Source organism: Streptomyces sp. Ru72, from assembly GCF_002920635.1.
Taxonomy (GTDB): Bacteria; Actinomycetota; Actinomycetes; order Streptomycetales; family Streptomycetaceae; genus Streptomyces.
The window spans coordinates 1-57,671 of the sequence record NZ_PQSR01000010.1; the positions used below are offsets into that span (position 1 = coordinate 1).

Sequence of the window (57,671 nt, forward strand, 5' to 3'; positions counted from 1 at the left end):
GACAAGGCCGATGTGGAGGACCTCGACTTCTTCGCCTTCCCGGAGATCAACTCCGCGTACGGCCAGGACACCGTCGAGGCGCCGACCGACGGGTTCATGCTCAGCAAGAGCCCCAAGAACCACGCCGGTGCCGTGAAGCTCCTGGAGTTCCTGGGCACCCCGGAGGCCGAGTCCTTCTATCTCGCGTCCGACCCGAGCGTCGTCGCCGCCTCCAGCAACGCCCCGACCTCCTCGTACACGGCCCTGCAGAAGAAGGCGTACGACATGATCAGCGGCGCCAAGAACCTGACGCAGTTCATGGACCGCGACAGCCGGCCGGACTTCACCTCCACGGTGATGCAGCCCTCGCTGCAGAACTTCGTCCGTAACCCCAAGGGCGTGGACAGCCTCCTGTCGTCCATCGAGCGCCAGAAGAAGACGATCTTCGCGTCCTCATGAGCATCGACACCGGTATCCAGAACCCGGAGGCGGCCGAGGTGCCGCCTCCGGGCGGCGCGCCCCGACGCGCGGGGTCGGTCAGCCCCTGGTGGTGATGTCGGCCCAGTGGATCGCGTGCCCGGCCTCCAGGCGGTCGCCGTGCGCCTCGGCGAGCAGTTCGATGATCATGAGTCCGCGGCCGTGCTCGTCGTCGGTGCGCTCGGTTGCCTGGCCGCCGTGCGGGACGGTGGGGCCTCCGTCGGACACCTCGATGTGCACCTGCCCGGCCGTGGGGTCGCAGCACAGTCCGAGGGTCAGGGGCGGCTGGGCGTGCCGTACAGCGTTGGTGACCAGTTCGGAGACGGCCAGCAGCACCGAGTCCGCCACCTCCTCGGTGACCTCCCACTGGGTGAGCAGGTGACGGGAGATCCTGCGGGCTTCCCGCGCGGCCTCTGGGCGGTGCGCCAGGGCCCAGGTGCGGCCGGGCGTCGACGTGTGCCGGGTTCCCGCCTGCTGGGGCAGGAGATCTGGAGGACAGACGTACATCGCGGCCATCACCTTCTTCGAGCACGTGGTGCCGTCGGTCTCGTGGCGCTGGTTGGGCTGGACGTGACCACCTTCCCGTGTATCCGTGAGGTGTGTCGTCGTGGCCAGCGCCCAACCTCTTTACCGGCCAGCGGGAATACACGGAACGCAGTCGGCACCGAACGGACAGTCGCCGCTCTATGGGTCTTCGCCGTGCGAGAGTAGGGACTTCGCCGTGCGAGAGTGCGGACGGGCCGGGTGCAGCGACAGAGACCGGGCCGGCCGGAAGGCGGTCGCCGGGGTACGCAGGATCGCACCCCGCCGCTCGCTCGGCACGTCGTGGTTGAAGGCATCGATGGTGGCCACGGTGCTCGCCGTGGGGTGCCCACCGGCTGAGGCTCACCGACAATGGAGGCATGACGGGAAGGGACCCGGACCCGCAGAGCTGGGTCCGGGCGCTGTGCTGACGGATCGGCCATGAGGGATCTACGGGTGGTCCTCGCCGACGATGACGTGCTGCTGCGCGAAGGGCTGGCCAGCCTGCTGCAGCGCTCGGGCCTGGCCGTGGTGGGGCAGGCCGGTGACGCTGTGCAGCTCCTTGACGTCGTCCGGCGGGAAGAGCCGGAGCTGGTGGTGGTGGACATCCGGATGCCGCCGGATCAGGCCACCGAAGGGCTCGAGGCGGCACGCACCATCCGCCGGGACTTCCCCGACACGGGCATTCTCGTACTGTCGGCGCATGTCGAGGTGGAGCACGCGATGGAGCTGCTCGCCGACGGCCGCAGGATCGGTTACCTGCTCAAGAGCCGGGTCGGCGATGTACAGGAGTTCCTCGAGGCGCTGGAACGGATCGCCAAGGGCGGCTCGGTGGTGGACCCCGCGCTGGTCCAGGAGCTGGTGTCCGCCCGCCGCCGGGAGGACCCGCTGGCGGTGCTCAGTGAGCGTGAGCGCGAGGTTCTGGCCCTGATGGCCGAGGGCCGGTCCAACGCCGGCATCGCGCGCCGTCTGTGGGTCACCGAAGGCACGGTGGAAAAGCACGTGCGCAGCATCCTGTCGAAGCTGGGCCTGCCGGAAACCGACGACGACCATCGCCGCGTCCGCGCCGTGATCACCTTTCTGGAGGCTCGGTGACCGGGGCGTCACGGTGACCGTCATCCCTCCGGGCGAGCAGGTCGTGGATGGCACCGCTGGACAGCGCGGTCTTCGCGAGGAATCCGAGCGCGGGACTCGCCACGATGAGGTCGGCGTACTCGTCCTCGGCATGACTGGAGATCAAGATCACCGGAGGCGGCGAGGGGCCTGCCTCATGGCGCAGCCGCTCGGCCAGTTCCAGGCCGCTCTCGCTGCCGAGGTCGATGTCCACCAGTGCGATGTCCGGCCTGAGCTGCGTTGCCTGCTGCAGCGCCTGTGCGCTGTCCGATGCCACGCTCACGACCATGATGCCCTCGCCCTCCAGCAAGCAGCGAGCAGCGTTGAGGAAGTAGGAGCTGTCATCAACGATCATGCAGCGCAACATGTGTCCAGGATCGCAGCGCGGACACCCGGCCGGCATTCCTGCTACCTGTATTCATGACCGGTTGCCCACCGCCTGTCATGCATGGTGGCCTCGTGGATCACCGCGCTGCAGCTCGGCGCACGGCGCGTCTCGGAAGTTCAGTCCCCGGCTCTGGCCGGCTTCATGGAATCGCGGGCGGCCTCGGTGAGCGGGAGTTCTGCACGCAGGGTGGTTCCCGCTCCGTGCGGACTCTCGACAGAGATCCTGCCGCCGAGCGCCGCCACGCGGTCCTTGAGGCCGACGAGACCGGTGCCGCGGACGAAGTCGGCACCGCCGACGCCGTCGTCGTGGACGCACAGGCCCAACACCCCGTCGCCGGCCTCGACCGTGACTCTGACGGCCGAGGCCTGCGCGTGCTTGACGGCATTGGTCAGTGCTTCGCAGACGACGTAGTACGCGCTGACCTGGATCGGCATGGGAATCCCGGTCTCGGTGTGCACCACGAGATCGACCGGCAGGGGGGAACGCCGAGCGAGCGCCTTGAGCGCGGGAGCGAGACCTCCTCTGGTGAGGACCGAGGGGTGGATGCCGCGCGCCATCTCGCGCAGCTCGTCCAGCGCATCCGTCAGCTCGGTGGTGACGTGGTGCAGTCGTGCTCGGAGTTCCTCCGACTCGGGCGGCACTTTCGTCTGCGCGGCGCCCAGGAGCAGCACGAGCGAGACCAGCCTCTGCTGGACGCCGTCGTGGAGATCGCGCTCGATGCGCCGACGGGTCTCGTCGGCCGCGTTGACGATGCGGGCGCGTGAGGCGGTCAGCTCGGCACGGGCTTCGGCGTTCTCGACGGCGGTGGCGACGAGCTCGGTGAACCCGGTGATCTGCGCCTCCGTGCTCGCCGGGAAGGGCTCCTCGTTCTTCCTCGACGCGGCGATGACGCCCCACAGTCGCCCGGCAACCGTGATCGGACAGCCGACCGACGAGTGGATACCCAGCGCACGCGCCTCCTGCGCGATCGCTCCTGTGGCGTCCGCGAAATTCTCGATCCGGGCCGCACCACCGTTGTGCCGGACCTCGCGGGCGATGCTCAGCCCGTTCAGGCTGAAGCGCTTGCCGACGGTCAGCGGGTCCGGTACCCCGCTCCGGCTCCAGACGGCGACGCCGGTGACGGTGCCGTCCGCCTCGTAGCGCTCCATACGGGCGAGATCGGCACCGCAGAGCAGGCCGACCTCGCGGGTGACGGCCTCGAAGACCGCCGAAGCCGGAGCCGACCGGGCGACCAGTGTCGCGACGCGGCGCAACGCGGACTGCTCCTCCGTCAGGCGTGCCGACGCCAGTGCCGCCCGCCGTAGGCGGGCCGCCAGCTCTCCCACCACCGCGGCCGTGAGGAGGAAGACACCCAGCGCGATTCCGCTTTCGGAATCCGCGAGTTCGAACGAGTGGACCGGAGGGACGAACAGATATACGTAGGCCAGCACGCTCAGCACCGAGGTGACCAGCGCCAGCCTCGTACCCCATATGACGGCGACAGGGAGGACTGCGAGCAGGTAGAGCACCAGGAGGTGCAGCGGCGAGATGTGTCGCCCGAGGATTGCGATGACGCCGGTTGTCGCAGCCACCAGCGCGACGCTGGCGAGCAGACCGTTCAACCAACGCCGAGTCGGCAAACGCACCCGGCGCCGAGCCATCGCGTCGCTTCCTTGGTCGAACCTGACAGACACCGTTAGCCAAAGTGTGACATATCGCCCCGGCGGGCGTAGGCGCCGCTCGTGTGGGGCGGGCCTGTCCCGCGCACTGCCCGCCCGCTCCGACCGGCCGTGTCCGGCCGTGGAGCTGGGCGGTGCGGGTCAGCGCAGGACGAGCAGGACGGCCAGCGCGACGAGGAGCGAGTCGATTCGGTCCAGCAGACCTCCGGAGCCGGGTAGCCAACGGCCGGCGTCCTTTGCCTGTGCCCCCCTTTTGATCATGGATTCGAGAAGGTCGCCCACCGGGCCGCCGACCGTCACAGCCACTGCCATCGGCCAGCTCAGCGCGGACAGCGCGGCGAGCACGCCGAGCCCGGCCGCGGACCCGGTCAGAGTCCCGCTCCACCTCTTGGCCGGCGACAGTGGGGACAGCCGCGGTCCGCCCAGCCCTCGACCGGCGAAGTACGCCGCGATGTCGGCGACCGAGACCGCGACGAACAACGCGAGCGCGCTCGCCCCGAGCGGTACCAGCGCGGCCAGCACACTCAGCCAGGCCAGCCCGAGCAGGCCGGCGCAGAGCCGTCGCAGGCCGTGGTCGGCGTCGCCGGCCAGGAGCGGCACTGCGGCCACCGTGAGGGCCCCGATCGCGACCACCCGGAGCACCTGCCCGGGCGCCAGCCAGGCGGCCGTCACCACACCTGTGACCGCCGCGGCCAGTACCACCCGGTCTGCCCGGCCCAGCCGCATCAGCCCGCCGAATTCCGTCACCGCAATCACCCCGACCGTGACGGCGATGGCTGCGGCGCCCGGGCGGCCCAGCCAGAACGCGCCGGTGACCAGGGGCACCCCGGCCGCCCAAGCGCACCACCGGACCATCAGCTCGCGCCGCCGGGACACGGCCACCGCGATGCCGCCCAGCGCCAGCGCGCCACCGAGGTACGGCGCCAGGGACGCCACGGTGATCACCGAGCGGATCCGGTGCCGGGAGCGCCCGGAGACAGCGCGCCGAGCGGGGCCGGACCCGGCCGCAGAACCTGCAGGGCGGCCTCGCACGCGGCCACGATGCGCGCGTTCTCGGCGGTGTCCTTGACCGCGATGCGCACGGTGCGCCCCTGGTACTCCGGCGACAGCGGTGACAGGTCGCGCAGGTACACGTCGTGGCGGCGGCACGCGTCGACGAGTCGAGCGGCGCTCGGCCCGCCGGGCGGCAGAGTCACGGTGAGGAAGTTCGCCACGGCCTCCTCGACCACCAGGGTCTCGTCGAGCCCCGCCAGGGCTGCGGCCAGTTGCCGGCGCAGCGCGTGGGTGCGGAGCCAGCAGTCGCTGTAGTACGCCGGGTCGCGCAAGGCTGCCACCGCGGCCAACTGCGCCGGGAGGCTGACCGGCCAGGGTGGCGTCCATCGGCGTAGCTGCGCCGCGGTGATCGGCTCGGCAACCAGATACGCGGCCCGCATACCGGATAGTGCGTACATCTTGGACAACGAGCTGCAGACCACCACCCGCGGGTCCGTCGCGGCCAAGCCGGCGAGCGACTCCGTCAGGCCGGCATAGCCCAGGTACGCCTCGTCGATCCACCAGCGCGTTCGGCCCGGTGCGGCGGCGATCAGCGAGCGCAGCTCGGCGGCCGGCGCGTGGCGTCCGGTCGGGTTGTTCGGGTTGACCACCACCACGAGGTCGTATCGGCCGTCTTCGACGGCAGCGGACAACCGGGCCGGATCGATCCGCCAGCCGTCTTCGCGACGCAACCGGAACCGGTCCACCCTGCATCCGATCACCCTCTCCGTGACATGGGCGTACTCGCCGTAGCTCGGGTCCGTGAGAAGCACCCTGCTTCCCGGGGTCAGCCACTGACCGAACGCCCTGTAGATCAAGTCGGACGAACCGGCGCCGACCGCGAGCGTCCCAGCCGGCAGCGCCCGGGCCGTGGCGATTTCCGCCAGCAGGCCCTCGGCGCCGGTCGGCGGCGAGGTCCGGGCGGCCCAGGCCGGATCCTCCGCGAGCACCGCTCGCACCCCGGGTGCCGGAGGGAACCAGGCGTCCAGTACGTCGGCCGCGACCACCTGGTGGCGCCGGCGCAGCGTGCGGAAGTCCGTGCCGATGGCGGTGAACGAGGCGCCGCCGTGTTCGCAGCCGTCCGGCCGAGGTGCGAACGGCATGTCCAGCTGCCAGTCCACTGTGGACCGCAGACGCTCCAGCAGGGTGCGGTAACGGCCCGCCGTGACCTTCGTCAGCTCGGTCACGTGGCCGGTCAGCACCTCGAACGTCAAGGCACCGCTGTGCACGGTACGGCCGACCGGGCTCAGGCCGGCGGCCAGGTACATGGTGAGCAGTTCGGTGCGCCCCATCGCCACCACCCGACGACCGCCGCGGGCGGCGATCCAGCGCAGCGCCGCGTACATCAGCAGCGGTGCCGCCGCGGTGGCCCGCCAGCGCCGCTCAACGGTGAGGATGCGAACCTCGAACAGATCGCTCTCGGTCAGCAGCGGGAGCTCGTCGCGGGTCAGGTACTTGTCCAGCGCGTAACGCCCCAACCAGGGCGGAGTCAGGCTGACAAAGCCGATACGGGCCGCCCCTCGCGCCGCGACCAGGTAGACGTTGTCGCCGTCCAGCCCGTCGCGAAGCCGCCCGGCCGGATCCGGCTCATGCTGGCCCAACTCCTGTGCATACACGCGGTGACGCAGTTCGTGGATCCACTCGAGATCCTCCGGAGTAGCAACTCGCAGCTGTAGGTCACGGCCCATAAGCACCTCTCTCGTGGGGGCACTTCATCGTGGGCGACACGGACCGGCCGGGTCAGAGGCAAGTGACGCAATCAGCTGAGTACGCGTACTCAGGCGCAGCCGCGCCCCTGCTGCTTGTGCGCGGGGGACCATTCGGACGTCTGGTGGTGGCGCCGCACTCCGCCGGTCCGCACGCTGGACGTGGACGCGCCGCCGTGCACAGCGTGGCGGCAGGACTTCGGGAGGACCTGTGACCGTTTCTTCGCCCGCCACCGACAGACGGCCCGCTCGCTACGACGACCTGCGGGCCCTGGTGGTCAACTGCACCCTCAAGCGGTCGCCGGAACCCAGCAACACCCAGGGACTCATCGACCGCAGCACCGCCATCCTGGACGCACAGGGAGTGCGGACCGATGTGGTACGGGCCATCGATCACGACATCGCCACCGGCGTGTGGCCCGACATGACCGAGCACGGCTGGGAGAGCGACGCCTGGCCCGACCTTTATCAGCAGGTCCTCGCAGCCGACATCCTCATCCTGGCAGGTCCCATCTGGCTGGGTGACAACAGCTCCGTGATGAAGCAGGTGATCGAACGCCTATACGCATGCTCCAGCTTGCTCAACGAAGCCGGCCAGTACGCCTACTACGGGCGAGTCGGTGGCTGCTTGATCACCGGAAATGAGGACGGCGTCAAGCACTGTGCCATGAACGTCCTCTACAGCCTGCAGCACCTGGGCTACACCATCCCTCCCCAGGCCGACGCGGGCTGGATCGGCGAGGCGGGCCCCGGTCCCTCCTACCTCGATCCCGGCTCGGGCGGACCGGAGAACGACTTCACCAACCGCAACACGACCTTCATGACCTGGAACCTGCTGCACCTGGCACGGGCGCTGAAGGACCTTGGCGGCATTCCCGCCTACGGCAACCAGCGCACCGCCTGGGACGCGGGCTGCCGCCGCGACTACGAAAACCCCGAACACCGGTAGGACGCTCCCGAACGGCCCGGCGGCCCTTGCCATCCAGCCACTCGCCCGCATACCGTCCGCCGAGGCACGCCGCTTTCGCGATCGTGGCACGGACCCCCACTCGTGGAACGGGAAGGAGTACGGACGGTGAGTGATCCCGTCGGCGGCCCGCCGGGCGGCAGGGTTCCGGCCGGGCCTTTGCTGCGGACGATGGTCCGGCGGGACCCGACGGAAGCGCACCGCGTCGCGACACCGCTGGAGCTCTTGTTCGATCTCTGTTTCGTGGTGGCCGTCGCGCAGGCCGGTGGCAAGCTGGTGCACGCCGTGGCGGCGGGGCATGCCGGACAGGGTGTGGGCGGCTACGCCATGATCTTCTTTGCCGTCTGGTGGGCCTGGATGAACTTCACCTGGTTCGCCTCGGCGTACGACACGGACGACGTTCCTTACCGGCTCACCACATTGGTGCAGATCGCGGGCGTCCTCATCCTGGCTGCCGGGGTTCCGCGCGCCTTCGACCGCACGGACTACTCCACCGTCGTGATCGGCTACGTGGTGATGCGGCTGGCCTTGACGACTCAGTGGATGAGAGCGGCCCGCAGTGAGCGGGGCGACGCCCGAGTCACCGCTCTGCGGTACGCCGCCGGCGTCGTCCTCGTGCAGATCGGCTGGGTGGCGTTCGGGTTCCTGCCGCACACGGACGTGAAGGTGTGGGTGTTCGTCGGCCTCGCGGCCGCAGAACTCGCCGTGCCCGTGCTGGCCGAGCGCCAAAGGCCCACTCCCTGGCACCCCCACCACATCGCCGAGCGCTACGGACTGTTCACCCTGATCGTCCTCGGCGAGACGGTCGCCGCCGCGACGGTGGCCGTACAGGGGGCTCTGGACAGGGGCAGTACGACGCAGCTGCTTCCGATCGCCGCGGGGGGCCTGCTGATCGTCTTCGCCGCCTACTGGATCTACTTCGTCGTGCCCATCCACGAGCACCTGTCGACGAGCAGACGTCCTTTCCTGTGGGGATACGGGCACTATCTGGTCTTCTCCACGGCCGCCGGCATCGGCGCCGGACTCGAAGTGGCGATCGAGCAGGTGGTCGGCCAGGCCCACGTCGGCGACACCGGCGCCGCCGCCTCGGTCACCGTCCCGACGGCCGGGTTCGTGTTCTTCACCTGGCTCCTGCACGCGCGCCACCACAAGCCGTCACTGCGGCAGCAGCTGGTCCTGCCGCTGACCGCGGTCGCGATCCTGGCCTGCACGTTCGCAGGCTCGTGGGCGGTGCTGCTGGCCGGATTCGTCGCGGCACTCAGCGTGGCCGTCTCCTTGATCCAGCACCACCGCATCACCCGGTCGTCAGACGCGGCAGCCATTCCCTGAGCTTGTTCGATGTGGCCCGGGAGAGATCCGTCAGGTCCCCCGCCGCTGTCGCACAGCGCTCGAGCGGGCCGCTCGCCGGTGCCGGAGCAAACGTCACGCGTCGAACCCCCGTAGGGCACGCGGTGAGGCTCCGAGCTCGCGTCGGCACGCCTTGTTGAACGCCTGGAGGTCGGGGATGCCGACGGAGGCGGCGACCGCGGAGATGGAGAGAGTCGAGGCGCGCAGCAGGTGCTGGGCGCGGTCGAGTCTCCGGCTGCGGATGTAGCCGACGACCGTGTCGCCGATCGCGGCGCGGAACAGCCTTGTCAGGTGGTTGTGCGAGACCCCCGCGGCCCGTGCGACATCCGGCACGGTGAGCGGTGTGGCCAGGTGCGACTCGATGTAGGCGATGGCCGTGCTGACCGCCGGGTGTGGACGGGGCCGCTCGGCGGTCGGAGTCAGGTGGGCGATGCGCCACAGCGCGGTCCAGATCTCGGCTCTGGTGCGCTGCGGATCGCGGGGCAGGGCGGTGACCGCCTGCCGCAACAGGGAGTCGAGGGCCGGGAGTTCCGGGCCGGCGTCCTGGACGACGGGCAGCGTCCGGGAAGGTCCGACGGCCACGATGCGCAGGTGTGCGTAAAGATGCTCGGAGCGCCCCTGGTAGCGGTAGCGGACCGTGACCCCGGGTGGTACGAGACTCACCTGGCCGGGTCGGATGGCATGCGGAGTGCCGTCGACGTCGAGTTCGGCCTCGTACTGGTACAGGTGCAGCTGCCACAGCTCGGGGAGCCGGAAGACGTCGGTTCGGCTCACGACTCCGTGGACGCTGACGCCGGCGTTCGCCACGACGGGCGGTTCACCGAGCTGGAGCTCCGTTTCGAGCATGGTGAAAAGCTACCAGTAGTGGTGAACCACGCCCACGCGCCGAGCGCTCCTCGATCCCTACGGTGGCCGCATGGCAGACATCCCATTGCTGAGCTCGGTCGAGATGGCCCGCTTCGTCGCACACGGCTCGTTGCGCTTCGATGCCGTCGTCCCCGCGGACATGAACGAGGAGGGGATCGAGGTCCTGCGCAACGGCATCCCCGGTGTGCCCTACGGCAGCAGCGTTCAGGACGCCTATTCGGACGGATCGTTCGTCCGGCGGCTGATCGAGCTTCCCGTCGTTGCAGGCGCTTTGCACTCACTCGTCGGCCCCGGGCCGAGCGTCGACCACCACGCCGTGCACGTGCGCGAGCCCAACGAGGGGCGGGCCCAGCCGCTCCACGGAGACGCGATCATCGATGTGCGCACGGACGCCTTCGACGTCCAGTTGATGTACTACCCGCAGGACGTGACGCCCGACATGGGCGGCACCCTCAGCGTGCCCGGCAGCCATCTGCGGCGGACCAACGAGTCGGACACCGGCCGCTACCAGAACCTGCGCGGTCAGTCCAGGCTCGTCTGTCCAGCCGGCACTGTGGTGTTTTTGCACCACGGAATCTGGCACGGGGGGCGGCGCAACGACAGTGACGTGAAGCGCTACATGTTCAAGATCCGTTTCAATCCGACGGTACGGCAGCGGCGCCTGTGGGACACCTCCGACCTCGACGACCCACGTGTCGCCGAGAACCTCGCCGCCCACTTCCCCTGGTACGAGCACGCCACCTCACGCCTGGAGCTCTACAACCGCGTCCTGCTGTGGCGCGCACTCACCGGAGACGACTCTTTCGACTTGGACCACTGGGTGACCCGGGTCTCCAACCGCCCTCAGGAGGAAATCGCATGAGCTACCGTCAGCAGGTTCTGGTGCTCTACCTGGCCACCTCCGCGCTGGATTCCGAGACCGTGGGCTGGTCGCGGTACGACGGCACGGGAGGCACCTCGCCCACGACCGGCGACGGCGACGAACCGCCGTACAAGTCGGGCGTGCATGCCCTGGAGGACGGCTGGCGGCTGTTCCAGGCCGCCCAGTTGATCCCGCCTTATCCGGGACACGAGTACGACGTGTCGTTCCTCAAGCACGAGTTCTTCTTCGAGAAGCTCGTGGAAGCGGACGCGGAAGACGGGACGGCGCGGGCGGAGTCCTCCCGGTAGTAGCTGATGAGACGCGCGCCCGCATGGCCGCCCGAGGGTGACGTCGACCAGGGCGCCGTGCGGGTGCGGGCGGCGAGGAGCGCGTCGTTCGGGCGGCGAGGAGTGCGTCCGTGGTGCGCCGCAGACAGCACCGCTCGACGCCGGGTGCCGCTTCCGAACTCGCCGTGCCGGATGTCGCCCCGGACATTGCGGCCTTCCGCGTCGAGGAAATCGCGGCCGAGTTTGACGGTGGAGCGGTCCGCGGCCGTCACAGCACCGCCACCGGGGCGACGGGTGAGCCGGTGCCGCCGGGGATGTTCAGGGGAGCCACGACAAGGAGGAACTCGTAGCGACCGGCCTGCGCACAGGCAGCGGAGAGCGCTTCCAGATCGAGGTTGTCCAGCAGGGGGACGCCCATGGCGGTGATGGCCAGGGCGTGCACGGGGGAGTGCAGCCCCTCGACGGGCGAGGGCCGCACGTCGCTGTCGCCGTCGCCGCCGAGCAGGGCGATCCCCCGCCGGGCCAGCAGGGGCATCGCGTCCACGTGGAGTCCGGCGCTGGCGGCATCGGGGTTCCAGGCGCCGAGTTCGGCGCGGCGGCGGAAGTGTCCGGAGCGCAGCAGGACCGCGTCCCCGTCGTCGACGGTCACCCCGAGGGCCTTCTCGGCGGCGCGTACGTCCGCGGCGTGCACGGCTGTGCCCGGCTCCAGCCAGTCGACGCCGAGTACGGCGGGCAGGTCCAGCAGGACTCCCTTGGTGACCAGGGGGCCGAGGGCCGAGACCGACCCGAAGCGGGCGCCGGCCGCGTCGACGACTTCCCGGGCGGTGCGCCCGTCGTAGAGCTGTCCGCGGTAGGCGATGTGGGAGAGGGCGTCGAGGTGGCTGACGCCCTTGCCGTGGTAGTCGGTGGCGATGAAGTCCTTGTGGCAGGACGGCTCGGGGGCCTCGACGTCCCCCAGGTCGGACATGTAGTGTAGGGCCGGCTTGCCGTTGTCCGGGCCCGGCACCGTGTTCCAGGGCAGCGCCATGGGGACTGTGGTGCCGGTGCGGACGAGGCCCGTGGCCCGCCGGGAGTGCTCCGGGGTGACCCGGTTCCAGGCGCCGCGGTCGGCGTCCTCGGGGGACCAACGGCCCCAGGCGCGTACGGTGTCGAAGAGGGCGTCGAACTCCTCCCGGGTGAGGGCAGGGCCGTTGTCCGGAGCGGATCTCCGGTGGGCGTCCGGGACGCGATCGGATGCGGAGGGGGAATAGTACGGACTGCTGGTCATCGCTCGGCGCTCCAAGGCTCGGAGGGTGTCGCTGATCAGGGCGAGGGGAGATCACCGGCCTTCTCGCGGTGGTGGCGATGCCTGGCCGCCTTGGTGCTGTTACCGCAGCGCTGCATCGAGCACCATTTCCGGGGCCTTCCCTGCGCGGAGTCGAGATAGATCATCCGGCAGATCTGGGAGTCGCACTCGCGCAGCCTCTGCCGTAGCACCGGATCCGAGAGCAGTGTTATCAGGTCTCGCGCGATCAGCGAGAGCAGTTCGGGAGCCGACAGCCCGGGGCTGCTTGCTGCGGCGGGAAGGCCATCGGCGTCCGCCTCGAGCCGGGGGGCCGGCGGGTGCACCCGGGCCAGTTGGTTCAGGAGCCGCAGCGACTCCTCCCGGGGGGCGTGGCGGTGAAGGTGTCCGACCGTGACGTCGTACGCGCAGGCCCGCAGTTCGTGCAGGGCTTCGAGTAGCCCGGGCAGGTCCTCGTCCGGGTGAACGGCGAGCCGTACCCCCTCGCACCAGGCCCTGAGCCGGTCAATGTCGCCCATCCGTTCGATCGGCGTGATCGGGCGGCGCCCGACCGTGGCGATGAGATTCAACGACAGGGATCCGGCGTCGAAGCGGAGTTCGCGGAGTTGTGCCGTGACCCGGGTGCGTCGGCCGTCCTGTGCTTCTTCGACCATGTGGCTATAGTAACCCCGTAAAAGGTTACTAAGGGGGGTAGAGCCCGTGGATGTGCGCCGCCCCGCTCCCGGCTTCTCCGGTCCACCGCGCAGCGCGCCCGCGCCGGCCGGCGAGCAGCGAGCAGTCCTGCCGGGAGGGGAGACCCGGCACGATGTACGTCATCTCCCGTAGGGGAAAGGAACACGTCATGCGCATAGCCGTCGTGGGGGCAGGCGGTGTCGGGGGCTACTTCGGCGCCCGGCTCGCCGCAGCGGGCCACGAGGTCACCTTCGTCGCCCGGGGCCGTCATCTGGAGGCCATACGGGAACGCGGACTGCTGGTGCGCAGCCCGCTCGGCGACCTGAAGGTCCCGGCGACGTCGGTGGTGGCCTCCATCGCGGAACTGGAACCCGCCGATGTGGTGCTCGTCGCCGTGAAACTGTGGGACACCGAGGACGTCGCGGCCCAGTTGGCCGATGTCGTGGACGACGGGACCCGCGTCATCTCCCTGCAGAACGGGGTCCGCAAGGACGCAGTCCTGCGCCGGCACCTGCCGACGCAGGCGGTGTGGGGCGGCGTCTGCTACATCTCCGCCGTGATCGAGGAGCCGGGCGTCGTCTCCCACCGCGGCGTGATGCAGAAGGTGGTGTTCGGCCCCTACGACGGCGCGGACACCCCTCGCGCCGGCGACTTCCTCGACGCGTGCGTCTCCTCCGGCATCGAGGCAGAGCTCAGCTCGGACATCGAACGGGTCATCTGGGAGAAGTTCGTCTTCCTGGTGGGGCTCTCGGCGACGACCACCGCCGTACGTCAGCCCATTGGGGTGATCCGCTCCGACGTTCACTGCCGGGAGCTGCTGCGCGATGTGATGACGGAGGCCGTGCAGGTCGGCCGTGCCGCCGGGGTGAGTCTGGATCCGCGGTTCGCCGACGAGAGGCTGGCGTTCTGTGACACCCTGCCGGCCGCGATGACGTCCTCGATGCACAACGACCTGACGCAGGGGAACCGCCTGGAACTGCCCTGGCTGAGTGGCAGCGTCGTCACGCTCGGCCGCGAGCTCGGTATCGCCACACCGCGCAACCAGACGATCGCCGACCTCCTGGCCCCCTACGAGCTGGGACGACCCGATCCGGAGCGCTGACCGCACGGCGTCAGCAGGCTCCCGTCGGCCAGGACAGGCGGACCGTCCGGGACTCGCCGGGCAGCAGCCACAGGTGGTTGTCGCTGTACAGCGTCGGCAGCACGCGGCGGCCGTGCGGGTCCTCCAGCAGCGAGATCCGGACCATGGCGGCCACCACCGGGCCCTGGTTGCGGATCACCGCCGTCAGCTCGGCACCCCGACGTCTCCTTCGCGGAGTGGTGAGCCGGTGCCGACGGAGATCGTCACCGACCTGAGCCACCACGGGGTCGTGGACACCGCCCGCCGCTGCGTCCATGACGGCCCCGGCCGGCCGGCCCTGGCCCTGGAGGCGGAGGGAAAACCGGCGTCGATCGCCCTGTGGAGCAACCTCGGTGGCTTCCCCCTCCCGGCTCCCTACCGCAGCACAGGTCTCGGAGCCATGCTCGGCCGTCTTCGACCTCGCCGACGCGGATCATGGCGACGCCGCATGCGTCCCGGCCACCGGCGAGGTCCGCCGGCGGCTCACTCTCACCGTCGACTGCCATTGCCCCCGAGCCCCGCTGGGAGGAACTGTGCGGTGCTGGTGTCGTGGTCCTCTCGGTCGGCGTGGGGCTGGCAGGTGGAGCAGAGTTCGTGGCGGCCCCAGTGGGTGATCACACTGCCCCAGCCGTTGCAGACTTCGCAGCCGTGGGCGGAAGCGGCGTCGGCGCGGGGGTTGGGGTCGGGAGCGGCGTTCGCTCCGTGGGTCATGCGGTTTCTCCTGGCATCGAGGCTGTCGGCTGGTGCGTGCCTTCGCTACGCAGTGCCCACTTTATACCGTTTATCGCCCGATTGTGTCCGTTTTCGCATTTTTTATGACCGACTGCGTTGCGGCGAGGAGGGAAGCGTCATTACGTGATCCTGGTGGCACGCTCTGCGACCGGCGCATTCCGCGAAGCCGTTCGATACCGCCCTCGTCGAAACGGCTGCGGCCTGCGCGGACGGCTCCCACCGGCTCGCTGGAAGACGAGGAGGAGCCGTCGGCTGCTACGTGGCGGCGGGGCGGATGAGGTCGACGGTTCACCGGCGCGGACGGTATGCGTGCCGCTGCCGGAGCCGATCGTCCGGCAGAGCACGGGCAGGGCACGTGAAGCCTGAACCGGCCGTACCGCTCAGGTTCCCGGCGGCGCGGGCGGCGCTCCGTCCTTGTCCCACGGTGGAGATGAACGGGCTCAGCGGCAGACGAGCAACCCCGCAGCGTGCTTCGCGGCGAGGATCCGATGCACGCTATCGTCCACCTTGGCCCGGAAGGAGGCGTCCTGCTGCATCCGGGTCCGGATCGCCTGCGCCATCGCCGGTACCGTGCTCGGCCGCACGGTCAGGATCATGTCTCCGCCTGCCGAGAGGAAGTTCAGCGCCCGCTGCGCCGGGGTGAAGGACCGTACCGCGACAGCGTTCCCGAGGTCGTCCGAGATCACCACGCCTTTGAAGCCCATCTCACGGCGCAGGAGTTGACCGATGACAGTGGGCGAGAAGGCCGCCAGGTGCTTCGAGTCGATCTTGGTGTAGGTGGCCGACGAGACCATGACGAACGGCGAACCGGCACGGATCCCCGCCCGGAAGGGCAGCAGATCGGGGCTGCCGGCGGTCGTCACCGAGTCCACGACGTTCGCGCTGACGTCGGTGTTGCCGATCACCTGGCCGAGTCCCGGAAAGTGCTTGAGTGTCGTCATCACGCCCGACTGCGCGAAGCCGGCGGCGAAGGCGTTGCTGTGGGAGGCCACGGTGTCGGCGGTGTGGCCGTACTCACGGGCGTACTGGCCGATGGGGCCGTTGCGGGTGCCCAGGCCTGCCGGGACCACGTCGGCGACCGGGGCCAGATCGAGATCGACTCCGGCAGCCTTCAGCTGCTCCGCCCAGCCCGCGGCCCGCGTACGCAGCGTAGTGACCGGCCAGCTGCCCTGGGTCAGCGCGCTGGGTATGGCCGAGAAGCCCGGGCCGCTGAGCACCTGCACCCGGCCGCCCTCCTGGTCGGTGGCGACCATCAGCCCGACCCGCTTACCGGCGACCTGGTCCGCCTGACCGCGAAAACCGTCGACCAGCCTCCTGGTCACCGTCGTACCGGCGCTGCTGCGCCCGGTGAGCATGATGGAACCCACGTGGTGGTCACGCAGAGTGCGCAGTTGAGCCCCGTCGGGGTTGGCTGCGGAGACTCCACCCATGAAAAGCTGCCCAACCCGCTGATCCGGAGTCATGCCGGAGAAGTACCGGTCCGTGCAGGTTGCGGCCGGGGTCGGTGGAGCGGGACTCGTGGCGGCCCCGGTGGTGGCCGAAGCGGCACTGGTCGTGGTGCGGCTGGGCAGGGGATCGCCGGTACCAGGGGTTTTCGTGCCGGAGCTGCTGGCGGGGGGCCGGGGAGGATCGGCCGGTCCTCCGTGCGTGGCCGATTCGCCGCAGGCGGCGGCGGTCAGCGCCAGGATGATCAGCGGGGTCATGGTGCGCAGCGATGCGGGGCGGCGACCTCCGGGCCGGCGGACACGCGTCGTCATGAATTCCTCTCCTGAGCTTGTTGCCCGGATCGCTTCGGTCCGCGGGGCTGGGGAGCCGCTTCCGGCACGGCGAGCTTGGGCCGGCTGTCCATCACACCGTACGTCGATTCGCGACCGGCCGATGCCGCTGCCGGCTGACGCCCGGCCCCCGCTGCCGGCCCGATGACGCTCGGCCCGGTGACACGCCCGGTATGTGCGAGTCTGGCAACGGGTCAACGGGGCAACCGGGCGGAAGGCCAGGCGAACACACGATTGGACGGTGAGGACGCGATGCGGGAGGCCTATCACGCGGAGTTGGGTGCGATCAGTGATGGGCTGGTGGAGATGGCGAACCTGGTCGGCTCGGCCATCGGTCTGGCCACCACTGCGCTCCTGGACGCCGATCTCCAGCTTGCCGAAAGCGTGATCTCCGCCGACCAGAGGGTCGATGACCTGCAGCGGGACCTGGAGAACCGGGCGATCGCGGTACTGGCGCGACAGCAGCCGGTCGCCACCGACCTACGCATCGTGGTCACCTCGCTGCGCATGAGCGCGGACTTGGAACGCTCGGGAGACCTTGCCCAGCATGTGGCCAAGCTGGCCCGGATGCGTTATCCCGAACGTGCCGTACCCCGCGATCTGCGCCGCACGATCCTCGAGATGGGCCAGCTCGCACAGCGCCTTATGGCGCAGGCAGCCGACGTGATCCTCACTCAGGACGTCAAGGTCGCCCTCCGGCTGGAACAGGACGACGACCGCATGGACGAACTCCACCGCACGACCTTCCAGCACCTGATGGACGAACGCTGGCACCACGGAGTGGAGACAGCCGTGGACGTCGCGCTCGTCGGCCGCTACTACGAACGGTTCGCCGACCACGCGGTGTCAGTGGCTCAGCGCGTCGTCTACTTGGTCACCGGTGAGCACGCGGACCAACTGCCCACCGACCGGCCTTTGGCCTGACGCGGCGAGTGCGTGATGCCGCCCGCTGCAGCCCGGCCTTCCGCGCGACTCAAGGTGCGCGAACTCGCGCTCCAAGGCCCCGAATCGGGGGCGGGATTCACGGCATCGAGGAAATTGCCGGGCAGTCCCGGGTGTTGATCTGATCATGACTCAAGGACCAGCGCCTCGCCCACTGTCCGACGAAGCCCTCTCCGAGCTGCTCGGCAAGCAGCGGTTCGGTACGCTCGCCACCCTCAAGCGCAGTGGCCTTCCGCACCTGACCACCATGCTGTACAGCTGGGACCCCGAGGCCCGCATCGCGCGGTTCTCGACGACGGCCGACCGCATCAAGGTCGGGCACCTGCGGCGTGACCCGCGTGCCGCGCTGCATGTGCAGGGCGGTGACGTGTGGTCGTTCGCCGTCGCGGAAGGCGAGGCCGAGGTCTCCGAGATCACGACGGTTCCTGGCGACGACGTCGGTCGGGAACTGCTCGGGATGATCCCGCAGGACGCAAAGCCGCAGGACGAGGAGGCGTTCCTGGAACAACTGGTTGCCGAGCGGCGACTGGTCATCCGGTTGAAGGTGGACCGGCTGTACGGAACGGCGCTCGACATCGAGGGCTAGGACAGGCCGGGCCGCCCCTGCCGGTCGCGGCCGTGTGCCTGGCGCCACAGGTCAGGGCACGTCCGTGTCCGCCGCCTGCGGCCGCCAGGGTTCCGGCCCGGTGCCGTCGCTCCATGCCTCCAGGTCGTCGCGGTCCCAGCACACGATCCCGCACTGTTCGGCGTACTCCAGCGCTGGTGCGGTGAATCCGCTGGTGGTGACGACGATCGCGACATCCGCCCCGTGGACGGTGAAACACGTGCCGCCGAAGCGCTGGAGGTCCTGGGATCCGACCCGGTTGGTATCGCCGTAGCGCTTGCACTGGATGACGACACGCCTTCCGTCCGGAGCCGTGGCCACCACGTCGACGCCGAGGTCTCCGGCTCCGCCTACGACCTCCACCTCCGTGCATCCGTCGCGCTCGCACAGGGCGGCCGTCGCCTGCTCGAACTCATCGGGACCCAGGGTCTCGAGGTCGAAGGGCCCGGTCGTCGGAGGAGCGGCCGCCACGTCGGGCGTGAGCGTGACGGCCTCCTCGGCGTTACCGGAGGCGGCGGGAGCCTCGTGGGGATCCGTCCGCCCGGCGGGTACGACGGGCGGTCCGCCGACCGTGGCGGATGCGGCGGCGGCCCGCCCGGCAGAAGGCTCGTGATCCAGTACGTCGAGTGCCGTCCTGGTCGCCTCGTCCAGCGCGGCGGTGGCCTTGCGCGCGGTCCGTGCCACGGAGAAGGGATGCCGCCGACGCCGCCGCAGGAGCAGGGCGGCCGTCAGTACGAGAACTCCGAGGACGACGGCCCAGGCGGGGCGTTGCTCGGCGACACCGATCGCCGCCCGGGCGGTCAGGCCCACGAGGCTGACGACAGCGGCCAGGAGAACGAAGAACAGGGCCGTGTAGCGCAGATCGAAGGAGCGCCGAGAGTTCACTGGGCGCCTACGGCGGACGGGCGTTGCCACGAGGTCTACTCCCCCCAACAGGACCGACACGAAGATCACTTCCCGTCTGCCCTGGACCGGGGGGTTCACAACCGTCGCGGCGGCCCGGCTACATCGTCCCTGCCGGGGCCCGGCGTGACCAGTCGACGGCCGGGCCGCAGACGGGAGACCGCGAGACCGCCCATCGCAGGATCCGCCGGACAGAACCTGGGCGGTGAGGCGCTCGAAAACCCGTGGACCAGCGCTGCCTTGCACCGCTACCGTGCAGCCGAACCCAGTCGTCTGGCGAAGGACATGCCGTTGTACACCCTGTGAGACCTCCCGAGTGCTGATTCGTCGCGCGTCGCACCTGTGCGCCGCGCTCCTTTCTGCTGCGGACTTCTCACTGAAACCGGTGTACTTCTGTGCTCAACAACTGGGTGGTCACGCCCACCTGCCTCCCGAGCGTTCTCCGTCGTTGCCACACGTGTCCGTCCGAGCGCTTCCGGGCAAGCGGCAAATTCCGCGTCAACGCAAACCACAAGGTCATCGACGCCTGGCTCCTCGTGCTCTGTACCGCTTGCGGGGAAACCGCAAAGCTCACGGTCCTGGAGCGGATCAACGTGCGCTCCGTACCACCTGAGCTGCTGGACCGGCTGCATGACAACGACCTCGGCCTGACGGCTGAGCTGCTTCAGGACCCGGTCGTGCGGCGCCGTAACCGCATCGCCCTCGACTGGGACGGTGCCTGGCGCCTCGACACCGGCGGGTCGGATCACCTGGACCGCGAGGTCATCGACGTCTCGGTCCGCTTTGCGGCGCGGATCCCCGTCCGGCCGGTGCGACTGATCGCCGAGGGCTGCGGTCTTTCACGGGCGGAGGTCGAGAGACTGGTCGCGGAGGGGAAAGTCGTTTCGGCCGTCCGGCTGAGCGGCAAGGTGTCCGGCGACTTCACCTTCACGCTCAAGCGCTGAGCCTCACGTCTGACCGCTTTTCGCGCGCCCTCGGCCCGTTCCCCGTCGCCGCGGTGGACGGCGGGCCGGGGGCGCGCGGAAGGGAGCAAGGTGGGGCCGGCATGCCGAGGTCGCCTGCCTGCCTGGCACAGCCAGAAGCCGGCAGGACAGCATGCCGGAATCCGCAGTGGTCGTCCCGGGTTCGTGCTGCTGCCGAATGCCGTTGCTGTCGAGCCGCGCGACCGGATTCATCCCGTGACACGACGGGAATCCCTCTGTTCTGCGGCTGTTCGGGTCAGTGGCACAGGGGGGACGGGATATGACCGGTTGTCTGTTGTTCGTCGCCGCGGTTCTCAGCGTCGTCGGCGCGGTGGCCGAAAAGGGCTCGCTCATGCAGTGGAGCTGGGTGCTGTGGGGGATCGGCATCCTGTGGCTCATCCGGAAAAACGCGCTGAATTGCATCAGATGCAACATTGCGCAGGGTGGCGGCAGCGGTGTTTCCCCTGGTCGGTGTCTCCCGAGATTACCCCTGCTAGCAGGTGGATTATCCCCCTGACCTGCACCCTAACATGCAGACTCAACAATGTTGCATCTGATACAACAGGCGTGTGAATGTGCAAGCGCCGGGTTCGGCTCGTCTTGTGCTGGCGCGAAACGTCATCCATCTTGACCCTGCGCCAGCTGTCTTCGACGCGATGCTGGAGGGGTGGGCGAGGCAGCAGTCCGCGCGGTTTCTGAAGGAGAAGACCGTCCGCCCTCGGCTGCGGCTGATCAAGCGGCTTGAGGAGTTCACCGGCCTGTACCCGTGGCAGTGGACTCCTGCGGACGGTGAGGCGTTCATCGCGCATCTGCGGAGCGGCTCCGATCCGATCCAGATGTCCACGGCCCGCACGTACGAAGTGACGGTCAGTCTGTTCCTCGAATACCTGCTGGACGCCCGTTACGAGTGGATCGACACATGCCTGGAGCGCTTCGGTGAGGTTCCGCAGGAGGTCTTCCATGAGGGCAACTCGGTTCTGCACACCGTCGAGTACGAGGCCGACCCACGGCGCCGTCCGCTGACCTACGACGAGGTCCAGGCCCTGTTCGACGCCGCCGACGCCCGACCGAGCCGAATACGCGGCCAGGGCCGCAAAGGAACCCTGGCCGCCCTGCGCGACGCGGCAGTACTCAAGACCGTCTACGCCTACGGCACGCGTCGCACCGAGTCGTCCAAGGTCGATCTCGCCGACCTGCGCCGGAACCGCAAGATGCCGCAGTTCGGCAAGTACGGCAGCGTCATGGTGCGGTTCGGCAAGTCGAGCAAGGGGGCACCGCCGAAGCAGCGGACCGCACTGCTGATCCCGGAGATGGACTGGGTCACCGACAGCCTGGACCACTATCTGACCGAGGTCCGCCCGCAGTTCTCCCCCGGGAGGCACCCTGCTTTGTGGGTCACCGAGCGGGTCGGCCGGCTGTCTCCGCGGTCGATCAACGAGGCATTCGTCGCCGCCCGCCGGGACGCCGACCTCGACGAGGATCTCGACCTGCACTGCCTCCGGCACAGCTGGATCACGCATGCGACCGAGTTCGGCTATCCGGCGCGGTTCGTACAGGAAAATGTCGGTCATTCCCACGCATCGACCACGGCGATCTACATGGGTGTCTCGAACGAGTACCGCAACACCATGCTGGAGGCTTCCTTGAAGAACCGACTGGGCGACTACTGGGACGTGACACCGTGATCAAGAAAATGGGCTACCAGTGGCAGCTCCGACAGCTGATGGCCGAGCGCCAGATGTTCCAGACCTCCGACCTGGTGCCGCTTCTCGCCGAACGCGGCATCACGCTCTCCCGTGAACAGGTCTACCGGCTGGTGACCCAGGCCCCGCAGCGAATGAGCATGGAGACCCTGGTCGCGCTCTGCGACATCCTGGACTGCACCCCGAACGACCTGATCAAGCCCGAGATCGTCAACATCCAGGTCCGCAAGACCGCCGACGACGAGACGAGCCCGGCGCCGAGCGCCCCGCGGCGGACCGTCATCCGCCGCCCCGGACAGTCGTGAGCACTCGACAGATCAGACCCTCCGAAGCGGCCGCCCGGCGCGAACTCGCCAAGATCCGGGCCCGGCTCGTCGCCCTCCTTCAGAACACCATCGGGCCGTCGCTGACCGAGGAGGAGGCCCAGACAATCCTGGAGCGGGCCAAGGCGTGGAGCCCGCCTATGGCCCGCGAACTCGAAGCCCACATAGCCGAGCACCCGCAGGCACTGACCGCCCCGTCCCCGCACTGCCCGGGCTCCCTGCCCCGGCTGCTGCAGACGCTTGAGGCGGCTGGCCACGGCGATGCCGTCACCCAGCTCGACTGCCCGATCTGCGGCCGCACCCTGCGGAAGGTCTCACGCCCCACACCACAAGGCCGTGCCTGCGGCTGGTGCGTTGCTCGGACCGAACTCCGTCCGTGCTCCCGCTGCGGGGAAAACGGTCACATCGTCACCCGCTCGGAAGAGGAAGGGGCGATTTGCCGCACCTGCTACGTGAACGATCACCGCTTCACCGGCCCGTGCGCAGACTGCGGCCGACACGGCACCTACCGGGTTCGGCACCGGGAAGAGTCGCTGGTCGCCCTCTGCCGCCGGTGCGCCGGCTACCCCGACCGTGAGTGCGCCCGCTGCGGCACCATCCGCCCAGTCCAGGCCAAGTCCCCAGAAGGGCCGCTCTGTTCCCGCTGCTATACCGCTCCCGCCAAGCTCTGCGGCAAATGCGGCCAGGTGACGCAGCTCGCCAAGCGGGGGAAGAACGGCGAACCTGGCGTCTGCCACCGCTGTTACACCTTCGAAGGGGTGTGCACCGTCTGCGGACGCTTCCGCGATGGCGCGCACAGCAAGAGAGCCGGCGGAGCCTTCCTCTGCGATCCCTGCCGCCCCCGGCCTCCACGTCGATGCGTCGACTGCGGGCGCGACAAGAAAGCCACGGTCACCACCTGGCCGGTCGGCCCACTTTGCTCCCCGTGCTACAACAGGCGCCGACGCACCCCAGAGCCCTGCTCCCTCTGCGGCGTCGCCCGCGTGCTGGTCGGCCGCAGCGACGATGGCGGCGGAACCTGCGGCCGATGCTGCGGCACCGACATCGACTTCTCCTGCCGCCGATGCGGCACTCCAGGCGACATCCTCGGCGATGGATGCTGCGTGCGCTGCGTGACAGGCGACCGCGTCGGCAACCTCCTCGCTGGTGAGGACGGGCAGATCGTCCCCGCGCTCGCTCCGCTTGCCGAGGCCCTCGCCACGGCCCCACGCCCCAGATCCGTCCTGGCATGGCTCCGCCGCAGCCCGAGCGCCCGCCTCCTGGCCACGCTGTCCGCCGGCCACGCGGAGATCACCCACGAACTTCTCGACGACCTGCCCCAGGACGCGGCCACCCGCCACGTCCGCGACCTGCTGGTGCACACCCACGTACTCCCCAAGCGACAGGAGTACTTCAACCAGCTGGAACTGTGGTTCCGCAGGACCGCCCAGGACCTGCCGGCAGCACACATAGAGATCATTCGGCCCTTCGCCGAGTGGTTCGTCATCCGTGACGCCCGCCGACGGGCAGACCGCGGACGCTACTCGCTCAACGCCGCCACCGCCGACCGCAACGAGATCCGTGCTGCGATCGAGTTCATGCAGTGGCTCGACAGCCAGCAGCTCGAGCTCACCGGCCTCACGCAGTCCCACCTCGACACCTGGCTCACCCAGGCCAAGACCTCGCAACGGCGCGCGAATGCCGCCTTCATCAGGTGGACGAACAAGCGTGGCCTGACTCAGAACCTGGAGTATCCCGGGCGCCCGATGGCCATGCCGGTGCTATTCCTCGATGACGAGGAGCACGAGGACCAGCTCCGTCGATGCTTGACGGATGGCTCACTGCCCTTGGAACTTCGGATCGTCGGCGCCTTGATCCGGCTCTACGGCCTGCCCCTCATCCGCATCGTCCACCTGACGACCGACGGCTTCCACCAAGACGAGCGCGGGGCCTACTTCACCTTCGACAAGAACCCCGTACTCCTGCCGCCGACGCTGGCTCGTCTCATCGAAGAGCAGATCGCTACAGGCCGGTCGCGCGCCGCCCTGGGGCCGCTTGCTACCAGGGAGCATCCCGAGCTCCTTCTGCCCGGCCAGCCCGCCAGCCGCCCCCGCAGCCCAGAGGCGCTGTCAGGACAACTCATGAAGCACGGCCTGCCCACCATCGCCGCCCGCAACACGGCCTTGGTCGGCATGGCCGGGGAACTACCGCCGATCATCACCAGCGACCTCTTCGGCGTCCACAGGAACACCGCTACCCAGTGGGCGGCGCTCGCCCAGGACAGCTGGGCCGGCTACCTCGCGGCCCTCAGAGCTATCAAATAGCGCGGTCGGACCTCCGCCGACCTTGGGGTACTAGGCTGCCATCGCGATCGTCGACCGCAGAGCCGATCAATCGGATGGCGTGAGCGAAGACCACACGCCGAACCACTGCTCGGCGCCCCACGCCTCGAACCGTTCCAGCTCGGTGAACCCCAGCTTCGCCGCGAGGCGCATCGAGCCGGCGTTAGCCGTCTGGGTGTAGAGCACCACCGGCTCGCCAGGCAGCGCGCCAGCAAACCAGTCGAGTGCCGCTGTGCACGCCTCGGTGGCGTACCCGCGGCCCCACGCCTCTGGCAGGAACAAGTAGCCGAGCTCCGTCTCCCCGGCCTCCAGACGGCGGTTACTTGGACTCTCGGGGGCGTGCGGCTTGAGCTGGACCGTGCCGATCATTGCTCCGTCCAGCTCGACCACGAACCAGCCAAGGCGCTGCCCGGGGACCTCGGGCACCGTGCGTTCGAGCTCGGTGCGCGGTCGAGGGCCACCAAGGTAGGCGTTCACCTCCGGCGAGGCGTTCAGCTCGATGACCGCCACGCGGTCCCGGGCCTCGGACTCGCGCAGTACGAGCCGCTCGGTCTTGATCGGGGCAGGTGGCCAGGCGATGGGTCTGGGGTCAGCCATGCCGGCCAACCTAGCCAGCAGGTTCGGAAGCGATCAACACGCGCGGACCGATCAAGCCACTGGCCCGGGTGTGCTGGGCACCTGAGCACTGCAGACCGCTGACCGACATGCGCTGGTAGCAGCACCGTCGGTCAGGTTTCCGGCAAGCGGGCGCCACATCTTGCGTCCTGCGCCCCATAGTCCACGACCCAGATCATCCAGGCGCAGACACGTCATGGCCAGAGATCAAAACCCCTACTGAAGAACGACGGTTACACCGCAGCGTTTGAGCAGCCGAACGATGTCCTCGAAATAGGAGAGCCCCTCATCAGGATCCGAGACGACGTCTGCCAGCGCTCGACGCGCTACGTCCGCATCGTGCCAGATCAGGGTGAAGGGCAGGGCCACGCCGAAACCACCACCCAGGCAGTCCTTGAACGCGTTCCACTCCCGGCCGAAGTAGCCCCCGGGCCCCACGAGGGCCTCTGCCATCGCGCAGTGAAGGCCGGGCACGTCGGTGACGAACTTGCCGTCAAGATGATGGGTGCAGCCGGAGCGGTCCGGGCGCTGGCCGCTCATGCGGGTGGCCGTCAGGTCAAGCCACTCGGATCTACCCTGCGAGGAGTATGGGGCCCATTGGTTGCGGGTTGTCGGAACTCCCCGATACCAGGTCTCCCAGATCGGCCGGGCCAACAGCGGAGGCCGATCGTCGCCGCCGTCAGCGAGTGTGATGTCGACGAGGGCGCCTCCGAGCACAGACGGCTGTGTCTTCTCGATTCGCAGGTACACGTTGTGGCGGTACATCACCTCGCCGCGGCGGTCCAGCGCCCACAATTGCACCCAGTCCCGGTCCCACTTGCGGGGTCGACGCAAGACGGCGAGCAAAGGTTCAGCGGCTTCGCATCCGATGAGGTGCAGTGGAGTCGATGGCGGGGCCCCGCGCGAGACAAACAGCCCATCCACTCCGACACAGTGTCCAGCGGGCCTGGCGACCATGGTGGTTCCCGCGAACAGTTTGAACTGCGGCAACACCGGCAGGGTGTGGTCCCAGGCGTGTTCCTCTTCGACCCCGGCCCCCACGACGACATCCACCAGGGCCGGGTCGCTTCGGTTCGGCTGGTTGGCGAGGACCACAGCGTCCACCAAGGTCCACCACTGCAGCGGCTGCTGGTCGTCCCATACCTCGACACACACATCGCCCAGCAGCTCAGTCGACTCTGCGGCTGGCGACAGGGCATCGCGCAAAGAACCTGTGGGAGTGCATCCTCGCAGCGTCAATACCTCGCGCTTCGGCGGCACCTTGTCCACAAACATGCCCTCGACGCTCGCGCACCGCCCCCAGTACTTCTCCTCGCCCTCCTCGTCCTCACGGACCAGCAGGTACTTGACCGGGAAACCCCGATCCCAGGCAGCGTGATCTGCGATCCGCACAAGTCCCCCGAACACTCAACCAATCTCTTGCCCAAGATACGGCGTCGGTCAGGAGACCACCGTCGCGGGCGACCGTGCGCTCAGCAGCTTGGTTGCTGTCGTTCTTATCCGAGGGTGGTGCAGCGAGCACCGAGGAATTGCGCAGCTTCGGAACACCTCCTCTTCACCAGTATGCGCGGCTACGCAGGCGGTACGGCACTCCGGAGCGCCTCAGGGCGTCCGCGGAGGCGGGTGACATGAGAGCTCTTCGTACTCTGGCCATGCTGGCCAAACTGCACGACGACTTCGACGAGGCCGAGCGCCTGCTGCGCATGGGCGTCGCAGCCGGTGACAGGGAGTCGATGTGGGAGATGGGGCGCTTGGTCGAACACCGCGACGGTCTCCAGGCGTCAGAGCCGTGGTTCCGGATGGCGGCGGAGCGCGGCCACTTCGCGGCCAAGCGGTTCTTCCGGCCCGGTCACGCACTCAACCTCGACGGCAGCAACCCCCTGTTCAAGGTGGAGGTGCCGCGGGCGGGACGTGAGCAGGAGGCGACGGGGAGGGGTGGGACGCCTGGCCGTGTGGCGCCGGGCGCAGGTGCCGCGCGGGACGGTCGGCCAACTGTCCGCCCCCGCCGGCCGACTCGCCCTCGAGTGAGGACGCAGCGGAAGGACGGTTCTCGACGACCCGTCCATCGCGCACATCACCTCGCTGTGGCAGGGGGGCCTGGGCTCCGGGACCGCCGACTGGCTGGACGACCACGGTTGGCGCACCGAGTTCCACCCGCTCGACGCCGTCGCAGCCCACTACGGCCGGCTCGTGGACAACCCGTCCGGTACCGGTTTCCTCACGGCCGTGCGCGCCCCCACTCCCTAGCCGTATCGATCAGGAGCGTTGATGACGCCGACCGGGCTCGATCACGGCGAAGACCTCCGATGTGGCGGAGCTGTCCAGGAACGCACCACACGGAGGTCTTCGTTCCCTACCGTACTGCCCTGCGGACCGTGTTCGGCAGGCGGCTGCTGGTCGAGCGTGTCTCTCCGGGCTTCCCGTCGCGCGTCTCGCCGCCGAATCGGTCGGCCCGGGGCGACCGGCTGACGACGCGGGCGGGGCTACCGGAACGGAGCACCTGCATGCCGGGCACCGAGGCTGTCAGCGTCAGAGACATCCAGGACGCCGCCGCGCAGATCAAAGGCGTGGCCCATCGCACTCCGGTGCTCCGCTCACGGACGCTTGACGACATGGTCGGTGCGGAGGTCTTCGTCAAGTGCGAGAACTTCCAGCTCATCGGTGCCTTCAAGTTCCGCGGCGCGTACAACGCGGCGTCCCGGCTGTCCACGGAGCAGGTGTCGAAGGGAATCGCCGCGTACCTCTGGTAACCACGCACAGGCCGTCGCTCTGGCGGCCCGGGAACTCGGCACCACGGCCGTGATCCTCATGCCGGAGGACACACCGAGCTCCAAGGTGCAGGCGACCCTCGGCTACGGCGCCGAAGTCGTCACCTACGACCGCTACACCGGAGACCGGGTGGCCATCGGTGAGGCACTGGCCGCCGACCGCGGCCTGTCCCTCATCCCTCCGTACGAGCACCCGCATGTCATCGCCGGACAAGGCACTGCCGCGCTGGAACTGCCGGAGGACGCCGGAGATCTGGACGCCGTCCTCGTCCCGGTCGGTGGCGGCGGACTGATCGCCGGCACCGCCACGGCCGTCAAGGGGCTTCGGCCCGGCACCCGAGTGATCGGCGTCGAGCCGGAGGCGGGCGACGACACGAAGCGTTCCCTGGAAGCCGGACGGCGCGTCTATCCCCGTACCCCGAACGATCGCCGACGGCCAGGCGGCGGACATTCCGGGCGAGCTGACCTTCTCCATCAACCAGCGACTCGTGGACGAGGTCACCCTCGTCAGCGACGACCAGATCCGTGACGCGATGCGGTTCGCCTTCGAACGCATGAAGATCGTCATCGAACCCAGCGGAGCCAGCGGCCTGGCCGCACTCCTGGCCCACCGGATCGACCGGCTTCCCCGTCGGATCGGCGTCATCGTCTCCGGCGGCAACATCAGCGTCGCGCGCTTCACGGAGGTTCTCGCCGGGTGACGTGCGGCTGTGCCGCCGGAGGACGGCCAGTCGCCCGGCAGAGGCAAGGCCGCGGGTGAGGTGATGCCCGTCGACCGACGGGCCCAGGAGTGGTTGTGACCAGCACCTTCCCATCAGATCCTAGGAGCGGATGAACGTGCGGGCTTGCTCGATCCACCCCGACACGGCCTTGGCGCCGCAGCTCTCGGCGACCGACTGGGCCTCGTCGAGGTGGTGGGACGCCGCCGACGGGTCACCGGTTTCGGCCGCGAGGTAGGCGAGCGCCACCAGGCCGGCCGCTTCCCCGGGCCTGAAGCCGATCTCCCGGCGCAGAGTCACCGATTCGGTCAACCGCTCGCGGGCCTGGTCGAAGCGGCCTGCGTCCTTGTCGGCGAAGCCGAGATGCCGAATCGCATAGGACATCGTCATTCGGTCGCCGACGGATTTCGCCAGTGCGTACGACCGCTCGAAGTACGGCCTGCCCGCGGCGCCGTCGCCCTTGACCACCTGGTGCCAGCAGCCGACCCAGAACAACGCGTCCGCCTGACCCGACGTGTCCCCCAGACGCTCGTACAACTCGGCCGCGCGCTCGAACAGCACCAGTTCCCGGGTGTTCTCTTCGCGGTCGTTCAGGAAGCGGACGTGCAGTACTTTGCCCCGCGCCATGGAAAGCGGCGCCTCGACCGCATCCAGCACGTCATCGGACCGGTCCAGCGCGGATGTGTCCCCGCCGAACATCGCGGCCTCGAACAGCTCTCCCGCACGTTCGATCCAGTCGTGCTCTTGCATACCCCTGCCCCTCCCCGTTGGACGATGCCAGCGCCGAGGGTATCTCCGCACTCCCGGCGAAAGGCGGGACTTCGCAACGGCGGCTCTCGAAAGCCGCGGTCGCCCGCGAGCCGGGCGTGCCGGCGCGCGGGCGTCCGGGGCTTTCGCAACGGACCTCAGGCGCGCCGAACGTGCCGTGCCGGGGACACCGCGGTGGGTGGTGCGTGCGGCCGCCGGCAGCTCGGCCGGGCCACAGCCCCGGCGGGACCGGCTCGGAGCGCGTACCGCTCACACACGCTCGGTGTAAGCCTGGTGTCATCGCTCAGGCCGGCGTGACATTCTCGGCCTGCGGCCCCTTCTGCCCCTGAGTGACGTCGAAGCGGACTTTCTGACCCTCATGCAGTTCCCGGTAGCCGCCACCGGCGATGGCCGAGTAGTGGACGAACACGTCAGGGCCGCCGCCGTCCTGCTCGATGAAGCCGAAGCCCTTTTCCGCGTTGAACCACTTCACTGTGCCGGTGGCCATGTCGGTCTCCCTCATCATCAGTCATCGGGCGGCGCAGCACCGTGCCACCCGGCCCATAGCTTGGATCATCGTGGACCACCCCCGGTGCTGGAAAGGAGAAACGCCCGGGGAGCCCCCCTGTATCGCGGTACCCGGAATCGGCGCCAGCGGGGTCCGGCCGTCATCGCGGGGCAGACTCGACGCGCATGCGGTTCCGCAACGCAGGGGCTACGGCGCCGTCCTGCATGGGCAGCGGGCAGCTCAGTACGGCGGGTGCGCTGCCTCGGCCGTGTCTGTCAACTTCGGCGGTCATGACGGGGTTCGTCGAGGCTCGTAGACTCACGGCGTGGCATTCATGAGCACCCCGCACTGCTGCTTCCTGTGATCGGGAGACGTTGAGGGCGATGTCGGACGGCGTCGCCCTCCTAGGCGTGCCCGCTGCGCGAACCACCTTCCCGGCACGGTCCGTTCCTTGCTGAGGCAGTGACCTTCTTCTGCGCGTGCAGGCACGGTCTCTTCCCTTCAGCCTTGCCAGGAGTGCCTCGTGCCCGTGTTGCTTCCCCCTGCCCTCGGACTGTTCCTCGATCTGCTGCGCTGCCCGACGTGCCGCACGCGCCGCCTGCGCCCCGACCGCGGCGCACTGCGCTGCGCGGCGGGCCATACCTTCGACATCGCCCGCCACGGTTATGCCGGCCTCCTGACGGGCACCCGCGCCACCAGCGGCGACGACGCGGCCATGGTCCGGTCTCGGGAACGCTTCCTGGCCACTGGCAGGTTCGCGCCCATCCGTCAGGCCGTGGCCCGGCTGGCGGCCGACTCAGCTCCTGAGCGGGGCACGGTCGTGGACGTCGGGTGCGGCACGGGCTACTACCTGGCCGGTGTTCTCGATGAGCTGCCCGGCGCCCGCGGTCTGGGCCTAGACACGTCGGTGCGCGCGCTGCGCTCGGCAGCCCGAGCCCACGATCGAGCCGCTGCCGCGACCTGGGATGTCTTCCGTCGCTTCCCGCTGGCCGACGAGGTGGCCGACGTGGTGCTGGACGTGTTCGCCCCGCGCAATCCAGCGGAGTTCCGCCGAGTACTCCGCCCCGCTGGCCGGCTGATCGTGGTCCGGCCCACCGGGCGGCACCTGGACGAGCTGTGCGGCGGGGTGCCTGGGATGGTCACCGTCGATCCGGCCAAGGAACAGCGCCTGCACCGAGCGCTGGCCCCCTACTTCGAGGCCGTCGTCACCGAACAGGTGGAGTACCCCATGGCCCTGGTCGGGCTGGAGTCCCTGGACCTGGTGGGAATGACGCCGAGCGCACGCCATGTGAGCCCTGCACACCTGAACGATGACGGCCCCCTGTCCGACCGGGTCACCGTCTCCGTGCTGGCAACCACCTACCGGCCTCGGTGACCATGAGCCGGTACATGCGCCTCCGACCGACGAGCGGTTGGTACGCCTGGTGCCCTGTCTTCTCCGCGACGCCGGCAAGGCAGGGCCCCCGTTCGCCGACCACCGCCGCACCATCGAGGAAAACATCCACCCGATACCGCACCGGGAACCGTGGAGGGATCTGCCCCGCGAGGCGTTCGGTCCCTGGCAGGAGGTGTGCAACGCCATCGCAGGCAGGACGTACTCCTCGTCACTCGGGGGCGCGGCATGTCGGTGTCGGCCAAGGAGCGTGAAAGTGCGGCAGGCATGGTGAGGACTGCCGGGTATCCCGCCCCGGCCGGGGCGGGATACCCGGTGGATCCCCCTGAGGGTCAGCCGCCGTGCACGGCGCTGACGAGGTCGGGCAGGAGCTTGGCCGCGTTCGGCGTGCCCAGTCCGGTGACGGGGTCCCATCCTGTGGTGGCCGAGTAGCCCGGGACCGACGCCTCGGCGGCGTTGCTGCCCACCGTCACGTCGTTGAAGTCCGCCGCGTACGTGGCCGGGGCCGACGCGAGCTTGTACAGAGCCGGGTTGATCAGTCCGAGTCCGCCGTGGTTGATCTGGTCGGCGATGGCGACGAGGCCCGCCCACTGCGGACACGCGAGCGACGTGCCGCCGATGTCGTACCAGCCCGTGCTGCACGGCGTGCTGCCGCACTTCAGCCCGCTCTGGCCGTCGGGCGGGAGAGACAGGTACACCAGTGCTCCCGTCGACGGGCTCGCCTGCAGGGAGACGTCCGGAACGCCGCGCATGGAGCCGATGGCCGTGCTGCCGGCCGGCAGCACGCCTGACTGGTAGTCCGGCTTGGCGAAGACGCTGCTGAAGCCGCCGCCGGAACCGATCCAGCCGATCTCCGACTGGCCGGGGGCGTTCTGGCAGGCCCCTGGCGGGGAGACGCTGTCGGCGACCCTGCCGTTGGCCGCACCCGGGTCGGTGCACAGGTCCGTGCCGCCGACTCCGGTGACCAGCGGGTCGGACGCGGGCCACTCGACGGCGGGACCGGGAAGCGTCGACCCGCCCTGGCCCACCGGCGTCTTGGCCGAGCCGGCGCTTCCGTCGTCACCCGACGAGCCGAGTACGGTGACGCCGTTCTGTGCCGCGGACTTGAACGCGTAGCGCAGGTTCTGCAACGACTGGGAGCTGCCGAAGGCGCCCTCCGCGGAGGCGAACGACTGGGATATGACGGTCGCGAGGTGGTGCTCGACGACGTACTGCTCGGCGGCCATCATCTGGGGGAAGCCCTGCACCCCGAGCGTCTCGGCGGTCGGCGTGGTGACCAGCAGGATATTGGCGCCGGGTGCCATGGCGTGGGCGGTCTCGACGTCGAGTGCCACCTCCAGCGCCCACGCGCTCTTGTCCTCCTGACCGGGGCTGTTGCTCGTGGACGGCGGCGCCTTGGTGGCAGGGGAGCCCTGCAGATGAAGCTCGCCGAAGGTCGGCATCCCGGGCGCACAGCTCACGCCCTCTTCGCCGCACATCGGTGCGATGCCGAATGCCTGGTCGAAGACGTGCAGGTCGTGGGCCATGGTGTCGCTGCCGTAGGAGTCGACGATTGCGATCGTCTGGCCGCGGCCGTCCTCGCCGGCCGAGTGCAGCGGGCCCACGTTGTATGCCGCCCGGATGGCCTGTGGAGTGAAGCAGCGGCGTCCCACCGACGCGCATTGGGACTGGGTGGGCGGAGTCTGACCGGTTGTCAACTGCGTGAAGTCGGCCACGGTCGGACGTACTTGAGGATAGGCGGCCTGGTGGGCCGCGCCTGTCGCGGGAACGGCGCCCGCCGCTGCGAAGCTGAGGGTGCTCACCCCCGCGAGAAACCACCGTCTGATGGTGCGTGTCATCCGAGTCCTCTCTTGAGTTCGAAAGGGGACCTGCCGTCCGCCCCCTCAGGGTGTAGGGGGGTGGCAAAAGGGGGATGCGGATGCGGCGAGGCTATCCCTCGGGATTGCTCCCTGAAAGGCCTGGTCTGTCAACAGAGATCAAAGAAATGTGCTGCTGGACGGAACGTGAACTCCCGCGCGCAGGACGGCGTCTGGATCCCGGACCCGGTGCCCGCGGTGCGTCCTGCTTCCTACGGACGGACGCCCGGCAGCGCGTCGGCCGCTCTTTACCGGGTTGTTCCGCGCATTTGACCCGGGGGAGGCTTGTGAGGCCGTCCGTAGGGAAGCCCGCCCCCGTTCCGGAGCGGTTCGCGCAAAAAACAGGGGCGACGACATAGGGAAAACCCTCTCCAGGGATTCCGTTTCGCGACGAGCCTTTTACGGGCCATTTGCATCGACGTCCAGCGTCTGACTCACCTGAAGACACCTGCCGGAGAAGGGCTGTTGAAGCTTTGAGGATCACTCTTGACCGTGATCCAACAAGCTGGCTACTTTCCTCTCGGCAGGTTGCACCACAACCCCCGATTCCCGCCGGTCAGGCCTTTCCGCAATTCTGAAACGCTGCCGTCATACACAGAGGCATCGTTCCGGCCGGCGGGCCGCGCCCGCCACTCGATTGACCACCTCACATCGAAGGACCCATGATGCTGCGCAGATCGACCCTTGGCCGCGTCGCTGTCACCGCCGCGGTGCTCACCGCCGCCGCACTCCTCGGCTCCTCGCCCGCCGGCGCCCAGACACCCGAGACATCCGGTCACGCCAAGCAGATGGCAGCGCGCGACGCGCGTACCGCCACGGCGGCCTCCACCAACCTCCTGTCGTACGGCGGAGGCGCAGTAGTCACCAGCCCCAAGGTCTACGTCGTCTACTGGGGCTCCCAGTGGGGCACCGGGTCGACCGTCACCAACGACCCCTCCGGTGAGGCGGCTCTGCAACTGTCGTTCTTCCAGCACACCTACGGCAGCGGTGACACCTGGTCGGCCTCGCAGACGCAGTACTGCCAGGGCGTCGCCGTCGGCACCACGCAGTGCAACGGCGCCGGAACCCCCGTCGGACACCCGGCGTCGAACCCGGTGGGCGGCACCTGGCTGGACAGTTCCGTCTCCGCACCCACCAAGCCGTCCAATGCACAGATAGCGTCGGAAGCGGTGAAGGCGGCGGCGCACTTCGGCGTCTCCGGTGACAACGTGCAGATCATCGTGGACGCGCCGCACGGTGTCGTCCCCACCGGCTTCAAGACCCAGTACTGCGCCTGGCACGACCAGACGACGACCGGCAGCGGCGCACCGCTGCCGTACACCAACTTCCCGTACATCAGCGACGCCGGCAGTGCCTGCGGCGCCAACTTCGTGAGCACCGGCAGCACGGGAGTGAACGGGACCACCGAGGGCGTGACGATCGTGGGCGGGCACGAGTACGCCGAGACGCTCACCGACCCGACCGCGAGCACGGGATGGCTCGACTCGACCGGCTACGAGACCGGTGACAAGTGCGCCTGGATCTCCAGCGGTCAGGGCGCTTCGACGATCGTCGGCCTGAACGGCTCCAACTACGCCGTCCAGTCGCTGTGGAGCAACAACTTCAACAACGGCAGCGGCGGCTGCGTCGTCTCCTACACCAGCCCCACCAACCAGCACTGACCTTGCCGCCTTGGGGTCGTCCGGCCCAGCCGGACGGCCCCAAGGCCCTCGTCGGCCCGTTCGAGAGGAAGCACATGGCTACGGCCCGCCGCACACTGCCACCGTCATCGCGGGACTTCGCCGCAGGGCTCAGCGCCGTTCTGGTGGCGACGGCGCTCCTCACCGGATGTTCCTCCGCCGCCGCCACCTCAGCCCCGATCTCCGCGCGGTCGGCCTCCTCCTCGCCGACGGCCGTGGCGGTCCGGTGCCACCGGCTGCCCCCCGCGACTCTGCCGCGTTCCGCCGGGTCCCTCACTCAGGCGGACGCCGGGGCCTTCTGTCTGCGGGTCGGCCAGCGGGTGGACGTGTTCCTCGCCGCTCCCAAGGGCGCCGCGCAGGGCACGCGTTGGCGCGCCATCGGCAGCTCGAGCCCTCAGGTTCTCGCGCCTGTCGGCACCGGGGTGATGACTGCGCCGCTGGGTGTCACACCCGGCTTGTTCGTCGCGCGGTCGCCCGGCGTCTCCACACTGACCAGCACGTGCCCCGACGGGACATCATGGCGGGCGACGCTGGTCGTCAGCTGAAGCGACGAGCGCCGTGACGGTCGCCGGGCTACGGAACGTCCCCAGGCATCTGCGCCCGGTGATCAACGCGGCTGGGCCTATGCCCTGGCTCAATGGGACACGATGATCTTCCGACCCTCGAACTCGCCTTCCCGGATCCCGCACGTGACCGCGGTGTGGCGGCGAAGGAACGCTTCCGAGTGGTCGCGCCCGACGGCTCGGGTGAACGGTGACCCGCCTCCGTCTCGACGACAGTCCGGAAGAACCAGCCGGATGCGCCCTGCTGATGCTGGGACGGCTGCTGACCATGGCCACTGGTCGATGGCTGTGAAGTGGTCGAGTTCAGGGCCGACTCCGTTCGGCGGTACGGCGGTGACGTTCGCTGCGGTCGCGCGTTGGTGCTGTATGAGTAGAAGTCGCAGGTTGCGGGATCTGTCAGGAGCACCGGCATTCGAGCAGCTGAGGGCTGAGCTGGCGCGTGCCGCTGACTCGGTGGCCGGGGCAAGGCCACCGCAGCGGAAGTCGAACGAGAGGGCGCTCGGCCCGGCGAGTGCGGAGCCGGACGACGAGGGCCGCGGCGAGGTGGTGCCGCCCGGTTCGAGCCGAGGTCACTCACCGTCTTCCTGAGCGGGCCGGCTGCAAGGGTGTCGGCAGCCACGCCGACGAGGATGACTCCGTCCTTCTTGGTTGCTGCGGCGTCCTGCCGGCGTTCAGCCACGGCAGACACGCGGGCGCTGGCGGTCCGTCAGGGAGAGTGGGCTTTCCCGGTGAGGGCACTCCCTCATCATGTCGTGGACCGCTCAGCCGTGCGCGGCTGACCCTGCCCGGGCGCGGCGCCGACGGGGCGCGGCCATGGCGCGTCAGGAAGTGGCCTCCATCGACGCGGAGCCGTCGGCTCGAGCTGCGAGGAAGCAACCTTGATGCACTCATTTCCGTCCGTGGATGCGCATATGTTCGCGCTTCGCGCGGAGCCGCCACTACTGCTGCCGACATCCAAGACTGGGAAGGGCGGCGGAGACGGACGGTCCGGGTGGGACGCTGATGCTCTGCGCACCTGGATGACGTCGCGTCAGTTCGGGTTCCGCTGCACCGTCGAGCCCCGGATCACGAGGCTGGTGGGAATGATGCACGAGGGGGCCGCGTTGGGCGATCCGCGCACGTGGTCCAGCAGCAGACGCGCCGCCGCCGCACCCATCTCCCGCATCGGCTGCCGGATGGTGGTCAGTGCAGGATACGTGTACGACGCCATCTCGACGTCGTCGAAGCCCACCACGGCGACATCCTGCGGAACCCAGAGACCAGCCTCGTGCAGGGCGGCGAGCACACCGGCCGCCGAGGGGTCGTTGTGCGCGAAGACCGAGTCGAACTCCAGGCCGTCCGCGAGAACACGCGCTACCGCGCTCCGGCAGCGGTCGAACTCGAAGTCGCCGCAGATGATGCTGCGTCGGCCGATCTCGATCCCGGCTTCCGCGTAGACGTCGACGAAACCGCCCAGCCGTTCACGGGTGCAGCCGAACGCCTCGGGACCGGTCACCACCAGAGGACGACGACGCCCGATGTCCAGCAGGTGCCGTGCGGCCTGTTCGCCCCCCTCCCGGTCGGTGGTGGCCACGTAGGGGAGTCCGGGGCGCTGGAAGCGGTCGTCGATCAGCACGACCGGCAGCCCCGCTTCGTGCAGTTCCGTGATGTATTCCAGGGCGCCCTCGGGCTCTGCCGCCAGCAGGCCGTCGAAGGACTTGGCGGCGACCTGCAGACCGAGCCTGCGCAGTGACTCCTCGTCGCGGTTCCAGGTCAGCATGCGCAGTCCGAAGCCCTCGGTCTCCAGCGTCTCGACGACCGCCTGCACGATGCCGGACCAGGCCCGGGCCACATCGGGGACCAGCATGCCGATCATCTGTGTGGTGCCGCGTGCGAGCCCGACCGCCCCGGCGCTCGGTACGTAGCCGAGTTCCGAGATCGCCTCGCGGACCTTCAGGGCGGTCTTCTCGTTGATCTCGCCTCTGCCGTTCAGCACTCGCGAGACCGTGGTCTTGCTGACGCCGGCCCTAGCGGCCACGTCGGCGATGGTGACTCCCATGCCACCTCCTCCCACTCCACACAGAGGCGGAAGACGCCCTCCCGCACCGAGGGCCGATCGTACAGAGATCGTGGTGGAACCGGTACCGGGAGCGGTTACGGAACCGGTTTCGGTACCGCCTCCGGGCGGTGAAGGCACCGTGAGGCTCGCCTCGTCAACACACCGGGAGCAACTCTTCCACCGGGAGAAGGACGTCAGCCGTCCTCGGGAGCGGGGAGTTCGCCGGAGCCGCGGGCGAGGTAGTGGGTGGGCAGTACGTGGTGACGGGCGGGTCCGGCTTCACCGTCGAGTCGGTCGAAGAGCAGGCTCGCCGCCTCCCTGCCGATGGCGGCGTGGTCCTGGGCGATCACCGAGATGCCGGGTTCGAGCAGGTCGGCGAGGGGCAGGTCGTCGAAGCCGATCAGCGCCACGCGGCGCTGCAGCCGAAGCTCCTGCAGGGTCCGGCGGGCTCCGATGGTCAGGAGGTTCTGGCCTGAGACGAGTGCGGTGGGCGCGTGGGCGAGGGCAAGGAGTTCGCGGGTGGCCCGCTGGGCGGCTTCCGCGCCGTGCAGGTCGCGCCGCACGAGGGAGGGGTGCAGGACGCATCCGGCTTCGGCGAGCCCCTCCACGAAGCCTGCGTAGCGCTCTTCTGCGGTCCAGATCGCGCGGAGGTCCCCGAGGAAGGCGATGCGCCGGTGACCTGCCTGGTGCAGCCTTTCCACCGCCGCCCGCACGCCCGCCCGGTTGTCCACCGTCACGGTGTCCACCTGCGGCGCCGTGCCGGGGCGGTCCACGCAGACGACGGGTGTGCCGGCGCGGCGGGCCGCGTCGAGGTCGATGTCGTTCTGGCCGGTGGGCACCACGATGAGGCCGTCGACCCGGCGGGCGGTGAACGTTTTCAGCAGACCCCGTTCCCGGACCGGATCCTCGTCGGTGGATGCGGCCAGGACCAGTACGCCGCGGTCGGCGGCGGCGTCCTCCACCGCTCGGTGCAGCGCGGCGGAGAAGGGGTTGGCCGCGTCTTCCAGGACCAGGCCGAGGGTGTGGGTGCGGCGGTCGGCCCGGCGCAGGCTGCTGGCTGTCAGATCGTGGCGGTAGCCGAGCAGTTCGGCGGCGCGCGTCACCCGTTCCGCCAGGTCTGGCGTGACGGGCTTGCCGTTGACGACCCGTGAGACGGTGGCGACCCCGACCCCGGCCATGGTCGCGACGTCGCGCATGGTCGCCGGTCGCCGACCTGTGTCGTTCTGCTGGCTGGACAACGTTCTCTCCCAGGGTCAATGGCACCGTGCAGCCGTCTCGATCCTTCCACTCAGGGGTTTTCCTGCACAGGGTCTGGACTTCGGCGACATGTTGCCCGTACGTTCGGCGAAACGTTTCCAGCCGCCGTCTGGAGCTGCCGGTGCCGTGCTGCCCCCACAGCCGGGCTCGCCCGTGGCCTTGGACGAGGCCACGGACGAGCCGCCGCCCCGTACCCGCATCCGACACGCGTCAAGCGCCACTCGTCATGCGTCAGCCCCCTGCGGCTGAGCCGAAGCCCGCACGCCTGCAAGGAGCGCCATGTCCAGAACCATTCGTCCGCGCCGCAGACTCCTGGCCGCGCTGGCCGTCCTGTCCGGGCTCGGACTGGTCGCCGCCTCTCCTGCCATGGCCGACACGCTCTACCACGAGCAGTACCGCCCCCAGTTCCATTTCACCCCGGCCCAGAACTGGATGAACGACCCCAACGGCCTCATCTACTACAAGGGCCAGTACCACCTGTTCTTCCAGTACAACCCGTCCGGCAACACCTGGGGCAACATGTCCTGGGGCCACGCCGTCAGCACCGACCTCGTCCACTGGAAGCAGCTCCCGCTGGCCATCCCCCAGGACGACCAGGAGATGATCTTCTCCGGCAGCGTGGTGCTGGACAGGAACAACACCACCGGCTTCGGGACCAAGGACAACCCGCCGCTGGTCGCCGTCTACACCAGCCTGGTGAAGTCCACCGGCGTCCAGAGGCAGTCCCTGGCGTACAGCACCGACGGCGGCACCACCTGGACCAAGTACTCCGGCAACCCGGTCCTGGACCTGAACTCGACGAACTTCCGCGACCCCAAGGTCTTCTGGTACGCCCCCACGCGGCGCTGGCTGATGGCGGTCGCCCTCGCCGACCAGCACAAGATCTCCTTCTACAGCTCGGCCGACCTCAAGCACTGGGCCCACCAGAGCGACTTCGGCCCGGCCGGCGCCACCGGCGGAGTCTGGGAATGCCCGGACCTCTTCCCGCTGCCGGTCGACGGCAACCCGAAGAAGACCAAGTGGGTCCTGGCGGTCAACCTCAACCCGGGCGCCATCGCTGGCGGTTCCGGCGCCCAGTACTTCGTCGGCGACTTCGACGGCAAGAAGTTCACCTCAGACGACAGCGGCACCTACACGCCGCCGAGCGGCACCGTCATGCAGGACTTCGAGTCCGGCTCGTTCGGCGACTGGACGGCCACCGGGAGCGCGTTCGGCAGCGGGCCGGCGACCGGGCCGGTGGACGGCCAGCAGGCCGTCACCGGCTTCGAGGGCCAGGACTTCGCCAACAGCTTCCACGGCGGCGACGCCTCCACCGGCACGCTGACCTCACCCGCGTTCACGGTGACCAGCGACTACATCAACTTCAAGGTCGGCGGCGGCAACCACCCGTACCAGCCCGGCTCCATCCTGGGCGACGAGCCGGTACCCACGGGTGAGACGCTCGCCGACTTCGAGGGCAACACCTACTCCAGCCCGATCGGCGACTGGACCACCACCGGCGACGCCTTCGGCACCGGACCGGCCCAGGGCACCCTCCCCAACCAGCAGCAGGTCTCCGGCTACCTGGGCCACGGGCTCGTCAACAGCTACCTCAACGGCGACGCCTCCACCGGAACCCTCACCTCGCCGACCTTCACCATCGACAAGAAGTACCTGAACTTCCTCATCGGCGGCGGCTACCACCCCGCAAGCTCCGACGCGGCCACCGCGGTGGAACTCATCGTGGACGGCAAGGTGGTGCGCTCCGCCACCGGCCCCAACGCCGAGGCCCTGAACTGGGCGTCGTGGGACCTGTCCGACCTGCAGGGCAAGCAGGCCCAGATCAAGGTCGTGGACGCCGACACCGGCGGCTGGGGCCACATCAACCTCGACCAGGTCGTCCTCTCCGACACCCAGGCGAAGCCCCGATCCACCGAGACCGGCGTCAATCTGCTGGTCGACGGCAAGGTCGTCCAGAGTGCCACCGGAGCCGACTCCGAGAACCTCGACTGGGCCTCCTTCAACACCACCGCCTACAAGGGCAAGAAGGTCCAGGTCCAGATCGTGGACGCCAACACCGGCGGCTGGGGACACGTCCTCGCCGACGAGTTCACCGCTGCCGACAAGCCGGCCCTGTCCACCACCCAGCGCGCCCACTGGCTCGACTACGGCGCGGACTTCTACGCCGCCAACACGTGGAACGACGCACCCGGCGGCCGGCGCGTCATGATCGCCTGGATGAACAACTGGAACTACGGGCAGGCCGTTCCCACCAGCCCGTGGCGCAGTGCCGACTCCTTCCCCCGCCAGCTCTCCCTGCAGACCGTCAACGGCAAGGTCCAGCTGATCCAGCAGCCGGTCCGCGAACTGACCTCCCTGCGCGGCTCCGGCACCCTGGTGCCCAGCACAAGCGTCGCGAGCACCACCACGCCGCTCGCGGTGCACGGCAGCAGCCAGGAACTCCAGGCCGACCTCACCGCCGGCACCGCCGACCGCTTCGGCCTCGACGTCCGTACCGGTGGCGGGCAGCGCACCCGCATCGGCTACGACACCGCCACCGGCGAGGTCTACATCGACCGCACCGCCTCCGGGGCGACCGACTTCGACCCCACCTTCCCGGGCGTTCAGCGCGCTCCCCTCGCGCTCGACGGCGGCTGGCTGAGCCTGCACGTCCTCATCGACGCCTCCTCCGTCGAGGTCTACGCCCAGAACACGCGCGGCGAACAGGTGGTCCTCACCGACCAGATCTTCCCCGACCCCTCCAGCACCGGCGTCGACGCCTTCGCCGAAGGCGGAACCGCGACCCTCAACCACCTGCAGGCGTGGCAGCTGAACTCCATCTGGCCCTGACGAGCCTCGGGTCCGTGCGCCGGGTGGCCCGGAGGGCTTCCGGCGCGCGGGTGTCGGCGGGGGACCGGTGTCCCGGAGCGCTGCTTGTGATCAGCCCTGCCGGGCGACGTCGGCGGGTCGTTCCTCGAGGGCTGCCGCCACGCACTCGAGATCGGTGAGGGGCGCTGCCAGGTACTGGGGCGGGATCGCCCCGACCATGCGCTGCTCGATGGCGTAGTCGGCGGCCCGGGGCACGGCCAGGCGCGCGTGGCCCGCTTCGGTGAGGTGGCGGGCCGGGCGCGGCGGTGTCCGGTGGTGGCGGGCCGGGTGATGAGCCTGCCGCCTGCAGGCCCCCGCGCGCCCCGCAGGCCGACGTTTCCGGACCGCAAGGTTGCGGCCACGCGGGGGAGGGCGGCGCTGGACGTGCCGGAGTGCGGGCCCAGGAGCTGGAGGCAGGTCCGTTGGCAAGCGCCTCCAGGCGGGCGGCTCAGGCGGGGAAGCCGTAGGTGTAGCCCTGGGCGTCCAGCTGGTTGAGGAGACGGGCGAGCGCCTGCACCGTCTGCGAACGGTCACCGCCGCCGTCGTGCATCAGGATGATCGCGCCGGGGCGCAGGTCCTGGTTGATGTTGCGCAGGATGCCGTCCACACCCGGGCGCCGCCAGTCATTGGCGTCGTCGCTCCAGCCGAGCGGCTGCAGGTGATTGGCGCCGGCTATCCCCCGGATCGTGGGGCTCCAGTCGCCGCCGGGTGCCCGGTAGTACATCGGCTTCGCGCCGTTCCCCGCGGCATCGGTTATCTCACGCTTGGCGTCGACGATCTCGCGGATGTTGTACTCGACCGGCTTGCGGCTCTGCTGCTCGTCATGATGGACCGAGTGGTCGCACAGCCGGTCCCCGGCCGCGACGATCGCCTTGGTCAGATACGGGTACCTCCGGGCGAGTGGCCCGATCTCGCAGAAGGTGGCCTTCGCGTGGTGCTGGGCGAGGAGCGCCAGCACCTGCGGCGTCCACCGCGGGTCAGGGCCGTCGTCGAAGGTGAGCGCCACGGATTTGCCGCTGCCCTCGACACCATGGCTGACCAGCACGTCGTATCCCGCCGGGGCGCTCGGCAGCTGCCCGAAGGCATGCGCCGAGCCGGACCGCGGAGCAGGCCCGGACGGCACCGCGGGGGAGCCTCCACCACGGCCGGGCTGCTTCCCTCCTGCCGCGCGGCCGGATGCCGACGCGGACGGGGAAGCGGACGAGGGCGACGGCGTCTGGGACGACGTGCGCGGCTCTGGAGAGGATCGCTTCGCCGGGGCAGTGGAGCTGTTGGGTGAGCCCTGGGGTGTGTGCCCGCCTGCGTGCGGCCCGCACGCCGTGAGCGCGGCTCCCGCGATCGCCGCCGTGATGGCGGCCGCCGTCACCGCCTTGATGCTGGCCGATGCCACTGATTTACCTCCGTCGGCGCCACTCGGTGCCCGAATCGGTGCTGGTACTGGTCACGTCGACGCGCAGGCAGGGCCGAGCGCGGGCGCACCGCCGGTCGATGGCACGGCGGCGTCCGCAGCCAGGTCAGCTGGAGATCTGCGTCCCTGCGCGTCGGTGCCCAGGGTTTACCGGTCGCTCCGAGCGCTCCGGGGAGTCGGTGTGGCGGCGGGCCTCATCGCCCGGCCGCTGATCCCCGCTCTCATCGGACAGGACCAGTACACACGTTTGTACCTAATGTCCGACCACGATAAAGGACACTCGTCGCCGTGCTTAAGAATTCCAATGGGTGACGAATGTCGCATTGTGTCCTGAGGTGAAAGGGCCCGAGCAGAAAACAGGACCGGAGTGAATACAGGACCGGAGCGAATAACCGAGTCGCTGGGCGGCCCGGCCTGCCCCGTCGCGGACGGAGTCGGCGCCGTAGTGGGGGCGCGTCATCTCATCTAGAGATCACCCGGCTATCCCAGGCTCTTCAGCCGTGTCATGGCGCCGACGAGAGCGTCGCGGCAGAACGCGAGGTGATCGGAACCGTAGCCGCGCGGCCCGCATTCGATGACGAGCAGCAGGCCCAGGTAGAGGTGGTAGAGGGCCAGCCGGTGCCGGAAGGCGGGACTGAAGTCGAGGCTGCCTCCGGCCGCGATGTAGCCGGCGACAAGGTCGCTGTCGGGGTCGGTGTCGCCGCCGAAGGCCAGGGAAACGAGCTCGGCGGCCGGGTCGCCCCAGAATGCGCGTTCGTGGTCGATGAGCCCGGTGATCCGGGCGTCGTTCCCGTCGGCGCCGAGGTCGACGAAGATGTTGCCCGGCCAGAGGTCGAAGTGGACGAGCCGGGGCTCGGTGACTTCGTCGAGGGCGTACCCGCCCTCGGCCACCAGCGCCCGAATGTCGGCCGGCGGGACGTCCAGCGGGGACTGCCAGCGGTCGGTGTCCTCGAGGAGCGCGTCCACCATCGCGGTGAACGCCGTCCGCCAGTCGGGGGCGGAGAGCCCGGATTCACCGGCTGGATAGCCGAACCGCCCGTCCTGCGGGGCCAGGGTGTGCAGACGCGCGGTGATCGCACCCAGCTCGCGGCGAAGCGCCGCCCCGGCGGAGGGGCGGACGCGATCGGCCACCTTGTCCCACGGGATCCCCTCCAGGACGGAAAGGGCGAGGAAATCCTCCCCGGCATAGAGCAGTTCCGGCGTCGGCACACTGCCGCGAGGGAGGGCCGCGAGCCGCCGGTAGACCATGGCCTCCGTGGCGAGGATGCCGCGCTCGTACCGGAGGACCGCCGCGCCGGCCGGAGGGGCGAGCTTGACGACGGCTGGTCGCCCGTCGTCGAGCAGGACGCGGTAGGCGCTGTTGAACCAGCCGTCGGTCAGCTCGCTCTCAAGGCGGCACCCGATGCCCGCAGTGCTGCGCAGCAGAGCGTCGAGCTGGTCGGGGGACATGTGGCGCTTGGTCTGGCTCTGCACGGCGGCACACTTTCGGTTGCGGTCGGAGCATTGGCTACGGTGGCGCACGGCACCGAGGCGGCTCGCCTGCGTCCCGCTGGTCGCCCAGGGGAAACCGCCTGTGCTCGGTTCAGTGCCGGCGAGGCAGGTCGCCTGCCGGCGTGCCGGCGGGGCTCGTGCGGAGGGTTCCGTCCGCTCCGACGAGCCGGAACTGCCAGGGCCGGGGACTGTTGCTGGAGCCCGGGAGGAGATCGCCGTCGCGGCGCAGGGGAGCGGGCCGTCGCACCCGGTCCGTCGGCGCGCGGGATCACGAGCGTGCGTTCCGCGCCCCCGGCGAAGGCGTGGAGCCGCGACGCGACACCGTCGGCCCAGGCCGGGAGGGGGTGCTGGTCCGCGGCGTCGCACGGGATGACCGAGTCGGGGCGGGCGGGCAGCGGCAGGGTGTGGAAGCCGTGGTGTCCGCGCACCCGGCACGGGCCGGTGAGCTGTCGGTGGCCGTCCGTGAACTTCATCGGCCAGGTTCCGCCGTGCGCGCACGGTGAGCGGCGATCAGGCCCCGGTACCAGTGGTAGCTGTCCTTGGGGGTGCGGGCCAGGGTGCCGTAGTCGACGTGGACGAGGCCGAAACGCTGGTCGTAGCCGCGTGCCCACTCGAAGTTGTCCAGCAGCGACCATGCGTAGTAGCCGCGCACGTCCACACCGGCGGCGACGGCGTCGGCCACGGCGGTGAGGTGGTCGGCGAGGAAGCCGATACGGTCGGGGTCGTGGACCTGGCCGTCGGGCGCGACCGTATCGGCCTCCGCCGACCCGTTCTCGGTGATCCAGATCGGCGGCGCCTGCGGATAGCGGACGTGGAGGTCGCAGAGCAGCTCGGTGAACGCGGACGGGACGACCGGCCAGCCCATGGTGGTGTGCCGGGTGCCGTACGGGTCGAGCTCGGCCACGCCGATGTCCACGGCGGTGCGCTGCTCGGGGTCGGCCACCCGATGCGGCGCGGCGGCCACGGTGGTGGGCCGGTAGAAGTTGACGCCCAGGAAGTCCAGCGGGGCACCGATCAGGTCCAGGTCGCCCTGCAGCCGCCAGGGGCCGTCGGCGAGTCCGGCCCATGTCTCCGCCTCGTGCCGCGGGTAGCGTCCGGCGAAGAGCGGTTCCGTCCAGATGTCGTTGTGCAGGGTCTCGGCACGACGCAGGGCGGCGCGGTCCTCGGGCCGGTCGGAGGCGGCATGAATGCGGTCGAGGTTGAGCGTGATCCCGACCTCCCGTGCGCCTGCGGCACGCAGCTCCCGTACCGCGAGGCCGTGACCGACCAGCAGGTGGTGTGCGGCCGCCAGCGCGCCACGGCCCTCCTCGGCCCCAGGCGCGTGCCGCCCCTCGGCGTAGCCCACGAAGGCGGAGCAGAAGGGCTCGTTGAGCGTGATCCAGCGGTCCACCCGGTCGCCGTAGCGCTCGGCGGCGAGGGCCGCGTACTGCGCGAACGCCTCGGCGGTTTCTCGTGCACGCCAGCCTCCTCGGTCCTCCAGGGCCTGTGGCAGGTCCCAGTGGTAGAGGGTGACCGCGGGTGAGACGCCGGCGGCCAGCAGCTCGTCGATCAGGCGGTCGTAGAAGTCCAGGCCCTTGTGGTTGACCGGTCCGGTGCCTTGGGGCAGCAGGCGGGGCCAGGCGATCGAGAAGCGGTAGCCGTCCACGCCGAGCTCGCGCAGCAGGGCGACGTCCTCGCGGTAGCGGTGGTAGTGGTCGCAGGCGGTGTCGCCCGTGGCGCCCTCGAGCGTACGCCCGGGGGTGTGGCTGAAGGTGTCCCAGATGGACGGGCCACGCCCGTCCTCGGCGTGGGCGCCCTCGATCTGGTAGGCCGCGGTGGCGGCGCCGAAACGGAACCCGGCGGGCAGTACCGGGAAGGGCGGGGAACTCACGTGGCGATTCCTTATGGGTCTCTTCGAGGTCATGGCTGGGACCAGCTCGGGGGCAGCCGGCGGACATGCCACCGGCGCACGGCGGCCGAGGCAGCCCGGGCGGAGTGCTGCCTCGTGTGTGCGGTAGGGCCGCGTGTGTGCCGCCCTCGCGGCGTCCGCGTCAGCAGCCGCTCGTGATCGGGCGAGACGGTCGTTCCCCGAACGAGGCGGGTGGCTCGCGGTGCAAGGGTCACTGCTCGGGTGCGAGCCCGCGCTCCGCCAGCCAGTCCAGTTGGACGGGTGGGTTGGAGCCGCAACCGCCGCCGTGGTCGGCGAACGGCCAGACGGTCATGGTCCGGTCCTCACCCGCGTAGTGGTTGAAGGCGGCGTAGACCGTGCTGGCCGGGCAGATCGGGTCCATCAGGCCGACGCTGAACAGGGCCGGTGCGGTGGCCCGCTGGGCGAAGTGGACGCCGTCGAAGTAGTCCAGGGTGGCGAAGGTCGGCTCCACGCGGTGGCGGCTGTGCCAGCGCAGGTACTTGGCGATTTCCGGGTAGGGGCCCTCGCCGGTGATCTGGACGGCGCGGCGGAAATGGCACAGGAACGGCACGTCGGGCATCACCGCCGCCACCCTGTCCCCCAGGAGGCCGGCGGTGGCGAGGGCCAGCCCGCCGCCCTGGCTGCCACCCGCGACCACGATCCGGCGGGCGTCCAGGCCGGGCAGTTCCGCGACTGCGTCCACCGCCCGCGCGCAGTCGGTCATCAGGCGCCGGTAGTAGTAGTTCTCGGGCGAGTCGATGCCGCGGGTCATGAATCCCTCGGCCCACTGCGTGCCGTCGCCCAAGGTCCGGTCCGGGGTGTCGTGGCCCTGGCCGCGGCTGTCGACGACGAGCTGGGCGTAGCCGGCGGCGGACCAGAAGAGGTGGTCGGTGGGCACACCGCGGCCGCCGCTGTAGCCGATGTAGGTGACGACGACGGGCAGCGGGCCTTCGGCTCCGCTCGGGCGGAGCAGCCAGGCGGCCACCGGTTCGCCGTTCCAGCCGGGGAAGCGCAGGTCGTCCACCTCGACGGTGCGCAGCCGGAACCGGTCGGTGACGCGCTCGGCCTTCACCGCCCCACCCTGTGATCGGGCGTCGTCGAGGGTGTGCTGCCAGAAGGCGTCGAAGTCGTGCGGTGCGGTCGACACCGGTCGGTAGCCGACGAGTTCGTCATGGCCGAGGTCGGTGAGAGGCATGGGGACTTCCTCCGGATGGAGAGACGGTGAAGCGGCGGGGTGATGGAACATGAACAGCACGAGAACTCCTGGGCATGGGCGGTGGCCGTCACCGCCCGAGGACGAGCGGCCGCCGGTCCGGGAGGCGGACGCTCAGCCGTCCGCCTGGGAGGAGTCGAAGCGGAACGCTGCGAGGCGGATGCGGCCGTGAAGGACCAAGGTCAGATCGTGCAGGCCGGCCTCGACGCCGGACAGCTTCGTGGCGACCGTGGTCCAGGCGTACTGGTCGCCGGTGACCGGCACCGCGATCCGCGCCGGCTTCCGCTCGCCCACCCGCAGCTCCACGCTCGCCTCGCCTGCAGCATCGCCCTCGCGGGCGACTTCGGCCTCGAACCGAACCGCTCCGGTCAGGTCGACGGAGCGGAACAGCAGCGTGGCGGGGCGCGCCGGATCGGCGGGGGCGACCGCGTCGCCGGAGGCTCGGGTGGCGTCGACGAGGGTGAGGTCCGCGTGGTCGTCGAAGTCGACGGCCAGGGTACGCCGGTCGACGACCGCGCGGGGGCTGGGCGCGGGCCCGGTCACGGCGAGCCGCGCGGTGCCGACGATGTGCTCGGCGGAGCGCGCGAGCAGCACCTCGTAGTCACCGGGGTCGACGGTGAAGGCTCCGGTGGTCACGTCCCAGTGGGCGAGCCGTTCGGCGGGGAGCCGGAAGGTCAGCTGCCTGCTCTCGCCCGGGTCGAGCCGGACCTTGCGGAAATCGGCCAGCCGCAGCCGGGGCGCCTCGTAGCGGGCGTGCAGCGGCCGGACGTAGAGCTGGACGACCTCGCTTCCGGAACGCGCGCCGGTGTTGGCGAGCGTCACCGTGACGTCCACCGAGCCGTCCTGGGCCACGGAGTCCGCGGAGAGCCGCAGGTCGCGGTAGGTGAAGTCGGTGTACGACAGGCCGTGGCCGAACGGGTAGAGGGATGCGGCGCGGTGGTACTGGTAGGTCCAGCCGGCCTTGATGACGTCGTAGTCGAGCGGGTGCGGCAGCTCGTCGTCGCCGCGGTACCAGGTCTGCGGCAGTCGCCCGGCCGGGTCGGCCTCGCCGAACAGTACGGCGGCCAGCGCGTGGCCGGTCTCCTGACCACCGTGCGAGGTCCACAGCACGGCCGGCAGGTGGGCGTCGGCCCAGTCGACGGCGTAGGGGTAACTGCTCATGACGACGAGTGCGGTCTCCGGGCGGACCGCGGCAACGGTGCGCAGCAGTGCTTCCTGGGTCTCGGGAAGGGCGATTCCGGTACGGTCCTCGGTCTCGCGACCGTTGATCATCGGGTGGTTGCCGAGGACGACGATCGCCACGTCGGCCTCCTCGGCGGCGGCCCGCGCCTCGGCCGCGCCGTCGTGCAGCAGTTCTCGCTGCCAGCGCTCGGCCGTCGCGGGGCCCTCGGCGGTGACGCGCACCCGGCCGTCGGCGGGATCGAGGACGGCGTAGCGGCCGGTGCGCACGTTGCGGAGCAGGAAGGTGTCGCCCTCACCGTCCGGGGCGGGCTCCAGACGGAAGGTCTCGTTGACGAACCAGTTCTTCAGCAGCGTCTGTTCGGCGACGAGCGAGGCGTCGTCCTGAAGGCCGAGGTAGCGGCCGGTCGCGGCCTCGCACAGGGTGAGGACGCCGTCGCCCCACTCCTGGATGTCGAAGGCGGCTGCGCCCAGCGGCTCGCCGGTGGTGCGGGAGCGCAGCGCGATCCGGTCGGCACCCTGCACGCAGACCACCTCGCCGCCCGCCTGCGCGAGCGCGGCGCGCAGACCGGTCGCGATGCCGACCTGGTACGGCAGGGTGCCGCTGTACCAGTCCTCGTACAGGGTGTCGGCGTGCGGGCCGATGACCGCGACCCGCAGTACGCGGGCCGGGTCCAGGGGCAGCAGGCCGTCGTTCTTGAGCAGCACCACCGACTCGGTCGCGGCGCGTCGGGCGAGGGCACGGTGCTCGGGGCAGTCGATCACCTCAGGGCCGATGCCGGCGTACGGGTCGAGGTCCGGGTCGAACTCACCGAGACGGAAGCGGACCTGCAACTGGCGGCGCACCGCCCGGTTCACGTCCTCCTCCTCTATCAGTCCGCGCTCCAGCGCCTCGCGCAGTCGTCCGATCACGGTCGCGCTGTCCTCGCGGTGGTCGGTGAAACTGTCGATGCCGGCTTTCAGCGCGGCGGCATGGGACGTGGCGTGGTCCTCGAAGTAGTGCTCCATTTCCACCAGGTTGGAGGGCGCCTGCTCGTCGCTGACCACGAACAGTTCGTGGCCGGTCTTCCGCGCCCAGCGCCGCAGTTCGTCCTCGAGGAGCGGACTGACATGGCACGGGCGGCCGTTGACCAGGTTGTACGCGGCCATCGCGCCGGTGGCCGCGCCGGAGGCGATGATCGGGCGGAAGGCGGCCAGGTCGTACTCGTGCAGCACGCGGGGGCGCAGGCCGGAGGAGGTGACGCAGCGGCCGTTCTCGTTGTTGTAGGCGAGGAAGTGCTTGAGCACCGGGGCGGCGCGCAGGTAGGTGGGATGGTCGCCGGCCAGGCCCTGGCAGTACGCGGTACCGACGCGTGCGGTGTGCAGCGGGTCCTCGGAGTAGCCCTCCTCGTTGCGGCCCCACCGCGGATCGCGCAGCAGGTTCACCACGGGCGACCAGATCTGCAGGCCGTTGGGGCCGAACCCGGTCGTGGTCGGCCGGTGCCGGTGGAGAGCGCGCAGTTCGACTGAGACCGCCTCGGCGACAGCGCGCACCAGATCCTCGTCCCATGAGGCGCCCAGCCCCACGGCCTGGGGAAAGACGGTCGCCGCCCCCATCCCGGCCACACCGTGCAACGCCTCTGTTCCGGTACGGAACGAGGCGATGCCCAGGCGTGGGACGGCCGGGACGTACTGGTGCAGCAGGGCGAGCCGCTCGTCCAGTGTGAGCCGGTGCAGCAGGTCGTCGACGCGCTCGCTCATCGGAAGGGCGGGATCGCGGAACGGCAACCCGACTTCGGGCAAGGCACGCATGGACGGGCTGTTCACGTGGGAACCCCTTGTGTCTGAGCAAGGTGGGAAAGGTGTGGGGGCGGCGCTGTGGCGGCGCCTGTGTCGAAGCGCTTCGAAAGTGCCATGGAGCCGACTGGCTGTCAATCGGCCGGTGACCGTTTTCGTCGTCTCTTAACCCGCCTCAGCTGCCTGGACACCGGATAACTCAGAGGAGCGGGCAGGTCGGAACCGGTGCCGAGGGAGAAGGAGGAGAGTTGTGTCAGACCGCTTGTCGCGTGCGATTCCCGGCGTTAACGTTAACGCTGTCGAAGCGCATCGACTGCCTCGTCCCGGCCACCTACCGTCCGCCTCCGAGTGACCCACCGTGCCTCCTCCTCTGCACCGCGCGATGTGCGCGGAGACGTACCTTTCCCTGTCAGAGCTCTCCGCGGCCAGCGGGGCCACTGATCGCCATGTAGAGCTGTCGCCCCACGCGCCGGCCATCCAGTGAAGAGGTGGCAAATGCCGCCTGACGGGGATCGGCGGCACACCGGTTCCGGGCCACGGCTCGCGTAACCGACGGCGTCATCCGCGACAGCGGCGCCGGACCACCGTCCCCGAGCCATGGGCACGCAGGCTGCCGGACCTGGTCGACCTTCCGCCGGACGATCGTCGGCCGGCGGATGGCGAACCACATGCGGACCGAACTCCCGCCGGACGCCCGGAGAGGGTCCTGCGACGGAGACGGATCAAGAACGACTCCGGACTCATCCATCGCGTGATCGCGGCTCGCGATACGTATCCATCCGGAACGCCGAGCGGCTCACGGACATCCGTGCCGCCGCCTCGGTCGGCTCCGCCGTGGACAGCAACGACAACGCGACGGCCGATGGCCGCGGCCCTGAAAGGCCCTTCAAGGTCGAGCTGATCGAGATCCAAGGCCCCTGGCGGGACTTCCAGCACGTCGAGCCCGGCGATCTTCCAGTGGGGCACGTGGTACAACGAGGAGCGACTCCACTCCGTCCTCGGCCACGTGCCGCCCGCCGGGCACGAACGCGTCTGGTGGCGGCAACAGGAAGCCACCCCGCAGTCCGCTTGGGACAAGATCGCCGGACTCTACGCACGCGGGGTAGCTCATTCACCTTCTCGGCGAGGCCATGCTCGGCCAGGGTGGCCAGGGCGTCGGCGATCGCGCCGGAGGATTTTTCGACCACGCGGCTGATCTCGCTGGAGCGAACCCCGCCGGCGGAGAAGCCTCTCCGGTCAGCCGACGCCCTGCAGGCGCCAGATCTGGTTCTTCTTGGTGCTGAGGGCGCTGACCGGATCGCAGGTCCACTGGTGGATGAGGGCTCGCGGCTGGGTGGAGACGTCGGAGACGTCGACGCACTTGCCGCTGTGGACGGCGACGAGTTGGTAGTCCTGGCTGTTGCCGAGGGCTGTGACGGGGTTGAGGGTGAACATCTGGTTGGTGGCGCCGTTGCAGGTGTACTGGATGACGGCGGCGCCGTCGGCGGTGGAGGCGCCGGAGACGTCCAGGCACTTGCCGCTGAGTTCGTTGACGACGGTGTAGGTGTTGGTCCGGCCGGCGACCGGCTTGAGGTCGAGCATCTGCTGGTAACCGCCCTCGCAGTAGTACTGCTGGTACTGGGTGCCGTTGGCCGTGCTGAGATTGGTGTCGTCCAGACACTGGCCGCTGTTCTCGCTGACCGCCACGGTGGAGACGGTGGTGTTGGACGGCGGGAGCAAGGTGATGGTGTAGCCGTCCTTGGCGTTGGTGTAGGGAACGGTCAGCGAGGCGGCGTTGTTGCTGACGGTCACGGTGGTATCGGAGACGGTGGTGGGCCCGGTGACCGGGGCGCCGTTGTCGTAGGGGATGCGCTGGACGACGGCGCGCACCTTGCCGTTCTCCACGACCGAGGTGGTGTTCAGTCCGGTGAGGTTCACGGTGACGTTGCCCGCGTTGCCGTTGCTGCCGATGAGGACCTTGGCGTTCCTGGCGGTGTTGTCCTTGGTGGCCAGGCCGTCGGTGTTGCTGCCGGGGGTGTAGTTGACGATGTTGCCGGTCTGGGAACCGTAGTAGCGGTACATGAACCACTCGCCCAGCGGCAGGTACTGGCCGGAGCTGTTCTTGGTGAGCAGGTGGGCCTCGTAGTCGTGGAGATTCGTGCCGGAGGCCCAGTTGCCGCGCAGGCCGTCTGCGCCGGCCCGCTCCAGGCGGCCGATGAACCAGGCGCCACCGCCCGGGGACTGCATGGACAAGGTCGCGTACTCGTTGATCTGGTACGGGCGGGTGTTGGTCAGGCCCGCCGCGGAGAGGGTGGAGTTGGCGCGGCCGACATCGGTGACCGGGTCACCGGGTTCGTCGTGCCAGCTGTAGATGTCGGGGGCGACGTTGTTGGCCTTGACGTAGTTGAGGTAGGTCGTCCACCAGGTGTTGGAGGAGTTCGGCTGGCTCGCGATGCTGGGGCCGACGATCAGCTGGTTCGGGAACGCCGCCCGGACCCGGGCGTAGAAGCGCGACCACATCTGCAGGTACTGGGCCTGTGACGGCGCCCAGAAGCCCTTGCCGTCGGGCTCGTTCCACAGGTCCCACTCGACCGTCATGTTGTTGGCCTTGACGTCGCCTATGAGCTGCGTGACGAAGTTGTCGAACTGCGTCCAGTCACCGTTGTCGCCGGGCCAGCCCTGGCTGGTGGTGCCGTCCGCGCCCCACAGGTCGTGCGGGAGCAGCACGAAGGTGCCGCCGAGGGCCACGGTGCGCTTGTACTGGGCGAGCGTGGCGTTCCAGCGGGTCTGGTAGTCGGCGAGGCTGGTCGCGTAGCCGCCACTGTTGAGCTGGGCGCCCCCGGCCCGCATGAAGTGCCACTTGATGTCCTTGAAGAAGTGGTCCTGCGGCAGCGAGCCGTCGGGGGTCATCCCGTAGATCATGCCCGAGGCGCGGTAGGCGGGGGCGCCTCCGGCTGTGGCGAAGTCCACCGTGACGCTGGTGTCCACCGCGTGCGCAGCCGTGCCGGGCAGGGCGGCGGCGCCGAGTGAGGCGAGAAGTACGGCGAGCGCCGTGGCCGTGCGGCCTCGGGGACGCCGTGCCGTTCGGGGTCTGCCGGTGGGGCCGGCCGGTCGGAGAAAGCGGGGGAGGGGCATTGACGGTCTCCAGGATCGCAGTCCGGGCGTGCTTGCTCACTGTCTTCCGACCCGTCCACACGTGCCCTGTGTGCAGAGGAGCGAGGAGGGGTGACGGGCCGTCAGAGGGGTAGGGCCGGGCGCATCGAATCGGTTCGCGACCGGAAAAGCTAGAAGCAGGCGTGAGCGAGCGTCAAGACTTCGGACAGAGACCGCAGGTGAGCCGAGAGTGCAGGACTGGCGCGGGCAGAATTGTGCCTGCCGCTTGCGGATGGATCCGTCGTGTCAATCCTCTTAAAACGAACCGGTTCGACATCTTGACGTCCATCCGGAGTTCGTCGACAGTGAGGGCTTATTCCGAACAGCCGCGTGACAGCCGGTTCGCCCTCCGAATTGTTAGCGCTAACAATTCGCGGGTGGCCCGCCGGCGGAGCCGCTCGCCCGCCCTCAGTCCCCATCAGCCGTCCGCAGCCCACCGCCAACCCGGTTGGCGGCGCGGCTCGCTGTCCCGTATCGATGAACAAAGGAGTTCATGGTGCCTGCGCTGCACGTTTTTCGCCGACTGCGCCGGGGGCTGGTCGTCTCCTTGGCCGCGGTGGCGCTCGCCTTCACCAGCCTCATCGCCTTCAGCGACGCCTCGCACGCCGCCGCACAAGGGCCCTGCGACATCTACGCGGCGGGCGGAACGCCGTGCGTCGCGGCGCACAGCACCACCCGCGCGCTGTTCGCCTCCTACAACGGCCCGCTCTACCAGGTGCAGCGGGCGTCGGACAACACATTGCAGAACATCGGGGTGTTGTCCGCCGGAGGTGTCGCCAACGCCGCGGCGCAGGACTCGTTCTGCGCGGGCACCACCTGCACCATCACCCGCGTCTACGACCAGACCGGCGGCGGCAACACCCTGGTCTACCAGGGCCCTGGCGGGACCGGCGGCGCCGACACGGCGGCCACCGCGACCACCGAAGCGATCAGTGTGGGCGGCCAGAAGGCCTATGCGCTCTACATCAACCCGGGCAACAGCTACTTCGCGTACAACTCCTCCGGGGGCGTGCCGACCGGCAGTTCACCCGAGGGCGAGTACATGGTCACCAGCGGCACCCACGTCAACAACGGCTGCTGCTTCGACTACGGCAACACGGAGATCGACCACAAGGCCGACGGCAACGGCGCCATGGACGCGATCAACTTCAGCACGGAATGCTGGTTCGGCGGCTGCAGCGGAACCGGGCCGTGGGTGCAGGCGGACCTGGAGAACGGCCTGTTCTCCGGCGGCAGCAAGACGTGGAACCCCAACCAGGTCTCCCAGACCAGCCGTTTCGTCACCGCGATGCTCAAGAACAACGGCACCACCCAGATGGCGCTCAAAGGCGCCGACGCCCAGTCCGGGAGCCTGACCCAGCTCTACAGCGGCGCACTGCCCAGCGGATGGAACCCGATGCACAAGCAGGGTGCCGTCATCCTCGGCAGCGGCGGCGACTGCTGCCAGACCAACCGCAACGCGAGCGCGGGCACCTTCTACGAGGGCGCCATGGTCACGGGCTACCCCTCCGACGCCACCGACGCCGCGGTCCAGGCCAACATCGCCGCGGCCGGCTACAGCACCACCACCCCCTTCACCCCGGGCGCGAAGGTGTCGCTGCAGGCCACCACCTCCTGCTGCACCGGCGACTACCTGCAGCACGACACCAGCGACGACAAGGTCGTGATCGCGCCGGTGACCTCCGGCAGCTCCGCCACCGTCAAGGGCGACGCCACCTGGATCGTCCGCGCCGGTCTGGCCAACAGCAACTGCGTCTCCTTCGAGTCGGCCAACACGCCCGGCAGTTACATCAGGCACTACGCCTTCCAGCTCCACCTCCAGCCCAATGACGGCACCAGCCAGTTCGCCGCCGACGCCACCTTCTGCTCCAAGCCGGGAAACAGCGGCACGGGTTACTCACTGCAGTCCTTCAACTACCCGGCCAAGTACATCCGCCACTACAACTTCACCGGCTACATCGCGAGCAACGGCGGTACCAACGCCTGGGACAACCCGACGTCGTGGGCCCAGGACACCAGCTGGCTGGCCGCAGCGCCCTGGAGCTGACGAGCAACCAGCCCCGGGTCCGGTGCCGAAGAGGGGCGACTCCACACCGGACCCGGAGGCGTCAACGCAACCCGCGCCGTCCGCACAGCCGCACACCGGGGGTTCGTCGACGCCCACATCACGCCCCACCCTGTGAAGGAGTTCTCATGATCAAGCCACCGTGGATACGCAGCGTCAGACGCGCGCTGCTCGCGGCCGGTGCCACCGCCGCGCTGGCCGCCGGCCTGCTCACCGCCACGGCCACCACCTCGCAGGCCGCCACCCAGGGGCCGTGCGACATCTACGCCGCGGGCGGCACCCCCTGCGTCGCCGCGCACAGCACCACCCGCGCCCTGTACGGGGCGTACAACGGCCCGCTGTACCAGGTCAGGCGCGCCTCCGACAACACCACCCTGAACATCGGCCTGCTGAGCGCCGGCGGATACGCCAACGCCGCCGCGCAGGACTCCTTCTGCGCGAACACCAGCTGCGTCATCACCGTCATCTACGACCAGTCCGGCAAGGGCAACGACCTCACCCAGGCACCCGCGGGCGGAGCCGCCGGCGGGCCGGACAACCTCGCCAACGCCTTCGAGGCGCCGGTCACCGTCGGCGGGCACGAGGCGTACGGCGTCTACGTGGCCCCCGGCACCGGCTACCGCAACAACAACACCAACGGCATCGCCACCGGCGACCAGCCCGAGGGCATGTACGCGATCTTCGACGGCACCCACTTCAACGGCGGCTGCTGCTTCGACTACGGCAACGCCGAGACCAGCAGCACCGACACCGGCAACGGCCACATGGAGGCCATCTACTTCGGCAACAGCAAGGCGTGGGGCTACGGCAGCGGCAACGGCCCCTGGGTGATGGCCGACCTCGAGAACGGCCTGTTCTCCGGGGTCAACCGCACGTTCAATGCCAACGACCCCACCGTGAACAACCGGTTCCTGACCGCCATGGTCAAGGGTGGCCCGAACCAGTGGGCCATCCGCGGCGGCGACGCCCAGGCGGGCAGCCTGTCCACCTACTACAGCGGCGTGCGCCCCAACGTCTCCGGCTACAACCCGATGCACAAGGAAGGCGCGATCATCCTCGGCATCGGCGGCGATAACAGCAAGGGCGCCCAGGGTACCTTCTACGAAGGCGTGATGACCTCGGGCTACCCCTCGGACGCCACTGAGAACGCCGTGCAGGCCAACATCACCGCCGCCGGCTACAACAGCGGCTCGACCAGCACCGGCTCGCTGACGCCCGGCTCCCGGATCTCCCTGCAGGCCACCACCTCCCCCTGCTGCACCTCGGACTACCTGCGCCACGACGACGCCGACACCAAGGTCGTCATCTCCAGCATCAACTCCTCCAGCTCGGCCACCGACAAGGCCGACGCCACCTGGATCGTCCGCGCCGGCCTGGCCAACAGCTCCTGCCTGTCCTTCGAGTCCGCCAACAACCCAGGCCAGTTCCTGCGCCACTACAACTACGAGCTCTACCTGAACACCGACAACGGCGGCAGCTCGTTCGCGCAGGACGCCACCTTCTGTCCCACCACGGGCAACAGCGGGGTCGGCCACTCCTTCCAGTCCGTCAACTACCCGACGAAATACATCCGCCACTACAACTACACGGTCTACATAGCCAGCAACGGCGGCTCCAACGCCTGGGACTCCACGTCGTCGTGGGCCCAGGACACCAGTTGGCTCACGGCATCTCCCTGGAGCTGACGCGGGACCGGACTCTCCGAGCGCCTTCAGCAGCGAGCGCGGCAGCCATGCAGAATCGCAGGGAGGCCGCGCTCGCTTCCTCTCATGGACTCTTCCAAGGCATGGCGGTGGACGCCGGCTCGGTGGCCGAGCCGGCGTCCAGGGCCAAGCCGCAGAGTGTCAGACGGCGTCCAGCTCGGCGATCTCCTCATCCGTCAGCTTCAGGTCGGCAGCCGCCGCCGAGTCACGGATGGTCTCCGGCCGGCTCGCGCCGGGAATCGGAACGACGACCGGCGACTTCGCGAGCATCCACGCCAGGCA

At 69.6% G+C, this 57,671-nt stretch carries 44 protein-coding genes and 4 pseudogenes (1 of these 48 running past the window's edge); 21 read left to right on the forward strand and 27 right to left on the reverse strand.

The genetic code is table 11. The annotated features are described in order from the left end of the window. Positions 1-438, forward strand: a pseudogene (locus C3488_RS07020) (carbohydrate ABC transporter substrate-binding protein); the annotation flags it as partial. 78 nt (positions 439-516) lie between these two features. Here C3488_RS07020 and C3488_RS07025 read toward each other — a convergent pair. Beyond that, entirely contained in the window at positions 517-972 is a 456-nt protein-coding gene (locus C3488_RS07025; RefSeq protein ID WP_258053318.1) for an ATP-binding protein, read from the reverse strand. A gap of 447 nt (positions 973-1,419) precedes the next feature. Here C3488_RS07025 and C3488_RS07030 point away from each other — a divergent pair, with 447 nt between their 5' ends. Next, entirely contained in the window at positions 1,420-2,073 is a 654-nt protein-coding gene (locus C3488_RS07030) for a response regulator transcription factor (protein ID WP_103838451.1), read from the forward strand. On the opposite strand, the gene C3488_RS07035 is transcribed toward C3488_RS07030, so the two are convergent. From C3488_RS07035 to C3488_RS07050, 4 genes are all read right to left on the reverse strand, one after another. Then, positions 2,051-2,446: a response regulator transcription factor gene (locus C3488_RS07035; RefSeq protein ID WP_258053319.1), complete on the reverse strand. Its 396-nt coding sequence runs from the start codon at positions 2,444-2,446 to the stop codon at positions 2,051-2,053. The genes C3488_RS07030 and C3488_RS07035 overlap by 23 nt on opposite strands. Before the next feature lie 149 nt (positions 2,447-2,595). Then, positions 2,596-4,119, reverse strand: a complete 1,524-nt coding sequence (locus C3488_RS07040; protein WP_103838453.1) for a DUF4118 domain-containing protein — start codon at positions 4,117-4,119, stop codon at positions 2,596-2,598. Between the two features lie 159 nt (positions 4,120-4,278). After that, complete coding sequence (locus tag C3488_RS07045) at positions 4,279-5,082, reverse strand: phosphatidate cytidylyltransferase (protein WP_181138911.1); 804 nt, start codon at positions 5,080-5,082, stop codon at positions 4,279-4,281. Next, positions 5,079-6,857, reverse strand: a complete 1,779-nt coding sequence (locus C3488_RS07050) for a histidinol-phosphate aminotransferase family protein (protein WP_103838454.1) — start codon at positions 6,855-6,857, stop codon at positions 5,079-5,081. The genes C3488_RS07045 and C3488_RS07050 overlap by 4 nt, the downstream gene beginning before the upstream one ends. A 229-nt stretch (positions 6,858-7,086) precedes the next feature. On the opposite strand from C3488_RS07050, the gene C3488_RS07055 reads away from it, so the two are divergent. Together C3488_RS07055 and C3488_RS07060 are read left to right on the forward strand one after the other, a co-directional pair. Next, positions 7,087-7,824: a flavodoxin family protein gene (locus C3488_RS07055; protein ID WP_103838455.1), complete on the forward strand. Its 738-nt coding sequence runs from the start codon at positions 7,087-7,089 to the stop codon at positions 7,822-7,824. A gap of 189 nt (positions 7,825-8,013) precedes the next feature. Then, positions 8,014-9,171 carry a low temperature requirement protein A gene (locus C3488_RS07060; protein WP_103838456.1) on the forward strand — a complete coding sequence of 386 codons (1,158 nt, stop codon included), beginning with the start codon at positions 8,014-8,016 and terminating at the stop codon, positions 9,169-9,171. A gap of 93 nt (positions 9,172-9,264) precedes the next feature. On the opposite strand, the gene C3488_RS07065 is transcribed toward C3488_RS07060, so the two are convergent. Further along, positions 9,265-10,035: a helix-turn-helix domain-containing protein gene (locus C3488_RS07065; protein ID WP_103838457.1), complete on the reverse strand. Its 771-nt coding sequence runs from the start codon at positions 10,033-10,035 to the stop codon at positions 9,265-9,267. Positions 10,036-10,105: 70 nt separating this feature from the next. Between C3488_RS07065 and C3488_RS07070 the strand changes: the two genes are divergently transcribed. Both C3488_RS07070 and C3488_RS07075 read left to right on the forward strand, forming a co-directional pair. After that, positions 10,106-10,918, forward strand: coding sequence for a phytanoyl-CoA dioxygenase family protein (locus tag C3488_RS07070; RefSeq protein WP_181138912.1), 813 nt, complete (start codon positions 10,106-10,108; stop codon positions 10,916-10,918). Continuing rightward, on the forward strand, positions 10,915-11,226 hold the full coding sequence (locus C3488_RS07075) for a hypothetical protein (protein WP_103838458.1): 312 nt from the start codon (positions 10,915-10,917) through the stop codon (positions 11,224-11,226). Before C3488_RS07070 ends, C3488_RS07075 begins: the two co-directional genes overlap by 4 nt. Positions 11,227-11,473: 247 nt before the next feature. On the opposite strand, the gene C3488_RS07080 is transcribed toward C3488_RS07075, so the two are convergent. Further along, complete coding sequence (locus C3488_RS07080; protein ID WP_103838459.1) at positions 11,474-12,472, reverse strand: cyclase family protein; 999 nt, start codon at positions 12,470-12,472, stop codon at positions 11,474-11,476. Between the two features lie 35 nt (positions 12,473-12,507). Next, on the reverse strand, positions 12,508-13,140 hold the full coding sequence (locus C3488_RS07085; RefSeq protein WP_103838460.1) for an ABATE domain-containing protein: 633 nt from the start codon (positions 13,138-13,140) through the stop codon (positions 12,508-12,510). Between the two features lie 188 nt (positions 13,141-13,328). Between C3488_RS07085 and C3488_RS07090 the strand changes: the two genes are divergently transcribed. Further along, positions 13,329-14,261 carry a 2-dehydropantoate 2-reductase gene (locus tag C3488_RS07090; RefSeq protein WP_103838461.1) on the forward strand — a complete coding sequence of 311 codons (933 nt, stop codon included), beginning with the start codon at positions 13,329-13,331 and terminating at the stop codon, positions 14,259-14,261. Between the two features lie 10 nt (positions 14,262-14,271). Here the strand turns inward: C3488_RS07090 and C3488_RS42520 are convergent. The 3 genes and pseudogenes from C3488_RS42520 to C3488_RS07110 form a co-directional block, all read right to left on the reverse strand. Then, a pseudogene (locus C3488_RS42520) lies at positions 14,272-14,451 on the reverse strand (glycoside hydrolase family 2 protein); the annotation flags it as partial. A gap of 317 nt (positions 14,452-14,768) precedes the next feature. Continuing rightward, positions 14,769-14,990: a hypothetical protein gene (locus C3488_RS07105; RefSeq protein WP_103838463.1), complete on the reverse strand. Its 222-nt coding sequence runs from the start codon at positions 14,988-14,990 to the stop codon at positions 14,769-14,771. A 461-nt stretch (positions 14,991-15,451) separates the two neighbouring features. Continuing rightward, positions 15,452-16,768 carry a glycoside hydrolase family 3 N-terminal domain-containing protein gene (locus C3488_RS07110; protein ID WP_103838464.1) on the reverse strand — a complete coding sequence of 439 codons (1,317 nt, stop codon included), beginning with the start codon at positions 16,766-16,768 and terminating at the stop codon, positions 15,452-15,454. A 270-nt stretch (positions 16,769-17,038) separates the two neighbouring features. Between C3488_RS07110 and phoU the strand changes: the two genes are divergently transcribed. Both phoU and C3488_RS07120 read left to right on the forward strand, forming a co-directional pair. Continuing rightward, complete coding sequence (gene phoU / locus C3488_RS07115; RefSeq protein WP_103838532.1) at positions 17,039-17,710, forward strand: phosphate signaling complex protein PhoU; 672 nt, start codon at positions 17,039-17,041, stop codon at positions 17,708-17,710. Between the two features lie 145 nt (positions 17,711-17,855). Next, a complete protein-coding gene (locus tag C3488_RS07120) occupies positions 17,856-18,314 on the forward strand; it encodes a PPOX class F420-dependent oxidoreductase (RefSeq protein WP_103838465.1) in 459 nt (152 codons plus the stop codon). A gap of 51 nt (positions 18,315-18,365) precedes the next feature. On the opposite strand, the gene C3488_RS07125 is transcribed toward C3488_RS07120, so the two are convergent. Then, positions 18,366-19,217, reverse strand: a complete 852-nt coding sequence (locus C3488_RS07125) for a restriction endonuclease (RefSeq protein ID WP_258053320.1) — start codon at positions 19,215-19,217, stop codon at positions 18,366-18,368. A 413-nt stretch (positions 19,218-19,630) separates the two neighbouring features. On the opposite strand from C3488_RS07125, the gene C3488_RS07130 reads away from it, so the two are divergent. The 4 genes from C3488_RS07130 (at position 19,631) to C3488_RS41365 (ending at position 24,526) form a co-directional block, all read left to right on the forward strand. After that, complete coding sequence (locus C3488_RS07130) at positions 19,631-20,179, forward strand: DUF1062 domain-containing protein (RefSeq protein WP_103838466.1); 549 nt, start codon at positions 19,631-19,633, stop codon at positions 20,177-20,179. Between the two features lie 674 nt (positions 20,180-20,853). After that, the gene (locus C3488_RS07135; RefSeq protein ID WP_219822299.1) at positions 20,854-21,882 is read left to right on the forward strand and encodes a tyrosine-type recombinase/integrase; all 1,029 of its coding nucleotides are present in this window, start codon (positions 20,854-20,856) and stop codon (positions 21,880-21,882) included. Further along, positions 21,879-22,205 carry a helix-turn-helix transcriptional regulator gene (locus tag C3488_RS07140; RefSeq protein WP_103838468.1) on the forward strand — a complete coding sequence of 109 codons (327 nt, stop codon included), beginning with the start codon at positions 21,879-21,881 and terminating at the stop codon, positions 22,203-22,205. Before C3488_RS07135 ends, C3488_RS07140 begins: the two co-directional genes overlap by 4 nt. A 1,130-nt stretch (positions 22,206-23,335) precedes the next feature. Next, on the forward strand, positions 23,336-24,526 hold the full coding sequence (locus C3488_RS41365) for a hypothetical protein (protein WP_258053321.1): 1,191 nt from the start codon (positions 23,336-23,338) through the stop codon (positions 24,524-24,526). 66 nt (positions 24,527-24,592) lie between these two features. Here C3488_RS41365 and C3488_RS07150 read toward each other — a convergent pair whose 3' ends face one another. After that, complete coding sequence (locus tag C3488_RS07150; protein ID WP_103838469.1) at positions 24,593-25,141, reverse strand: GNAT family N-acetyltransferase; 549 nt, start codon at positions 25,139-25,141, stop codon at positions 24,593-24,595. Between the two features lie 234 nt (positions 25,142-25,375). Next, complete coding sequence (locus C3488_RS07155) at positions 25,376-26,566, reverse strand: barstar family protein (RefSeq protein ID WP_258053322.1); 1,191 nt, start codon at positions 26,564-26,566, stop codon at positions 25,376-25,378. A gap of 1,097 nt (positions 26,567-27,663) precedes the next feature. Here C3488_RS07155 and C3488_RS07165 point away from each other — a divergent pair. Then, positions 27,664-28,628 (forward strand): annotated as a pseudogene (locus tag C3488_RS07165) (pyridoxal-phosphate dependent enzyme). Positions 28,629-28,748: 120 nt separating this feature from the next. Here C3488_RS07165 and C3488_RS07170 read toward each other — a convergent pair. Further along, on the reverse strand, positions 28,749-29,345 hold the full coding sequence (locus tag C3488_RS07170) for a tetratricopeptide repeat protein (protein ID WP_258053323.1): 597 nt from the start codon (positions 29,343-29,345) through the stop codon (positions 28,749-28,751). Between the two features lie 352 nt (positions 29,346-29,697). Further along, on the reverse strand, positions 29,698-29,901 hold the full coding sequence (locus C3488_RS07175) for a cold-shock protein (protein WP_103838536.1): 204 nt from the start codon (positions 29,899-29,901) through the stop codon (positions 29,698-29,700). A 523-nt stretch (positions 29,902-30,424) separates the two neighbouring features. Here C3488_RS07175 and C3488_RS07180 point away from each other — a divergent pair. Then, a complete protein-coding gene (locus tag C3488_RS07180) occupies positions 30,425-31,276 on the forward strand; it encodes a putative RNA methyltransferase (protein WP_181138915.1) in 852 nt (283 codons plus the stop codon). Beyond that, positions 31,273-31,489, forward strand: a pseudogene (locus C3488_RS41370) (transposase); the annotation flags it as partial. The gene C3488_RS07180 and the pseudogene C3488_RS41370, both read left to right, overlap by 4 nt. 137 nt (positions 31,490-31,626) lie before the next feature. Here the strand turns inward: C3488_RS41370 and C3488_RS07190 are convergent. Next, complete coding sequence (locus C3488_RS07190; RefSeq protein WP_103838472.1) at positions 31,627-32,946, reverse strand: S8 family serine peptidase; 1,320 nt, start codon at positions 32,944-32,946, stop codon at positions 31,627-31,629. A gap of 866 nt (positions 32,947-33,812) precedes the next feature. On the opposite strand from C3488_RS07190, the gene C3488_RS07195 reads away from it, so the two are divergent. Beyond that, positions 33,813-34,811 carry a hypothetical protein gene (locus C3488_RS07195; RefSeq protein ID WP_219822300.1) on the forward strand — a complete coding sequence of 333 codons (999 nt, stop codon included), beginning with the start codon at positions 33,813-33,815 and terminating at the stop codon, positions 34,809-34,811. Positions 34,812-34,885: 74 nt separating this feature from the next. Further along, on the forward strand, positions 34,886-35,374 hold the full coding sequence (locus C3488_RS07200; protein ID WP_103838473.1) for a hypothetical protein: 489 nt from the start codon (positions 34,886-34,888) through the stop codon (positions 35,372-35,374). Between the two features lie 1,048 nt (positions 35,375-36,422). On the opposite strand, the gene C3488_RS07210 is transcribed toward C3488_RS07200, so the two are convergent. Together C3488_RS07210 and C3488_RS07215 are read right to left on the reverse strand one after the other, a co-directional pair. Further along, positions 36,423-37,430 carry a LacI family DNA-binding transcriptional regulator gene (locus C3488_RS07210; protein WP_103838474.1) on the reverse strand — a complete coding sequence of 336 codons (1,008 nt, stop codon included), beginning with the start codon at positions 37,428-37,430 and terminating at the stop codon, positions 36,423-36,425. A gap of 194 nt (positions 37,431-37,624) precedes the next feature. Next, on the reverse strand, positions 37,625-38,668 hold the full coding sequence (locus tag C3488_RS07215) for a LacI family DNA-binding transcriptional regulator (RefSeq protein ID WP_258053324.1): 1,044 nt from the start codon (positions 38,666-38,668) through the stop codon (positions 37,625-37,627). Positions 38,669-38,966: 298 nt separating this feature from the next. On the opposite strand from C3488_RS07215, the gene C3488_RS07220 reads away from it, so the two are divergent. Continuing rightward, complete coding sequence (locus C3488_RS07220; RefSeq protein ID WP_103838476.1) at positions 38,967-41,516, forward strand: glycoside hydrolase family 32 protein; 2,550 nt, start codon at positions 38,967-38,969, stop codon at positions 41,514-41,516. A 90-nt stretch (positions 41,517-41,606) separates the two neighbouring features. Here C3488_RS07220 and C3488_RS40410 read toward each other — a convergent pair whose 3' ends face one another. The 7 genes from C3488_RS40410 to C3488_RS07255 all read right to left on the reverse strand — a co-directional run bounded on the left by C3488_RS40410 (position 41,607) and on the right by C3488_RS07255 (position 53,603). After that, positions 41,607-41,750, reverse strand: coding sequence for a hypothetical protein (locus tag C3488_RS40410; protein WP_181138916.1), 144 nt, complete (start codon positions 41,748-41,750; stop codon positions 41,607-41,609). Positions 41,751-41,982: 232 nt separating this feature from the next. Beyond that, the gene (locus C3488_RS07230) at positions 41,983-42,657 is read right to left on the reverse strand and encodes a polysaccharide deacetylase family protein (protein WP_258053325.1); all 675 of its coding nucleotides are present in this window, start codon (positions 42,655-42,657) and stop codon (positions 41,983-41,985) included. Positions 42,658-43,422: 765 nt separating this feature from the next. Continuing rightward, a complete protein-coding gene (locus C3488_RS07235; RefSeq protein WP_103838477.1) occupies positions 43,423-44,415 on the reverse strand; it encodes a phosphotransferase family protein in 993 nt (330 codons plus the stop codon). A 487-nt stretch (positions 44,416-44,902) separates the two neighbouring features. Then, positions 44,903-46,336, reverse strand: a complete 1,434-nt coding sequence (locus C3488_RS07240) for a GH1 family beta-glucosidase (RefSeq protein ID WP_103838478.1) — start codon at positions 46,334-46,336, stop codon at positions 44,903-44,905. 196 nt (positions 46,337-46,532) lie between these two features. Beyond that, the gene (locus C3488_RS07245) at positions 46,533-47,516 is read right to left on the reverse strand and encodes an acetylxylan esterase (RefSeq protein WP_103838479.1); all 984 of its coding nucleotides are present in this window, start codon (positions 47,514-47,516) and stop codon (positions 46,533-46,535) included. Positions 47,517-47,648: 132 nt separating this feature from the next. Beyond that, positions 47,649-50,504 (reverse strand): glycoside hydrolase family 3 protein, encoded by a 2,856-nt coding sequence (locus C3488_RS07250; RefSeq protein ID WP_103838480.1) that lies wholly within the window; start codon positions 50,502-50,504, stop codon positions 47,649-47,651. A 1,221-nt stretch (positions 50,505-51,725) separates the two neighbouring features. Continuing rightward, entirely contained in the window at positions 51,726-53,603 is a 1,878-nt protein-coding gene (locus C3488_RS07255) for an RICIN domain-containing protein (RefSeq protein WP_103838481.1), read from the reverse strand. A 511-nt stretch (positions 53,604-54,114) separates the two neighbouring features. Between C3488_RS07255 and C3488_RS07260 the strand changes: the two genes are divergently transcribed. Together C3488_RS07260 and C3488_RS07265 are read left to right on the forward strand one after the other, a co-directional pair. Further along, positions 54,115-55,668: an alpha-L-arabinofuranosidase B gene (locus C3488_RS07260; RefSeq protein WP_181138917.1), complete on the forward strand. Its 1,554-nt coding sequence runs from the start codon at positions 54,115-54,117 to the stop codon at positions 55,666-55,668. Positions 55,669-55,814: 146 nt separating this feature from the next. Beyond that, positions 55,815-57,371 carry an alpha-L-arabinofuranosidase B gene (locus C3488_RS07265; protein WP_103838482.1) on the forward strand — a complete coding sequence of 519 codons (1,557 nt, stop codon included), beginning with the start codon at positions 55,815-55,817 and terminating at the stop codon, positions 57,369-57,371. Between the two features lie 159 nt (positions 57,372-57,530). Here the strand turns inward: C3488_RS07265 and C3488_RS07270 are convergent, their stop codons facing one another. After that, positions 57,531-57,671 carry the 3' portion of an aldo/keto reductase gene (locus tag C3488_RS07270; RefSeq protein WP_103838483.1) on the reverse strand. The gene runs 717 nt beyond the window's last position, so only the last 141 of its 858 coding nucleotides appear in the window; the start codon falls outside the window, past its right edge; the stop codon is at positions 57,531-57,533.

Excerpts from the sequence above, each read along its gene's own strand:
- C3488_RS07150 (WP_103838469.1), bottom strand. The coding sequence starts at position 25,141 with ATGGCTGACCCCAGACCCATCGCCTGGCCACCTGCCCCGATCAAGACC.
- phoU (WP_103838532.1), top strand. The coding sequence starts at position 17,039 with ATGCGGGAGGCCTATCACGCGGAGTTGGGTGCGATCAGTGATGGGCTG.
- C3488_RS07175 (WP_103838536.1), bottom strand. The coding sequence starts at position 29,901 with ATGGCCACCGGCACAGTGAAGTGGTTCAACGCGGAAAAGGGCTTCGGC.
- C3488_RS07265 (WP_103838482.1), top strand. The coding sequence starts at position 55,815 with ATGATCAAGCCACCGTGGATACGCAGCGTCAGACGCGCGCTGCTCGCG.
- C3488_RS07075 (WP_103838458.1), top strand. The coding sequence starts at position 10,915 with ATGAGCTACCGTCAGCAGGTTCTGGTGCTCTACCTGGCCACCTCCGCG.
- C3488_RS07060 (WP_103838456.1), top strand. The coding sequence starts at position 8,014 with ATGGTCCGGCGGGACCCGACGGAAGCGCACCGCGTCGCGACACCGCTG.
- C3488_RS07210 (WP_103838474.1), bottom strand. The coding sequence starts at position 37,430 with ATGGGAGTCACCATCGCCGACGTGGCCGCTAGGGCCGGCGTCAGCAAG.
- C3488_RS07070 (WP_181138912.1), top strand. The coding sequence starts at position 10,106 with ATGGCAGACATCCCATTGCTGAGCTCGGTCGAGATGGCCCGCTTCGTC.
- C3488_RS07260 (WP_181138917.1), top strand. The coding sequence starts at position 54,115 with ATGGTGCCTGCGCTGCACGTTTTTCGCCGACTGCGCCGGGGGCTGGTC.
- C3488_RS07025 (WP_258053318.1), bottom strand. The coding sequence starts at position 972 with ATGGCCGCGATGTACGTCTGTCCTCCAGATCTCCTGCCCCAGCAGGCG.
- C3488_RS07195 (WP_219822300.1), top strand. The coding sequence starts at position 33,813 with ATGATGCTGCGCAGATCGACCCTTGGCCGCGTCGCTGTCACCGCCGCG.
- C3488_RS07065 (WP_103838457.1), bottom strand. The coding sequence starts at position 10,035 with ATGCTCGAAACGGAGCTCCAGCTCGGTGAACCGCCCGTCGTGGCGAAC.
- C3488_RS07135 (WP_219822299.1), top strand. The coding sequence starts at position 20,854 with ATGCTGGAGGGGTGGGCGAGGCAGCAGTCCGCGCGGTTTCTGAAGGAG.
- C3488_RS07245 (WP_103838479.1), bottom strand. The coding sequence starts at position 47,516 with ATGCCTCTCACCGACCTCGGCCATGACGAACTCGTCGGCTACCGACCG.
- C3488_RS07240 (WP_103838478.1), bottom strand. The coding sequence starts at position 46,336 with ATGACCTCGAAGAGACCCATAAGGAATCGCCACGTGAGTTCCCCGCCC.
- C3488_RS07035 (WP_258053319.1), bottom strand. The coding sequence starts at position 2,446 with ATGATCGTTGATGACAGCTCCTACTTCCTCAACGCTGCTCGCTGCTTG.
- C3488_RS07050 (WP_103838454.1), bottom strand. The coding sequence starts at position 6,857 with ATGGGCCGTGACCTACAGCTGCGAGTTGCTACTCCGGAGGATCTCGAG.
- C3488_RS07170 (WP_258053323.1), bottom strand. The coding sequence starts at position 29,345 with ATGTTCGGCGGGGACACATCCGCGCTGGACCGGTCCGATGACGTGCTG.
- C3488_RS07255 (WP_103838481.1), bottom strand. The coding sequence starts at position 53,603 with ATGCCCCTCCCCCGCTTTCTCCGACCGGCCGGCCCCACCGGCAGACCC.
- C3488_RS07120 (WP_103838465.1), top strand. The coding sequence starts at position 17,856 with ATGACTCAAGGACCAGCGCCTCGCCCACTGTCCGACGAAGCCCTCTCC.
- C3488_RS07030 (WP_103838451.1), top strand. The coding sequence starts at position 1,420 with ATGAGGGATCTACGGGTGGTCCTCGCCGACGATGACGTGCTGCTGCGC.
- C3488_RS07090 (WP_103838461.1), top strand. The coding sequence starts at position 13,329 with ATGCGCATAGCCGTCGTGGGGGCAGGCGGTGTCGGGGGCTACTTCGGC.
- C3488_RS07080 (WP_103838459.1), bottom strand. The coding sequence starts at position 12,472 with ATGACCAGCAGTCCGTACTATTCCCCCTCCGCATCCGATCGCGTCCCG.
- C3488_RS07085 (WP_103838460.1), bottom strand. The coding sequence starts at position 13,140 with ATGGTCGAAGAAGCACAGGACGGCCGACGCACCCGGGTCACGGCACAA.
- C3488_RS07220 (WP_103838476.1), top strand. The coding sequence starts at position 38,967 with ATGTCCAGAACCATTCGTCCGCGCCGCAGACTCCTGGCCGCGCTGGCC.
- C3488_RS07105 (WP_103838463.1), bottom strand. The coding sequence starts at position 14,990 with ATGACCCACGGAGCGAACGCCGCTCCCGACCCCAACCCCCGCGCCGAC.
- C3488_RS07250 (WP_103838480.1), bottom strand. The coding sequence starts at position 50,504 with ATGCGTGCCTTGCCCGAAGTCGGGTTGCCGTTCCGCGATCCCGCCCTT.
- C3488_RS07200 (WP_103838473.1), top strand. The coding sequence starts at position 34,886 with ATGGCTACGGCCCGCCGCACACTGCCACCGTCATCGCGGGACTTCGCC.
- C3488_RS07040 (WP_103838453.1), bottom strand. The coding sequence starts at position 4,119 with ATGGCTCGGCGCCGGGTGCGTTTGCCGACTCGGCGTTGGTTGAACGGT.
- C3488_RS07110 (WP_103838464.1), bottom strand. The coding sequence starts at position 16,768 with ATGACGACGCGTGTCCGCCGGCCCGGAGGTCGCCGCCCCGCATCGCTG.